Origin of the sequence: Tamlana crocina (genome assembly GCA_040429635.1) — a bacterium.
Classification (GTDB): domain Bacteria; phylum Bacteroidota; class Bacteroidia; order Flavobacteriales; family Flavobacteriaceae; genus Flavisericum; species Flavisericum crocinum.
In genome coordinates this window covers 288,357-346,027 of sequence record CP158972.1, presented here as the reverse complement: position 1 = coordinate 346,027, position 57,671 = coordinate 288,357, and the positions used below count along the sequence as shown (strand labels likewise).

The window sequence follows — 57,671 nt, the reverse complement described above, 5'->3', positions numbered from 1 at the left end:
TTAGATTTTCCTGTGAGACTGATTTCGTTAAGCGCCGTAGCCTTTTCATCCAAGAATATCTTAATGTTATCTGATTCTGAATACTTTTTTAAATGGACGGTTTTGGTATCGTAACCCAAACTGGAAATAGTAACAACGCAATAGTTGTTCTTTACATTTTTAAGTACAAACTTTCCTGTGGAAGACGAAACCGCAAAGAGTCCGTTTCCTTTAATAGAGGCACCTTCAATAGGTGCATGTGTGGTAGCGTTTAGCACAAAACCTTCAATACTGGAAGTGTTCTGTGCAAATGCCATGGCGAAAAGGCTGAAAAACAGCCATACGCTTAGCGTTTTTTGGAACATGATAAAAATCTAAAATTGTTTTTGCCCTTTCATTCAAAAGGGTTTAGTGGAAGTGCAAAAGCTTAAATGGAGCAGTAAGCAGCTAAACAAACTGTTTTACAGCACAGCTTTATCTCAACAAACCGTGTGAGTTCGTTAAAATATAAAACTGTAAAAAAACCGCTTAATTATGCACGTTTTGAAAATACTATAAAGCCGGGGGTGGCCTAGAAAAGAGTTGATTTGCAGCAATGGTGTTGCTTAATGCAAAATGGTAATCGGCAATTTCTTTTTCTTGAACAATATCAATTGTACTTTCAACAGAAAAAGATAGTTCTTCAAGAACAAGAGCAGGCGTTAAGTTGTGAGCTATGGCATGGTCGCATACAATACAGTGTTCGGTATGGTCTTGATCACCTGAATGCGATATCACATGCAATCCAGCTACTTTCATAAAAAGAGAAAGCAGCAGGAATAGACCAACTATACTATATTTAAAACGACTGTTTTTCAAAGCCTAAACAAAACGAATCTTGAATGCAATTTTTGATGAATGTTTATTTTTTTTTGCAAATATACTACAAACTTATGTTATTGCGCTACAATAGCATTAAAGAGTTTGTTAAAACAACCGATTCACAAATCCTGTTTGAATCGTTACGTGAAAAAATCAACTTGGTAAAAATGCTTTTTTAGAAGTGATTTTCTGAAAAAAATAATCAACTCGTTTTTTTTGCTAAGCAGGAACAGCTTACATCTTATAAATCCAACTGCTGGGGTTTTCTGTAACAAACCCTTTGGAAATAGTAAAACTCAAAATGGTTTCGCCGTTACTGGGGTTGGTAAACACCTTACCAATTTCCTGTTTGGTAGATACTTTATCGCCCCTTTTAACGTAAACTTCCGATAGGTTTTTGTAAATGGTGAGATAATTCCCATGCCGTATCATCACAATGGGGTTTACGTTTTTCATGATCAGGATTTCGCTCACTTCACCATCAAAAACGGCACGAGCTTTTGCACCTCTTTCGGTTGCGATACGCACGCCATTACTTTTTATAGTAAGCGACTTATTTATAGGATGCGGTTGCGAACCGTAACCAAGACGCACCACTCCCCTTTCAACAGGCCAAGGCAACTTTCCTCGATTTGAAACAAAATTAGACGCCAAAACCTTTTCTTCCGCCGTTAAGGCAAAACTGGTGGACGATTTAGGCTTCCCGGCCTTTTCGTTCGATTTGGCAATGGCGGCCTTAATCAATCGGTCTATCTCACGGTCAATCCTATCGGCCTCCCGCTGTTTTTCTTTTATTTGTGCAGTATAACGACTTAAATTCTTTTTAATGGCTGCCATCAAGGTTTGATGCTCGGCACGCTCCTTTTCCAACGATTTTTGCACCGTTCGGTTTTCGGCAATCAACTTCTTTTTTTCTTCCTGCTGCTTTAATAAATTTTCGTTAGTGGCCTGAAGTTCGGCCGTTTTATCCTTTATCGTTTCGCCTTGTTTTTTTTGGTGGTCGGTATATTGCTTCATATACTGCAAACGCTTGTAGGCTTGCTTAAAATCATCCGACGAGAGCAAAAACATAATCCTACTTTGCTGATTTTTGCTTTTATAGGACTTCACGATCATTGCGGCATAATCTTCCTTTAACTGCTTTAATTCGGCCCGTAGATTGGTTATTTTATCTTGATTCGAATTAATTTCCCGAGTCAATAAATTGGCTTGCTGGTTGGTGACCTTAATCAAGTTGGAAAGCACATTGATTTTATAGTTGAAATCTTCAATAAGCGAAAGTTCCGATTTGGCTTTTGATTGGTTTTCGTCGCGCAATTCGTTAATCTTTTGGATTTCGCGACGCAATTCCTGCCGGCGGGTTTCCAATTGCTTTTGTTTGTTGTTTTGCGAAAACACAAGGTTACAGCTCAATAAAAAGCTGAAAACAAAAAGAATATTATTTCTCAAAAACGGATTTATCATTAAAGTTCGATGGCTTTAAAACCCGAAGGTATTTTAAACGGAAACCTTAAATCTTCATTCATTGAAACGTTTTTAAATTCTAAATCTATCGCTATTTCTTCATTGGCCTCAACCGCCATAACCCTAATGCGCTCCGGAAATATTTGTTTTTCTACCTCTTGGTACGACAAATAATCAATTTGGAGGTGCCTCATCTCTTGGGGTTGCGATATTTGTTGCGAAGTCACTTTGAAATTTTTCGTGCTCAACAAATAAAAAATCTCGAACAAAGCTAATTGATTTTTGGGTTGAAGCACATAGGATTCGTTATCAACAGCGGATTTGTATTGCCCTTCATTTAAATTATAAATGGTTTCGCCCAACAACAGATTTTGTACTTTTTCAAAATCGAGTTGAGTTCCCAATAAATCGCTTAAATATTGGTAATCGCCATCAAAATAAGTGTTGTCGAGTTTATTGTAAAAACTCACCTTCTCTGGGGTTACCAGCGCACGTAGCAACGAAAAGGAAGCGTTTATCCAAAGGGCTTCATCTTTTTTAGCCCTGAACGACACCGAATGGGTTTGCGATTTTTCGCCTTCGGAATAAGTGATTTTTAACCGAGCTTGCAAGGTGTTAAAATCAGCAGCCTGTTTACCATTAGCCTTGATAAGCTGTTTGGTGGACAGACTGTAGTTGGCTTCACCAGAACCCAGTGTTTTGGCCGATTTACAATTAAACAAAAACAAAGCCACGAAGCTTAAAATAATATAGGGGTATTTATACATTAGTTTTGGGGTTGTAGTTGTTTTGCTTTATCGTTAAACGTTTGTGCTTTAGTGGTATTGCCCAAAAGGGTGTGTGCTTTACTAAGCTGACTGTAAAAATCGGCTTCCATCTTCGCATCGTCGATAATAAAATCGAGTCCCATTTCTAACGACTCAATGGCCTGTTTTGGCTGATTGAGCTCGTTGTGCGCCACCCCATTAATTAAATAAAATAAGGGCTGCGCCGGAAACTTATCAATAGATTCGCTGCTTTTTGCCTGTGCCATGTTGTACTTTTTTAAATCCAAGTACAACAGCATCACGTTACGCAATACTCCGAAATTATTGGGTTCCAATTGTTGGGCAGCTTCAAAATTTTCAAGGGCTTTGGCCTTATTATTTTTAGCCAAGTAATATTGTCCGAGCTCGGTTAAAGTTTTACTATTATTAGCACCACTAACCATGGCTGTGGCTTCCATCAAGTCGGTTTCGTACTTGGGGTTATCGCCCACAAACTGCACAAAATCGGTTAATACTTTGAGTTTGGCATCGGGTTTTATTTCGCTGCTTTTCATCACGATTTTCATCGATTCGATAGCTTTTTCGGCTTCGTCGTCATCCAAATAAAATTTGTATAGTGCCAAATGAACCAACTGAGAATTAGGATTGATTTTTAACAACTCCTTGGCTGTTTCAAAAGCCTTTTCTTTGTTGTTGTTTTCGCTGTAGCGGAAAATCAATGCCAAGTAATTCGACTCTTTTTCGGGGTTACTTTCAACACGTTCCTGCAAATTCTTTATTTGGTCTTTTTTTCTACCCGTCGCTTCGTATATACGGTTTCGCATGATATCGCGACTTACCGAAATTCCAAATTCAGCATCCAATTCGTCCAAAATCTCGAGCGCATCGTCATAATCTTCATTTTGAAGATAAAGCGCTGCCAAATCCTCTTTGTAATCGGGATGGTATTTTACCAACTGCTTCACCGTTTTTATGGCTCGTTTATGGTCGTTTTGTGACACGTAATAACCGTACAGCTCGTCTAAAAACCATTCATTATCAGGGTCGAGGTCTACGGCTTCTTTTAAAGCATCTTCGGCTTCTCCAAAGTTTTTAAGGGCTATGTAGCTTTTTCCCAATTCAAAATGAACCACGGGTACCGATTTGTCAATTTCAATACATTTTAAAAAAGCTTCAGCTGCCCTATCGTAATTCTCAATACCTTTTTGCTTTAAGCCTTCGTAAAACTGCTCTTGGAACTTATCTTCATTATCGCCCAAATCGTCATTGGGTGTACTATTGAAGTTTATTTGGGCATAAATGGCCTGCGGAATGATTAACATTCCGAAAAGGAAAATGAATATGTAGTTTTTCTTTTTCATTTATGATGCGATGTCTCACAATGTTCGACATGACCAAAACTTCAAATAGTGTTCCAAAGTTTGTGAGATTCTGAAACAACCCTTCGACTCCACTCAGGATGACAATTCGAAATGACTCCTATATTTTTTTATTCTAACTCCGAATAATCACCAATACTCACACTTGTAAAATTACCATCGTATTTAACGTTATTTCCAATCATAGCATCATCAAGGTTGGCATTTTTAATACTGGTATTGGTTTGTATCAAACTGTTTTTTATGGTCGAGTTTTCTACAGTACAATCGTTTCCAATAGATACAAAAGGGCCAATTGTAGCATCTTTCAACACCACATTCTCACCAATAAAACAAGGTTCAATAATTTTAGAATTTTCCAATTTTACCGAACTGGCCACCAGTTGCTCTTCTGCATCAGCCTGTAAAAAGCCCAACATACGCTGGTTGGTTTCAATAGTGATATTCTTGTTTCCGCAGTCCATCCATTCATCAACCGTTCCGGTTTTAAACACCTTGCCATCCGCCATCATACGCTTAATACCATCGTTAATTTGGTACTCGCCACCATTCATAACGTTTTCATCTAAAATTTCTTGTAGCTTGCCTTTTAAAACGCCAACATCTTTAAAATAATAGATACCTATTACGGCTTGGTCGCTCACAAAATCCTTAGGTTTTTCAACCAATTCCACGATTTCATCGTTGCCATTGAGTTTAACCACACCGTAAGCTTCGGGATTTTCCACTTGTTTCGTCCAGATAACACTATCGGCTTGGGGGTCTAAATCGAACTCGGCACGAATCAATGTATCTGCATAAGCGATTACCGCGGGCCCAGAAAGCGATGGCTCGGCACACATAATGGCGTGGCCCGTGCCCAGCGGTTTGTCCTGACGGTAAATGGAGGCCTTGGCGCCCAAACTTTTGGCTAAATATTGCAGGCTTTCAACCACATCGTCTCCAAACCAAGCCGGGTCGCCCAAAACAAAGGCAATCTCGTCTATAGGTTGTTTTAAAACTTTGGCGATGTCTTTTACCAAACGATGTACAATGGGTTGTCCAGCCACCGGAATTAATGGTTTTGGAACTGTTAAACTGTGCGGACGGAGTCGAGAACCTCGACCTGCCATTGGGACTATTATTTTCATAATTAATGCCTGCGAAAGCAGGTATCTTTTTTAGTTAAACTTATATTTTAGTCTCTTAATTTGTTAAAATTTAAATTCCAGTTCATGCTTAGATCAGACCAACTGGGATTCATTTCTTCTATTAATTCAACCTTCCAATCCCTTTTCCATTTTTTGAATTGTTTTTCTCTTTTTTCGGCTTCTCCTCCATTTTCAAACACTTCAAAATAAACTAAAGAACTACAATTATATTTTGCAGTAAACGATTGTGGGTATACTTTTAATTTATGCTCTTTAACTCGTTCTTCGATATTATCTGTAACTCCGATGTACAGTACACCATTGGGTTTATTTGTCATGATATAGACATACCAGAGTTTCATTTATATCGACTTAGAGATTCCTGCTTTCGCAGGAATTATTTTACCCCCGTACTACCAAAACCGCCTTCACCCCTATCGGTTTCAGAAAGCACTTCAACTTGCTCCCACTCGGCACGTTCATGTTTAGCAATGACCAACTGAGCAATACGCTCGCCGTTTTGGATAGTAAATTCTTCATTCGAAAGGTTGACTAAAATCACACCTATTTCTCCTCTATAATCGGCATCGATTGTTCCTGGGGCGTTCAAAACCGTGATTCCTTTTTTGGCTGCCAACCCGCTTCTGGGGCGTACTTGAGCTTCGTAACCCACAGGCAATTCAACAAAAAGCCCGGTGCCGACTATACTTCGTTCCAGTGGCTTCAACACTCGTGGTTCGGATAGATTTGCCCGTAAATCCATTCCGGCGGAAGCCAAGGTTTCGTAATGCGGCAAATCGTGTGTGGATTTATTTATAATTTTTATTTTCATGTTATCTTCTTAAAAATTGTTTGATTTGTTGCCTTTCAAAAACAAATACTATTGCCAAAAATAATAAAACTAAGCCTGTATTTAGGTAATAGTTGCTATTGGTTTTTAATGCGATTACCGATATTAAAATGGCCACAATTAAATACAGAACAATCCTTTTCAAATCGTAAGGTACGGCATAATGTTTTTGTCCTAAAAAATATGATAGAAACATCATAACTCCATAGGCTGCCAAAGTTGCCCAAGCCGAAGCCATAAATCCGATTTTAGGAATCATTACATAATTGAAAGCAATTGTGATTATAGCTCCCACTATTGACAAATACATTCCGTAGCGCGTTTTATCAGTTAACTTATACCAAATAGCTAGGTTGAAATAAATACCTAAGCATAGGTTTGCTAAAAGCACAACAGGAACAATATCTATTGCTATCCAGTAACTTTCATCTCTTACAATAAGTTCTTTAAATATATTAAGGTAAGCTACTATAAATACCAACATGAAACTTCCAAAAATCACAAAATACTTCATTATAGTCGCATAAGTTTCTTTTGCATTATGTTCTTTAGCATGATTAAAAAAGAACGGTTCAGCTCCTAACCTAAATCCTTGAATAAAAATGGTCATAAAAACCGCAATTTTATAGCAACCACTATATGCTCCATTAATATCTTTTCCTAACAATTCTGGTAATAGCCATTTATCAAAATTTTCGTTGATTACATAGGCTAATCCAGCAACCATAATTGGCCAACCATATTTGAGAAGTTGTTTAAAAACTGTCGTGCTAAATTGGAGCTTTGTTTTAAAAAAGTAAGGGGAAAGTAACAATAGTGTTACTATGCTCGCTACAAGGTTAGCAATGAAAATATACATTACTAAGTTATTGTTGTCATAACCTGAAAATTCTATTCCCAACTCAGGTATTGCCCAAAGAAAAAAGAAGTTTAACGCAACATATATAAGAATATTAGAAAGCTTTATTGAAGCAAACCTTATTGGTCGTCCTGTCGCTCTTAAATACGCAAAAGGCACCACAACAAGTGTATCTAATACCAATACACCCAATAACAAATTAAAGTAGGTTTGGTCTAAATTGACTAACTGCGAAAGTTGTTGATTAAAACTAAAAACAACTGCAAAAAACAGAACGGTAGTAACCACCAAACTTATTAATGCAGTAGAAAACACCTTGCTTTTTTCTTCACTTTTACTAAAAAACCTGAAGAAAGCAGTTTCCATACCATAAGTTAGCAATACATTAAAAAAAGCAGCATACACATAAAACGTTGTATTATCAGAATAACTTGCGGTTTCTAAAGTATCGGTATGTAACGGCACTAAAACAAAGTTCATTAATCTAGGTAAAACTGTTGCTAAACCATAGATAATCGTGTCCTTAAAAAACTTTTTTAATGCGCCCAAAGTTTGCTAATTAATCTGCTAAAAGTACGTTTTTAGAAAACGCCAACCAAAGATACAGTAATACTTAACGGTTAATTAAAAAACAAAAAACCTAACTTAAAAAAGTTAGGTTTTAAATTTATGAGTAACACTGAAATATATTCAGTATGACTTATTTTAATTATTCAACGCTTCGGCACCACCAACAATCTCTAAAATTTCGTTGGTAATAGCTGCTTGACGCGCTTTGTTATACGTCAGTTTAAGCTGGTCTCTAAGCTCTTTGGCGTTGTCGGTGGCTTTGTGCATAGCCGTCATACGGGCACCGTGCTCAGAAGCAAACGAATCTCTTATGCCTTTATAAAGTTGCGTTTTTAACGACTTAGGAATCAATTGCTCTACAATCTCCACTTTTGATGGCTCAAAAATGTAATCGGCATTAGCGTTGGCTTCACCTTCCACCGGAACGATTGGTAAAAATTGCTCGGTAGTTACAATTTGAGTGGCAGCATTTTTGAATTTGTTGTAAACAATTTCAATCTTATCGTACTCACCAGCCACAAACTTATCCATTAAAAGTTGTGCTATTTCGGCAACGTTTTCGAAAGTTAAATCATCGAAAACTTCACTTTTATTGGCAATGACTTTATTGGTTCTTTTGAACGCATCATTGGCTTTTTTTCCAATGGCCACATAAGATACTTCTTGGTTGGCGTAAGTTTGCGTGGTTAACCTAGTCACTTCCTTGATGATGCTCGAATTAAAAGCCCCTGCCAAACCTCTGTTTGAAGTAATGGCCACAATAAGCACCTTCTTTACCTCGCGCTGCTCTGAAAACTTGCTTCCAGAATCGGCATCCAATGTGGCGCTTAAACTCTGTAAAAGCTCGGTTAACTTGTCAGCATACGGGCGCATGGCAGTAATAGCATCTTGGGCTTTCTTTAACTTTGCAGCCGATACCATTTTCATGGCACTGGTAATCTGCATCGTTGAAGATACCGACGATATTCTATTACGTATTTCTTTTAAGTTTGCCATTTTTTAAATTTTGAATTCAGAATTCAGAATTAATTATACTTTCCTGCTAAATCTTTTGCTACCGTAGTTAAAGTATCTGTAGCTTCATCAGTTAATTTACCTGATTTTAAGGTATCTAATACACCTCTGTGCTTAGCATTCAAGAACTCAATAAAATCTCTTTCGAATTCTTTTACTTTATCAACAGGAACGTTTCTCAACAAGTTTTTAGAACCGGCATAGATAATGGCGATTTGGTCTTCAACTGTGTAAGGATCGTTTTGTGCTTGCTTTAAGATTTCAACGTTACGCTTACCTTTTTCAATTACGTTTAAGGTAGAGGCATCTAAATCTGAACCGAACTTAGCAAACGCTTCCAATTCACGGAACTGCGCCTGATCCAGTTTTAACGTACCAGATACTTTTTTCATCGATTTAATCTGGGCGTTACCACCTACACGAGATACCGAGATACCTACGTTAATGGCAGGACGCACACCAGAGTTAAATAAATCACCATCCAAGAATATCTGTCCGTCAGTAATCGAAATTACGTTAGTTGGAATATATGCAGATACGTCTCCCGCTTGTGTTTCAATAATTGGTAAAGCCGTTAATGAACCACCTCCTTTTACGATTGGCTTTAACGATTCTGGTAAATCGTTCATATCTTTAGCGATAGAATCATCATTGATTACCTTTGCAGAACGCTCTAACAAACGCGAGTGTAAGTAGAAAACGTCACCTGGGTAAGCCTCACGTCCTGGTGGACGACGTAACAATAACGACACCTCACGGTAAGCTACCGCTTGTTTTGATAAATCATCATAAATGATTAATGCCGGACGACCAGTATCGCGGAAGTACTCACCGATAGCAGCACCCGTCATTGGAGCATAAACCTGCATTGGAGCAGGATCTGATGCGTTTGCAGCAACAATAGTAGTATAGGCTAAAGCACCTTTCTCTTCTAAAGTTTTTGCGATGTTTGCAACTGTTGAAGCCTTTTGCCCAACAGCAACATATATACAGTATACAGGCTCACCTGCATCGTAAAATTCTTTTTGATTCAAGATGGTATCGATACAAACCGTAGTTTTACCTGTTTGACGGTCGCCAATTACCAACTCTCGCTGACCACGACCTACAGGAATCATCGCATCGATAGATTTGATACCTGTTTGTAATGGCTCGGTTACTGGCTCACGGTAAATAACACCAGGTGCTTTACGCTCTAGTGGCATTTCGTAAGTTTGGCCTTCAATAGCGCCTTTACCATCAATTGGATTACCTAAAGTATCAACAACACGCCCTACAATACCTTCACCAACGTTTACAGAAGCAATACGCTTAGTACGTTTAACTGTAGAGCCTTCTTTTACACCAGTTGACCCACCAAGTAATACAATACCAACGTTATCTTCTTCAAGGTTAAGTACAATACCTTCCAATCCGCCTTCAAATTCTACTAACTCGCCGTATTGTGCGTTAGATAATCCGTAAGCACGAACAATACCATCACCTACGTTTAATACAGTTCCTACTTCATCTAATGAAGCACTAGCTTCAAAACCTGAAAGTTGTTTTTTTAAGATTGCTGATATTTCAGCTGGTTTTACTTCTGCCATCTTGTTATGTATTTCGCCCTTCTTTTTAAGTAAGGGCAAGTTTTAATTTAATGTAAATTCTCTTTTTAATTTGTTTAGTTGATTAGCAACACTGGCGTTATATTGAATATCGCCTATTCGTAAAATGAAACCACCTAAAATGCTTTCATCTACAATGTTTTCTATTTCAACGTTTTTGCCTGAAAGCTCTTTTGCTTTGGCCAATACTTTCTTCTCTAAATCGCCTGTTAAAGCCACTGCAGTTGTAACCGTAGCCAACTGAACACCTTTAGATTCATCGAATAACTGATTGTACTTTGAAGCCACTTGGCCTAAAATATCCAATCTGTTATTCGCAATTAAAGTATCAATTAAGTTTTGGGTGCTTTTATCTGCCGATTTAAACACCTCCAACAACACTGCTTTTTTTGCTGAAGCAGGTATTACCGGACTTTGAAGCATAGCGCTTAAATCGTTGCTTTCTGCAATGGTGCTTGCAATAAGCTCCATATCGCCATTAACAGTTTCGGCTGTTTTTTGGTCTATCGACAGTCTTAACAATGCTTTTGCGTAACGTACTGCTGCTCTTGACATGGGCTGCTTAGTTTAAAGATTTCTCAGTCAACATGCTTTCTACCAACTCCAATTGCTTGTCTTTGCTAGAAAGTTCTTTGCGAACCACTTTTTCAGCGATTTCTAAAGCCAAACCAGACACTTGTCCTTTAAGCTCTGCCATAGCTGCTTTCTTTTCGCTTTCGATAGCTGCTTGCGCTTGCTCAATCATTTTATTGGCTTGAACTTCTGCTTCTCCTTTCGCCTCCTCAATCATTTTATCTTTCATTTGGCGCGCTTCCTTAAGCAAGCTATCTCTTTCAGCCTTAGCCTCATTTAGCAACTTTTTGTTATCTGCTTGAAGATTTTGCATTTCCAATCTGGCTTTTTCAGCAGATTCCAAAGCATCCTTAATACCATCTTCGCGACTTTGCAAAGACTCTAAAATAGGTTTCCAAGCAAATTTTCTCATTAATACAATTAAGATCAATAAGATGATGGCTTGCATAAAAAACAATCCTGGCGAAAAATCATTTAATAACTGGTCCATATATAATTATATAAAATACGTTTTGTATTGTTTTGTTTAATTTTTTAAAAACAGCTTCTGCAACCAACCGTTGCAGAAAACTGTTCTTTTTGTTTTTTTGGGATGATTATTTCCCTAAGATTAACGCACCGAAAGCCAAACCTTCCAATAAGGCACCGATGATAATCATGGCAGTTTGGATTTTACCAGCTGCTTCAGGTTGGCGTGCAATACCTTCCATAGCTTTACCACCAATTTGACCTAAACCGATACCACCACCGATTACGATTAATCCTGCTCCAATTAAATTGTACATACTAATTGATTTTAAAAATATTAATTAAACAAATTCTTATTAATGGTGATCGTGTTCTTCAACAGCCATACCTATAAATAACGATGATAACATCGTAAAAATAAACGCTTGTAAAAAGGCTACCAAAATCTCGATAACCGAAATAAACAATGCTAACACCAACGACATTCCTGTTGATGCTACTGGGCCGAAGGCCTCTTTCATTGTTATCATTAATGCAATTAAGCTCATTACCACAAAGTGGCCCGCCGTCATGTTAGCGAACAAACGCACCAACAGCGAGAATGGCTTAATCAACACAAAACCTACCAATTCTATTACTGCCAAAATAGGTCTTAATACAACTGGTACGCCCGGCATCCATAATGTGTGTTGCCAAAAATCTTTACTTCCACTAAATAAATAGATAATCATAGTGAATACTGCCAAACAAACTGTTACAGCAATTTGACCCGTTACATTGAACCCTAGTGGCGTTAAACCCAACAAATTCAATATCCAAATGAAGAAAAACACAGTCAACAGGAAGCCCATAAATTTTCTGTACTTCTTCTCACCAATATTTGGTCTTGCAATTTCGTCACGAACATAAATTACTAACGGCTCTAAAACACGACCGAAACCAGTTGGTATCGCTCCTTTTTTGTATCCTTTTGCCAAGGCTCCAAAACCTAACAACATTAACAATCCAGCCAACAGCATACCGAACACACTTTTAGTGATAGAAAAATCCAACACTCGGCTGGCATTGGTAGCATGGTGCTCATCGTCAAAATTTACTTGAGTAGCTCCTGACTCTAATTCGTATATTTTACTGTGAATCTTGGTTAATTTTACACCATCTTTTTCAACAATAACAGAACCGTTATCGTCGTGGTGAAATTCTGAAGACATAAAAACCCTTAAACCTTCGCTAGTCCAAACAATAACAGGAAGCGGAAAGCTTACATGAGAACCCGTTTTGTTGTTGGTATATAAATGAAAATCGTGAGAATCTTTTAAGTGATGCGCTATGTATTCTTTAATTTCTTCTGGAGAATCTATTTGTTCTCCCGCACCGTGGTGGTTATCGTCTTGCACCGGATCTTTTGCAAAGCTCGATACTGATGTCAAAAATAAAACTAAAACTGCAATAAACTTGACAGATTTTTTCGCTACCATCATAATTTTTAAAAATAAAGAATTTAGCTCTCTAAAATTTTGTGCAAATGTACACAATAATTTAAAAACCCAAACCCTTTTTTTACTTAGTTTTTTTGCAACGAGTTTTCAACCTTTTCAAAAAACCTAAACAACTTAACTATTTGTTATTAAGTAACTTTGAAACCCCTACTGCTTCTGCTGTTAAAAACAGGAATAAAGGCACTACTAATGCTATGCGTTCGCTCTTTGTTAAAACCTCATTTTCGAACACTTCATTTTTAAAAATCAAAACAAACAAACCCAATTTAACCAATGTAAAGGTTAAATAGACATAACCTGCTTGGTTAGGCCTAACATCGCTTATCAGTTCAACGCTAACATATATTACCAATGAAGCTACCGCATGAAACAAGTACACCTGCAACAAACTAAAGGATTGAATGGCAACAAAATAGTTATGAACGGAAAAAGCAACAGCAAATAATAACACTGCACATAGTGCAAAAACGAGTATTCTTTTTATCATTTATTTTTTATTAGTGACATCAATTACCTGTTTAATAACAGCGAACATAGCCAAAAACACCGATAAAAGTGTGACTATCTTATAATATAGTTGATTTGAGTTGTTGAATTTTACATCTAACCACTCACCCAACTTACTTCCCAAATAAATGGTCAACCCCATTTGTATGGCAATAGTGGTAAACCTAATATATTTATTGATTGGCTGTTGGGGCTTCTTGTTTTGGTTGTTTTGCAGACTGTTCGGCATACTTAGTGTTTTTGGCATCGCCCTTCATGACACAAGTAACATTAAAAGTTGCTCCTGGCTCGACCGATAGTTTTCCAGCAACTACTTCACCTTCAATATGGGCAGACGATTTTAAATTTAATGTACCGGATAAGGTGAGCTTTCCAGAAAACTTACCTTCAAAATGGGCATCGGTACCATTTAAAGTACCATTTATGAAACCCGTTTTACCTACCGCTACCTTGCCAGAAGTATTAACGTTTCCTTCAATAATGCCATCAATTCTTAAATCGCCCTCGCTGCTAAGGTCTCCAACAACTTTAGTCCCTTGGGCTATTATATTTTGTCCGGAAGTATTTTCTGCCATTTGTTTACCTTTTTTGTTTTCAGAGAACATAGTGTTAAGTTTAATTGTTATCGATATTCAAATACGTATCCAAATTTTTATGGATTTGAATGATTTGATAATTTGCGGACGACACCACAAAATAGGGGATTTTTATTTTTTTTCGGTCTTCTTTGGTCAACAGCTGATCAAATGTTTTGGCTACTTGCTCGGTTTTCAGACCATGCACCAACACTAATTTGGTGTCTGCATTATAAACATCCATGGACGATTTCAGATTGTAGTACCTAATGTTTTCCAGAACCTCATCCAAAGTTTTCTTAAACGATGTTACCGTTTCGAAATCAGTACTTTTGAATTTGAAAACCACTTTGTAGTTGCCCGATATACTATCGTAAACCACAAACTCCTTATTTGCTAATTTAGGTAAAATATTAGTTTCTATATCTTGTGCCTCTTTACCTTCGGGGGTGTTGGCGTAGGTAGTCGCCACATGGTTAATAGCCGCTTGATAAGCCTCGTAACCCTGCAAACGCCCCATGGCCGTAGCTTTAAGCAACTCAAATTTTGGTACGATAGGCTCGCCATCAAACCTGTTGATGTATTCTTCACTTTTTGAAACCACCTCGGCATATTCCTGATTAAGATGTTGTTCGTACAACGACTCGTATAAACTGCGCGGACTGTTTTCATCATTTTCCGAAACCAATTCCGGATTGGTTAAAATCAACGCATAGCGCGATTCGGGATGCTCCGAAATAATTTTTTGTTTGGCAATCGCCGCTTCGTCATTTTCACCCAAAGCCTCATAAATTCTGTACAAATTATATTTTGAAGGCAGCACCAAACGCTCTTCGGGGTTGCTCTTCAGTAAATCCTGAAACTTACTTTTTGCCAATTCGTATTCACTGAACTTTTCCTTGTAAATCAATCCCAATTGATAATACGCATAGTTGCGCTCTCTTGAGATGCTATCGATAACTTTTTCTTCGGAAGGAATTTTCGAAATATAAAACTGCGGGTCGAAACGTTCATCTTCATCAGCAGAAGCCACCATATCGGTTGTTGAAGCACCTGCATTTCCTCCGCTGGTAATCGCTTTGCTAGACCACCTCCAATTGTCTTCCAATTTTCTGTCGCCCCAAATTTTAACAAACTCGTTTTTACCATATGATACCGTGGTAGGGTTATAAAAATAGAACGCCGTTGCCTGTTGCTTATTTCCCGGAGGGCCAATACGCTGCCCCACTTGGTTGTTCATAGTCACCAATCCACTGTTTCGCTGTGCCGCTTCCTGTGCCTTTTTTTCTTCTTCGGCTTTAGCTTTTAAATCTTCCACCACAGCTTCAAAATAGGCTAAGCGTTCGGCTTCGGGCATATTTACCAACCTCAAAATACTGTCATCAACCTTAGCCACAGCCTCGTAATGAATCACATCATCCAAATTCTCGCGCTTCCGCTTTATAACTCGGTAAGGTTTTGAGTTTTCAACCAAACTCCCCATCGTACTATCATAGTATTTTCCAGCCTTGGCATAAATAGACGCATCGAAATTCATATCGCCCAGCGTTTCGTAATTTTTGGCCACTAAAATGTTGTCTTCAGAATTGGTACGGAGCGATTTGTTGTAATAGGCCACCGCCAAAGAATCGGAACCATTTTGTAAATGGTACTCGGCAATTTGATAATAAATACGATCTAAAAACGGACGGTTTTCACGATTTTCCTCAAGTTCGGCAAGGAGCTCGGTAAGTTCCAATTTATTGCCATTTTCAAAATCGAAATTCTTTACTTTTTCCAGATACGCGCTAATCATGTAGATTCTTGGCGTTTTACGGTTCAACTCGATGACTTTATCGAACGCCAAGTTGGCGCTATCCTTGTAACCCAACTGGTTGTAAAGTTGCCCTTGGATAAAACGATAACGGCCACGCTCATCGTTACTTTTTGTAGCTACCGACGCGGTTTCCAACAATGTAATGGCCGTATCGACCACCTTAACGTTTAGGTAAGCTTGTGCCAAAATGGAAGTGGCATCGGCCAAATCCTGACCTTCCAATTCTTCCTGCCTAAGTAAGCGTTTTAGGTTTTTAATGGCCAGCTCGTTATTGTCCAATCTGATATTGGCCTTTTCCCGCCAAACCTTAGCTTGGTTAATTTTATCGCTCGCCGGATATTTATAAAGAATATAGTTGAAGGCTTCAAGAGCAGGCACGAACCGCTGATCGAAATAGCGTGCTTTTCCCAACAGCAAATAAGCCTCATCCATTTGCGGATTCTTCTCTTTGCCCTCAATATTGATGCTGTGCTTTTGAATCGCTTTAACCGCTTTTTCCTCAGCACGGGTAAAATTCTCGTTTTTAGATTGCCCCGGCAGCACCACATCTTCAAAAATCTGCATGCGTTCTATGGGCAAAACCTCCCAATAGTTATCGAAATACGCATCGTTTAGGGTTTGCCTACCTTCTTCCAAGGCACTGTAGCCATTGAAAAGCGCATTGAACTCGGCAGTTACGGCATGGTAATTTCGACTAATAAATCGGTCTTTTTTTCTTGAACAGCCCACCGCCAAGAAGATTGAAAAAAAGACAACAAGTATGGTTTTATAGGTTTTCAATGCTGGTATTTTTAGTCTAAATAATAACTGCAAACTCACACCATTATTATAATAGAGTGGTAAAAATAAGCATCTTTTTGAATTTAGCTATAAAATGCAAACACTTTTAAATAAAACGCTTAGCTGTCAAAAACTTACATTGAAACCAAACCCCAATCCGTACTATTGATATTTTTGCGCAATACCCTGTACTTCCATACCCCAAGTTTGCCCAAAAGCCATTGCTTTTTGGGTTAATCCCAATTGCTTTTTGGCTAGTTTTTTGCCTAAGTCGGTATTGTAAAAAGCGGTAAGTTTTTTAATTTCCTCATGAGTAAATTCGGTCATATACAATTCAGCGATTTTATCGTATATCCCTATTAATGTACCTTTGGCTTCTTTAGTATAAGCTTCTTTTTTATCGGCAGAAACCATAACCCCGATTTGGTCAATGGCATTTACAAACGCATCACCAGCTCCGGTTAATTTTAAAAATTCAATGGTTTCGTTTTTAAAATCTGAATGGTCTTGCGCCTGAACTTGTGTAATAGCAAACACTAAAAAGCCATATAACAACAATAATTTTTTCATGCTCTCTTTTTTATCTGTTTTGAATACGGTGTATTAGTTAAATTTTTAATCCAATTGTTACTCCCAAAGTTAAAATTTACACCTCAACTTCACTATTTTTGCTAAAAATTATTTTTTCATGTCATCATTTCACAAGCTTTCCGTACAAAATATTACTCGGGAAACCGATAAATCCATCAGCATCACTTTTAACGTTCCGGGCAACCTGAAAGACACCTTTTCTTTTCAAGCGGGACAATACATTACATTAAAAACTGAAATTGATGGCAACGAAGTGCGTCGTGATTATTCGCTGTGTTCTTCTCCCAAAAGTGGTGAATTGAAAGTTGCAGTTAAAGAGGTGAAAGACGGTACCTTTTCATGGTACGCCAACAACACTTTAAAGGCTGGTGACACTCTAGACGTAGCTCCGCCTCGAGGCCGATTTGTTTTTACACCAAACGACTCCAAAACCAAGAACATCGCGCTTTTTGCTGCAGGTAGTGGTATCACCCCTATTTTAAGTATTATTAAATGTGCTTTGGAAGAAGAAGTTTATAGCAAAGTTATTTTGGTTTATGGCAACAAGACCACTGAAGAAACCATGTTTTTAAATGAGCTATTGGAACTTCAAAACCAACATAACGAACGTTTTTCCATTCAATTTGTATTTAGCCAACGCGATGAGGACGACGATTCCATTTTCGGAAGAATTGAAAAAAGCACGGTGAACTACGTGATGAAAAACAAGCACAAACATATTGATGTAGATGCCTATTACCTTTGCGGACCCGAAGCGATGATACATACGGTAAAAGATGTTTTGACCGGACATGACGTTGATCCGAACAGAATCCACTTCGAGCTGTTTAAAGCCGCCAAGCCCGCCGACGTTAAAGTTGAAAACGATACTGTTGCCCCGGGAAAAACACAAATTACGGTAACCGTTGATGACGAAACCTCAACTTTTGAAATGTCTGCAAAACAGACCATTTTAGAAGCGACCATCGATGAGGATTTAGATGCTCCCTACTCCTGCCAAGGCGGTATTTGCAGCAGCTGCTTAGCCCGTGTTACAGAAGGCTCTGCTACCATGAGACAAAATAACATTTTAACTGAAAATGAAGTGGCCGAAGGTTTGATATTAACTTGCCAGGCCCACCCAACAACGCCAACTATTTCAGTGGATTATGATGATGTGTAAGCCCCCTCTGCCCTGCGGGCATCTCCCCCAAAGGGTGAGAAGTTTAAATAATTGACTTAATTTTTTCAACCACAGTTTCAGGAAAAATACTCCCAGCTGCAGCTTCGTAATTTTCAGGATATTTATTGCCGTAAACCGATGTTGGAATTAAAGGGAATTGGTTCCTATCGGGCAAAATGGCGTAATCTTTAGGTTGGTTGAACGGCGCAAACCCAGCATAGGGATGCGTAACGCCCCAAATGGTGACGGTTTTTATGCCCATCATGGCCGCGATATGGGCATTACCAGAATCCATGGAGAGCATTACTTCTAAATTGGAAACCATGTCCAGCTCTTCATCAAGGCTTAATTTTCCAGCGATGATTACTGTGTTTTCAAAAGCAGATTCCATTTTATTTAAAATGTCAATCTCTTTTTTGCCACCGCCAAACAAAACGATTTTATAATCTTTGCTAAGGGTTTCAATCACTTTTTTGGTGAGTTCCAACGGATACATTTTTCCGCTATGGGCAGCAAAAGGTGCTATTCCAATCATTTTTTGGGAAGATTCTCCGAGTAAATCCTTAAGTTTTGTACTTAGCTCTGCTTTTTCGGGAAAGGAAGGATTTGATAAATCTACCGGATAGCCCAAACCATCAAATACATCGGCATAGCGTTGATGGGTGGTTTTTAGTGGTTCAAAAATCTTCCCAGAAGTTAACTGCTTTTTTTCCTTTCGTCCTTTATCGATTGAAATAAAACGTTTGCATCGCAAAAAATGTTTTAAAACTTTTGTTCGCAACACATTGTGCAAATCGGCAATCGCATCAATTTTTAGAGAAGACTTCTCGACTCCGCTCGAAGTGACATTGATATTCAGTTTTTTTATTTCTTTTGATAGCTTGTAGAGTCCGAAAACACCTTTATGCTTGCCTTTTAAATCGGCCGAAAAAACATTTACATTTTGGATGTCCCTAAAAAATGGCGCAAAAAAAGCCCGAGTTAAAAGGGTTACTTTTAACTCGGGATGTTGTTGTGTTAATGCCCTTAAAACCGGCACCGTCATGGCCACGTCGCCCATTGCGGAAAAGCGGATGACTAAGATGTTTTTTGTTGGTTTGGGCATTTGGGTTTGTTTGTTGAGGAATTCTAAAAAGTCGTCATTCCGAACAAAGTGAAGGAATCTTTAAAAATCAAAGTTTTGATTATGAGATTGCTTCGAAATAAAATTTCTCGCAATGACGTTCATTTATTACTTTTTAGACACTCTCCTACTTTTGCGAACGAAGCACAGGGTTCAATTCGTCGTCGTTGTACATTTTCATTTGCTTGTACACCTTCATGTATTTATCACCATTTTCAATATCGCTTAAAAGCGTATCGATAGCGGTTGAAAGATCTACGCGCTGCTCCAACAAAACGTCCAATTTCTTTTGGCAAGCAGTACGGTGGGCTTCCGAAGCGTCTTCGCGGGTAGCCTCTTCGTTCATGTGGTAAATTTTCAATGCTAAAATTGACAAGCGATCAATGCCCCATGCTGGGCTTTCGGTGTTTATCGTCGCATCAGCTTTCGCTTCAACATGCTTATATTTATCCAGAAAATAGCTGTCGATATACTCCACCATATCGGTGCGGTCTTGGTTGGAAGCATCAATTTGTCGCTTCAACTTTAATGCTGCCACGGGGTCGATTTGTGGATCACGAATAATATCCTCATAATGCCACTGCACGGTATCAATCCAACATTTTCTGTACAACAAATGTTCGATTAATTCGCTCTCTGGGTAAGCGTTCTCAAACGGTTGATCTACCATATTAAAAACGTGGTATTTTTCTATAACGTCCTGAAATATTTTATTTGCCTTATCTGTAAACATGTTTTTGGTTTTAAAAAGCACAAAACTACGTAATTTAAACAATATTTTAGGCTCGCTTGAATCGCATTGGGATTGTTTTAACTATTCTCAATTAATTTGTAAACGGGTTTCATTAACTTTAAAAATAATTTTACACCAATGAAAATCCACAACCTATCGCTTCAAAATTCCATTTTGAACACATTTATTTCTGAAATTAGAAACACCGACGTCCAAAACGACCGCTTGCGTTTTCGGCGAAATATTGAACGCATTGGTGAGATTTTGGGTTATGAAATGAGTAAATCACTATATTATGAGTCGAAAACGGTTGAAACCCCTTTGGGAAAATCAACAATACCACTGCCTCAAAACGATGTGGTATTATGCTCTATTTTGAGAGCAGGTATTCCGTTGCATAACGGATTGCTCAATTATTTTGACAAAGCCGAAAATGCTTTTATTTCGGCGTACAGGCACCATAAAAATAATTCCGATGATTTTGAAATTATTGTGGAATACCTCGCCTGCCCCAACTTGGAAGGCAAAACATTGATTTTGGCCGACCCGATGTTGGCCACTGGACAATCACTTGTCGCCACCTTTAGGGCTTTAAGGCCCTTTGGTAAACCGAAAGCCATCCATTTAGTGAGTGTTATTGGCGCTCAACCGGGCATTAAATTTATTGAAAACCATTTTGACGAAAACGTGCATTTATGGATTGCCACCGTTGACGAAAAACTAAACGACAAAGGCTACATTGTTCCGGGGCTTGGTGATGCGGGCGATTTAGCTTTTGGCGAAAAGCTACAGCATTAACAGTACAAAAGGCACAATAATCAATACACCCAAAAACACTTCCCTGAACCATTTTTCGGAAATGGATTCGATATAATTTGAAACCACAACGGCCAAGGGAGCGAACAAAAACAAAAACTCGCTTCCGTTTTTATTGGGCGTTAAAAGTACAATTACAAAACCAATAACCGCAGCCAAAACCACCGTTTTTAAAGTAGTTCTATTCGACTTCTTTTTCTGCTTAATATTCCGAATATAAAAGAACAATGACCACAAACCAAAGGACAATAGTAAGGTAATGGCAATTAAAAATTTCGTGGAATTGTATTTTGAAAAATCAAAATCAACCTGAAGAGACAAATCGAAAACATTAAAAAAACCACCATAAAAAATCACTGATGCGGCCACCGAAATAACAAACACCGCAGCGACTCCCAAAAACGGCACCACCCAATGCCTAATATTGTTATCGGAATACAAAACCAGAGATGCCAAGATTAAAACAAAAAATAAAATAACCCAAAAATAGAATAGACTGGCCACCGCTATCCAAAATGCAGCATCAAAATACTTCTTTTTCAACTCACGTTGCGAACGCACACTCAGCAACCTCCGCAAAGCCAAAAGCACAAAAAAATTAGCCAATAACACTTCTGCTTCGTTTGTGGTTTCTACAATGGTTAAAAAAAACAGGCTGAATAATAATAGTTCGTAGTGATTCTTTTTAGATAAACTATTTTTTCCAACTACAAAATTTAAAAGTAGAATGGAGCTATAAGCCACCAATAAAAGCAAGGCCTGTTTAAACAAAAAACCACCTGTAATAGCATCGTAACCCATATGGGTTTTGGCCACTATAAAAGCCAATAGTGTAATTAAAAACACAATAACGAAGTTTACAGGTTTAGATTTATTAAAAAAACTTGTTATCATTATCTGTTTTTGTATTTTTGCGTAGTAAATATACTAACTATAAAACGGTTGGTAAACAATAAACAAACACAAAATGAAAGACTTATTTTACGCTATACAGGACTTATTTGTAAATGTACTGTTTGCTCCGTACGATGCCTTAAAAGCACTTGAGTTAGAAAACTGGTTTGCCGCCAATACCATTTCATGGATTTTCATGCTTATTGGTTTTGTAGCCATGGTTTACTGGATGAAACAGTTAAAAATATTTAACGACAACAACGAAGAAGACAAAAGCATTTCTTCGCACTCGTTTCTATAAATCGAATCCGATATCTTTACGATAATTCATCTTATCAAAATGTAGTTTTTCTATATTTTGGTAAGATTTTTTTATGGCCTCTTGGTACGTATTTCCGTATGAAGTTATCGCCATAACACGGCCACCAGAGGTTACAACTTTCCCGTCTTTTAATTGTGCGCCGGCGTGGAACGCAATAGAGCCATTGATAGCCTCAATACCCGTTATTTCCTTTCCTTTTTCGTAAGCCTCAGGGTAACCTCCCGAAACCAACATGACCGTTGTAGCCGCACGTTCGTCTATTTCAATATCTATTTCGTTTAAAGTACCATTGCCCATCGCCTGAAGCACCTCAACCAAATCGTTTTTCAACCTTGGGAATACTACTTCGGTTTCTGGATCGCCCATCCTAACATTGTATTCAATTACTTTTGGGTCGTCATTTTCCACTTTTATCAACCCAATGAACACAAAGCCCACGTAAGGCAGTTTGTCTTTTTTAAAGCCTTCAATAGTTGGTTTTACAATGCGCTCCTCAATTTTATTTAAAAAATCCTCGGTAGCAAAAGGCACGGGCGAAACCGCTCCCATTCCACCTGTGTTAAGGCCAGTATCTCCCTCACCGATACGCTTGTAATCTTTAGCGGTTGGTAAGATTTTATAGTTTTCACCATCAGTCAACACAAAACAACTCAACTCGATACCATCCAAGAACTCTTCGATAACCACTTTGGTACTAGCTTGACCAAATTTGGCATCGACCAGCATGCTTTTCAATTCGGCTTTGGCTTCATCCAAATCATTTAAAATCACCACTCCTTTTCCTGCTGCCAACCCGTCTGCTTTCAGTACATACGGTGGTTTTAAGGTTTCTAAAAACGCATAGCCTTTTTCAACGGTTTCGGCCGTAAAGCTCTCGTAAGCTGCCGTTGGAATGTTGTGACGCATCATAAATTCCTTGGCGAATTCTTTACTGCCTTCCAACTCTGCGGCTACTTTTTGTGGCCCAATGACCTTAACATGCTTGATGGCATCGTCGTTTAAAAAGTAATCGTGAACCCCCGCCACCAAAGGTGCTTCCGGGCCAACAACCACCAATTCTATATTTTCATTCAACACCAATTCTTTAATAGCCCCAAAATCGGTTTCACCAATATTTACGTTGGTTGCCACTTCTGCCGTTCCGGAGTTACCAGGAGCCACAAATAACTGTTCGCATTTTGGGCTTTGTGCTATTTTCCAAGCAAATGTGTGTTCTCTTCCGCCTGAGCCAAGAATTAAGATGTTCATGTTCTGTGTGTTTATTAAAGGCACAAAAATAATTGCTTTTGATTAAAGCTACTAATAGATGGGCGAGTTTTTATTTTTAAAAGCTACCCTTTCAGTTTTATGATGACGTGCCATGCCAAATAGTACGCCGATTTTAATAATGGTAACCGCTCCACTTGCCGTAACAGTTTCCAATTCCATTTTATTAAATCGAACTTATTGTTAGACATGGAATCATTGGTTTTTCGGTATTCTGAAAGGACTTCGGGCAGTGCATGGGCTTCCTCACCTGTTTTTAATATTTTAAGCCACAAAGCATAATCTTGTCGTTTTCTAATAAGCGGCATATACACTTTTCCCAATTTAGTCCGGTTATAAATGGCCGTTAAGCACCCTATTTTATTGGAATAAAGCATGTCGCTATAACTCAAAACTTGGGGCGGATTTAAAGTTTTATTTAAAGAATCTCCAGATTCATCAATCCATTGGTATGCGGTGTGCGTTAAATTATACCCCTTATGCAGCATAAACCGGATTTGCTTTTCGAGTTTTAATGGTAACCATTTATCGTCGCTATCCAGAAAAGCGATAAACTCGCCCTTCGCTTCATTAATGGCTTTATTTCTGGCCACGGCTGCTCCTGAATTTTCATTAAGCTGAAACAGTTTAATTCGCGAATCTGACTTCTGAAGTGTTTCGATTATTGAAATGGTATTATCGCTTGAGCAATCGTCAACCAACAACATTTCCCAATTTTGATAGGTTTGATTGAGCACACTGCTTATGGTTTCCGAAATGTGTTTTTCAGAGTTGTAACAAGCTGTAATGACCGAAACAAGGGGGGTGCTATTGCTCATTGATGTTTGATGGTTGAAATAAAACTTTTCTTTTTTCCTTTTTTTGTAGCTACCAATTCGGCATCGGTATTTATTCTGTATGTTATGTCGCCTTTAAAATAACTTTCAATTTCTTTTGATAAAAGTTGTTTTTCTTTGGTTGATAAGTCGGAAAAAATATTGAAATCCAACTGTCCTTTTTCCTTTTGAATCACTTGATATTCCAAATTCAACCCATGCTTTTCCGAAAGGTTTTTAAAAATATAATAAAAATACAAACTGGGATATTTGTCGCTAATTCCGTAAACCGTTTCGCCAATTCTACCCAAAACGTCTTCTAAAATGAGATGTGCTTTTCCGCAGTCACACGCCTTACTTTTTGGAGCCAATTTTATATAATCGCCTAATTGATATCGAATTATCGGAAAAGAAAGCATGTGCAAATTGGTAACCAAAATTTCATTGTTCATTTCTTCAACAATTACACCTTCCATGTTTATGTGCATATTGCCTTTGGGGCATTCAAAAGCAATGATTCCAGCTTCTGCTGCGCCGTATTCGCTAATCATTTTTGTTCCAAAGGCCTGTTTGATTTCAGGCTGATAGTAATCGAAAATCTTTTCAGAAGTGCCCTTAACCATTTTGATTTTACTCGGCTTTTTAGTTTCTGAAGCATTTATGGCCCTTGCCGTTTCGTAAATACTTGATGAGTAACCATGGATATATTGGGCATCTTTTAGCTTTTTTATAAATCGCTTCATTTCGGTTTTTGAATACGAAAACACCCGAAATCGATTTTGAAAAGCATCTAGCAATCGGGTTTTCAATTTATAGAAAAGCGACTGATTGAATCCCCAAAAGTAGCCATTTCTATCCCAAGGATTTATGCCATAATTGCTGTAATTATGGTTGATGACTGCCCTGTTGAACGCATCGGCATATTCGTTTCTTGTAAACACCAACGATTGGCCCGACGTCCCCGATGTTTTGGCCTGAAATGTTTTTTTGAATTTATAATTCGTATGGATTTCTGAATTATGCTGAATCAGTTCTCTTTTGGTGATGGTGGGCAATTTTTTTAAATCGGAAAGTGATGTAATATCGGATGGTTTTATTCCTTTTTTATCAAAAGTCTTTCGGTAAAATGGCGAATATTGATAGGCAAATGCAATGAGCTCCTTTAGTTTTTTCAATTGAAAACCTTCCAACTGCTCCAACGAATAGCCCTGCGAAACATTCAAAAATTGATGGATGCTTTTTGAAGAAGGGTTCCTCAAATTTCGTCCCAAAATATAGAGCCATTTATAGATCATGCTTTCTCAAGTAATTGGTTCCATTGGTGTTTTACCACCTCCCATTGATAGTTTTCAACTTGCTTTCGAGCTTTTTGGGTGATTTTACCCGAGTCGTTTTCAATTAAATCCTTAATGCTGTTAACCATAGCGACAACGTCGTTTGGTTTCACCAAGACCCCAGTTTCTTGGTCTTTTACCAAATGCTTTATTCCTCCTACATTGGTGGATACAACCGGTAATCCTAAAGCCATGGCTTCAATGATGCTAACTGGCATGTTATCGACATTGCTGGTGTTTATAAAAACATCGAATGCTTCCGATTTTTTGTGCCATGCTTCTTTTGTTAAAACACCTGTGAATTTCACCGAGCTTTCCAAATCAAGTGCTTTCACAAGTGCTTTTACATTTTCCAAGGTACCATCACGATCGGGGCCTACCATGCACAATGTGGCATTTGGGTAATCTTTCTTTAGTTCTAACAATACTTTTATGGCCATTTCGGGGTTATAAATTTTGGCAAACGACCTTACATATAACAGTTTCGGATGTAGTGTTTCTCTAACTTTAAACGGATAATTTTCTATTTCGAGTACGTTGGGGATGCAAAGGGTTTTGAAGCCTGCATTTTGAAAAGCCTCCAACAAATATTCGGATGGTGCCACGTTAACATAGGCGTTTGAAAAAATGGTTTTTGACATTCGAGGCGATTTTTTCAACCTTTCAGGAAGGTTTCCGCCGTGTAAAATAGGAATATAAGGCTTTCTAAACCATTGTAGCAAAATAGCACAGCAATAGGCGTAATAAAAGTTTAACGTACTATAGGTATCGATTAAAACGACATCAGTAGTTTGTTGGTGATTAAAAATACTGAAAACCATATCGAGCATTCGGAACACCACGTTAGATTGACTCGACGTTTTTATTACAGTATAGCCTTCTTTTTGTAGCAAATTACTAAGTGTTTCCAACGTGGAAGGATAACCCGTTTTGCTAAACAGATTGTTTCCTATGTATAACACTTTTGTGGTTTTCATAGCGCTTATTTATTAATAAGCTTTTTCCTCGCCTTTTAACGCATTGGTCAAAGTTTGTATCATTATTTTTAAATCCAATAACAACGACCAGTTTTCTATGTAAAAGATGTCATATTTTACTCTATTGATAATATCTTTATCGGTTTCTATCTCGCCCCTAAAACCACTTATCTGGGCCAATCCTGTTATGCCCGGTTTTACAAAATGGCGCACCATAAACTTATCTATTCGTTGCGCGTACATATTGGTATGGCTTACCATATGCGGCCTTGGTCCCACAACCGACATATCACCGAAAAGTACATTAAAAAACTGAGGGAGCTCGTCAATACTTGTCTTTCTAATGAAAGCCCCCACTTTTGTAATGCGGTTATCGCCCTTTGTCGCTTGAAACAAATGCGCATCTTTGTTGGGCGTCATGGAACGAAACTTGTAACAGTCGAATTCTTTGTAATTAAACCCGTTTCTGGATTGTTTGAAAAATACGGGGCCTCTTGATTCCAGTTTTATGATGATGGCCAAGATGGGCGTAAGCCATGATAGCACAAAAATGATAATGCCAAGGGAAAACACAATATCGAAAGTTCGCTTGGTCAATTGGTTAACCTTTTCTTGAATAGGAATAGTCCTTAACGATAGAATAGGAATATAATCATAATATTCGTATTTTAACTTTTTAGAATATATATCCTTGTTATCTGGTATAAATTTTAATTCCCGTAAATTATTATCGGCAAAGTCGATCAATCGGTTTATTTGTTTGTTGGATAAATCGGCCACCGAAAAGTAAATTTCATTGATGTCGTTTTCAATAATAAAGTCGAAACATTTTTGCAGCGAAAAACCCTCCTTTTGCGTTTTAAACTGTTTTTTGAAATCGTAACCAAAATCCAATCTGGTTTTAAAAATACGCATTAATTGCCTAGTCTTTTCTGTATCACCAATAACAACTACCCTTCTAAGGTTTCCTCCTAAAACTGCTCTATATTTATTTAAGAGAAAGAAAAACAAAAACTTAAAAAATGAAACTAATCCAAAAACCGTCAACAAATAGTTTCCAAGCGACAACCGACTTATACCAGGTTGTTTAAAAAACCCAATAAAAGCATATAGTATAATTGAAAAGAAGATAATTTGTCTAAACAACAAGGTGATAACCTGTATGACTTTAGTGTATCTATTGACCTCATAAAACTGATTTTTAAAAGCAATGACAAGCCAAGATGCGAAGGCATACCCCAAAAACAAATAAATGTTATTCAGGTTAATCTCAAACAAGAATATAACACCGCCAATGATACTAAAATCAACGAGGTGTAAAATAGGTTTTATTAATCCGGAATAGCGACCTTGTTTAAAAGTACTCAATAGTTATTTTTTTATGTGTTGGGCAAAATCTTTGTGTTCGCTTTTAAACAGCTCGTCTTTGGTTAATGTACTGAAATAATCGTAGGTTATTTTCATGCCTTCCGCTCTGTCTATTTTCGGCTCCCAATTTAATATTTTTTTTGCTAAACTAATATCAGGTTGGCGTTGCAGGGGATCGTTTTGAGGCAAATCTTTGTAAACAATCTTTTGTGTGGTGCCCGTTAGCCTTATAATTTCTCCAGCAAAATCTTTAATAGTGATTTCGTGCGGATTCCCGATGTTAACAGGGTATGCATAATCGCTTAATAATAACCTGTAAATGCCTTCAACTTGATCATCGACATAACAAAACGAACGGGTTTGCAACCCATCACCAAAAACGGTTAAATCTTCACCTCGCAGCGCTTGACCTATAAATGCGGGTATAACTCGACCATCATTTAATCGCATTCTAGGGCCATAGGTATTAAATATACGCACAATTCGAGTTTCTAAGCCATGGAATCTGTGATATGCCATAGTGATAGACTCCTGAAAACGCTTGGCTTCATCATATACCCCTCTTGGACCAATAGTATTTACGTTTCCGTAATAATCTTCGTTTTGAGGGTGCACTAGTGGATCGCCATATACCTCAGAAGTTGAAGCTATTAAAATACGTGCATTTTTAGCCTTTGCCAACCCTAATAAATTATGAGTACCCAAAGACCCTACTTTTAGAGTTTGAATAGGGATTTTTAAATAATCGATAGGACTTGCCGGTGAAGCAAAATGAAGGACGTAATCTAAATTCCCTTCAATTTCAACAAACTCCGTTACATCGTGTTTTATAAATTCAAAACGGGGATGATTCGCTAAATGCGCTAGGTTTTTTTTATCTCCTGTAATGTAATTGTCCATTCCAATTACATAAAACCCTTCCTTAATAAATCGGTCACACAAATGTGAACCCAAAAAACCTGCCGCACCAGTAACGAGTACCCTTTTCATTTTAAATATTTTTCATCCTATGGTTCCACTTCCAATTTTGTAACATACAAAGCCTATTTCCTCGAGCTTTTTATTATCCAAAATACCCCTTCCGTCAAAAACAAAGGCAGGTTTTTGCATATTTTCATAAATTTTTTGCCAATCGTAGGTTTTAAACTCGTCCCATTCAGTTAAAACAGCAATAGCATGGGCATCTTTACATACTTCGTATGGATCATTCTTAATTTTCAATAAATCTCTATTTCCCTCCGAATGTCGTGAATTTAAATAATCTATATCTGTATAAATCTGTTCCTCTGTTACCTTAGGGTCATAAACGGAAACCTGAGCTTGCTCATTCAGCAAATTATCGGCCACTTTTATGGCGGCAGATTCACGGGTATCGTTAGTATCCTTTTTAAAGGCCCAGCCTAAAAAAGCTATTTTCTTTCCCGAAACGGTATTATAAAGGGTGCGTACAATATTATCCGAGAATCGGTTTTTTTGATAATCGTTCATCAAAATAACTTGTTCCCAATAATCGGCTACTTCGTTAAGTCCGTAGCTTTTCGCAATATATACCAAATTAAGAATGTCTTTTTGAAAACACGACCCTCCAAAGCCTACTGATGCTTTCAAGAATTTCGGGCCAATTCTGGAGTCCATTCCTACCGCCTTTGAAACTTCTTTGATATCTGCCCCTGTTTTTTCGCAAATAACAGACATGGCATTTATTGAGGATACACGCTGCGCCAAAAAGGCATTGGCTGTTAACTTTGAAAGCTCTGATGACCAGACATTGGTCGTTAAAATTTTGTCTTTTGGCACCCATTCGGCATAAATATCAACTAAAGCCTGAATGGCTTGCTCTCCTTCCTCAGAAGTATCTCCCCCTATCAACACTCTATCGGGTTTCAACAAATCTTGCACCGCCGTGCCCTCAGCTAAAAACTCTGGGTTTGATAGTATTTGAAACTTAACGCCATTACCCGTATGGTCCAAAATATTTTTTATTGCTGAAGCAGTACGCACTGGGAGGGTTGATTTTTCAACTACAATTTTATTTTCCTTGGCTACTTTTGCAATTTGGCGGGCACAAAGCTCAATGTATTTTAAATCGGCCGCCATGCCTTTCCCTTTCCCATAAGTTTTTGTAGGCGTATTTACCGAAATAAAAATCATATCGGCTTCATCAATGGCAGTATCTACATCATTAGAGAAAAATAGATTTCGCCCTCTAGCTTCTTTAACAATTGCATCTAAACCGGGTTCGAATACAGGTAGTTTGTTTAAATCGGCATCGTTCCAAGCATTAATTCTTGACTCGTTGATATCAACTACTGTAACTTTTATATTGGGACATTTCTGGGCGATGACAGCCATGGTTGGCCCGCCTACGTATCCGGCTCCGATGCAGCAGATTTTGGTCGTTTTCATTAAAGAACTATTACTCCAGGTGGAAAATGCAAAAATATAATTAATTTAATATTAAGTCACTATATATCTTCTCAAGTTTAGATATATTGTTCTTTAAGTTGAATTCTTTATTAAATAAAACAAATGAGTTTTGTTCAAATTTTGTTCGAAGCAAATCGTTGTCAAGCAACTCACAGGTTTTTGATGCCATATCATCCACATTGAAATTCTCAACAACAAACCCATTATAATTATCTTCAACAAGGTCTCTGTTTCCGTCGCAATTAGTAACTACACACGATTTTGAAAGCGCTAAACTTTCAATAATTGAGTACGGCAAACCTTCATACCTTGATGTTGAAATGTATAGCTTCGAGTTTTCTATTATTTTTAAAATCTTTTCACGCTCTATCCATTTTACCAGAGTTATATTTCCTTCCAAATTATAATTCCGTATCTGGTTTTGTACATGCTCTTTGTTGGGGCTATACTCACCAACCCCCATTAAAACCAAATGAATATCCGGCTTTGATTCTTTTATCTTTTTGATAACCTCAATCATCATTTCAATATTTTTTTGATAAGAAGGCCTGCCAACGGTACAAATGTAGTTTTTTGGGAGCTTTACACTGGTATATTCATCGTTATTTCTTTCAATCGGCAATATTGAATTATTAAACAGAATTGTTTTTTCAGGTTTATATCCCACATCACTTATTCCTCTTTCTATTTCTGATTTTGAAGTAGCTAGAAGATATGAATTTCGTCCAGCAAAAAAAGATTCTATAAGTAAAAATATTCTTCTTTTTAATTTACTATTAGTACTTAAATAAGAGTAAGCATGGGGTGTATGAAGGACTTTTACTTTACAAAAAAGAGAGGCAACTCTTGCAATAATACCTCCTTTTGCACTATGCGCATGAATTAAATCAGGCCTTTCCTTCTTTATTGCCATTATGGTTTGGTAGATTGCCTTGAGATCCTTTACTGGGCTTATTTCTCTTTGGATGTCAATATTAAATTCAGGTATAGCGTTATTGCTTTTATCATAATATCTTTTTTTACCATTTTTTTGTTTGTGAATTATTATATTTTCTACTTTATTGCAATTTATATTTTCTACAACTAAGCGGAGATATACTTCAACTCCCCCAACCGAATCCAAAACATGCGCTACTTTAATTCTTTTCAAATCTAATGTTTCTATTTAATGTTATTTTACCAAAAACTGAAAACCAAAAAGCCGAAAAACTGATTCCACTGAATAAAATCAAAAAATCATCTGTTAAATTTGACAGAAAAAAATGTAACCCAAAAAACATCATAATGAGACTTTTATTTACTATTGCCAAATAGCCCAATACGCTAAAAAACACCACTAATCCAATGATACCAAATATACCATATTTTAGAAAATAATCTAAAAATTGGTTATGTACAGGAAATTTATATTTAAACAAAAACTTTTGATTAGTTTTTTTGTAGTATTCAAAAAGAGCGAGCTTTGCTTCAGTAGCACCATAACCGAATACAAACTTTTTCCTGACGAGTTCTAAAGTAGATTTCCAAATAGTAACCCTAGTAACCAAGGCGCCATAAATTTGACTTTCAGGATTTTCAAATTCATCTAAGCGACCAACCTTGTCCATATCGGCGAAGCTTTTTTCGGTAAATTTTTTTATCGAATAAGGAAAAACCTTTAAAAAAACCGTTATTCCAAATACGAATAATACAAACGTCAGAAGTATAATTTTCACAGTTCTCTTTCTATTCTTATCTCGAAACACTTGGACAAATGATATAATTAAACATCCAAAGACTGCTGAAGCAATGGCAACTCTGGTGTTAACATACATCAAGAAAAAAAAAGACAAAAAAAACATAAAACCATTGGCAATAACCTTCCATTTTCTTCGTCCATCTTTTAATAAAAGGTAGAAACTTATAACAACTATGAAGGCAATAGCCATATTTAAGGCGGGTGCATGATTACCGAAACTATTTGAGAAATGATAACCCATCTCCCAGAGATGTTTCCCTTTTAAATATTTCAAAAAGTTATCGGGATATAAAAAAATATACCTAATGAACAGAATTGTCAAAACAATTAACATTAGGTTTCTGTAGTGTTTTACCAAGCGTTTTAAGTCTAATTTTCCTTTATAACCCAGAATGAACAACGGAAAAATAAGAAATAGGGAGTGCTTTTCGGTAGCTTTTACCGCCAAATAAAAACTACTATTATTCCAAATAAACAAAAGATCTAAAAGCAAAGGTATAGCTATTGTTCCAAAGAGCCACAAACTAGTCTTTGTATGGTGCATTTTTTTAATAAAAAAAACGTTAAATAGCACAAAAAAAGCAATAAGTACGTTAGCTAATTTCATTGATATGAATGAAACAGGAAGCAAGCATAAAAAAAAATGAAAAATATTATGATATTTCCTTTCTAAACTCTTCATAATACATTAAATAATAAATTAAGGGAAAAATACCTGCCTTATGACGAATAGCAGATCCTAGGTCCGGTTCAAATACCCCCTGTACAATAAAATAAGAAATTAAAAAGTAAAACAACCACAATTCATAATTCTCTTTTTTACCATTATTTAAACAGTTACCATAACGTTTGTAAATTATCACGAATAAAATAAGTTGCCAAATACCAAAAACTACTATTTGAGGTGATAAAATGTGTCTAAATATTGAATTTAGAGGAAGGTTCACCGTAAAAAAACCATACAAAATCCCAAATGATTCACCATACCATGTGTCTGTTTTGATTGGAGAAATTATAGCCGAATTACTGTCTGTATCTCCTATTTTGGCTCTCCACTCATTATGACTTTCCCTTGTATTTTGGGATATAAAAACCCCTTTAATAACACCATGACTCAAAGATAGGAAAATAACAAATAATAATCCAAAGACAAGATTACCCATCCTTTGGGACTTAAACTTTATTTTGTTTATAAAAAATAAAAACAAAGCTGTCAAAACAACTAAAAAATAATACTCTCTAAAAAAATATGCAAAAAGAAGTAAAGTTATAATACTAACCACTATGGTTTTTCTATAACTTAATTTACGACATTTAAAAAACAAAACTAGTAATCCTGTAAAACAAAAAGTAATAAACTCTTTAGTTGGCATTGCTAAATAGATTGCTGTAACTAGAATGAAAAAATAAACTAATACATTTTTCACAGATAAAACATGAAATCTCTTAGATATACCTATTTTCCTAACCAACAGTATTAATACAATAAATTGAAGTGCCCCAACTAGGGGGAAAGATAAATGCTTTAGCCCAGTAATATTATAAAATAAAATAGTTAATGGGTAAGAGCCCTTAAACCCTATTTCGTTCCAAGGATCGTTTATAAGTAAATTTGTATCGTTAAAAAATCTAGTTGGTAAAAAGTAATAACCTGAATAAGCTATTAATAAACCTAAAAGAGAAATTAATAAGAACCTTATTTTAAAATAAGAAACCTTCATAGAACACCTTTACCTTTAAATTAACAAATCCTCTATTTGTGCAGCTGCATTCTTCCACGTTAACCGACTTTTTTTCTTTATCAGCGCTTTTTTTATATTATTTCTCTTTTCCTGATTATCCAAACTATCAATTATAGCATTAACTAAGGATTTTGAATTAGGCTCACACCAAAAACACTCATCCATTGCCAATTGTTCAGAAAACCCCCCCACATTTGTGCAAACCATAGGTAACTCTGCATAAATACCCAAGGAAATCACACCTGATTGTGTTGCCTCCGTGTAAGGCAGAATCAGTACATCTGCCCAAGACAGCAATTTTCCTATTTCCTCTTCAGAGAGATACTTATCTAGCACTTCTATTTTATCATGCTTTGAATAATTAACATCGTACAAACTTTTCCCTGCTATAATTAATTTATCAAAAGAATTCCCTAAAATAATTGCACTTTCCATTAATAATTCAACCCCTTTATACTTATCAATCCTTCCTAAGAATAACAAATTATTGGTTCTATCCTTTTTTGAATTAAATTCTACAAACTTATTCTCAATAATAGGATGAGGTACAATTTCGTAATTAACAACTATCCCCAACTCCCTTTCAACATGCCTGCGTGTATAATCAGTAAGGTAAACAACCTTTTTAGCCATTTTCAACCTACAATTATTCATGGACTGTGTTAACCAATTACGCTCGCCTTTGTGCAAAACTCCATCGTGTGCCGTAAAAATGACTTCCTTGTTAAAGAACTTAAAGAGGAAAATAAATGGTAAATCCCAAAAATGCTTGTATGGTAAATACAGTGCCTTATAATCTTTTCTGATTTTTGGCAGAAGGCACAAAATTAATATGGGTAGATAAATTAAGGTGTTAAAGAAAAAACTTAACTTGTTACTATAAGTTATTATTTCTTTTGATTTAACGACAGGTTTTTTTAATGACCTATTTTTAGAAACGAGGATATCAAAGTCTAAACTCTCAAAATTTGACACAATATTTTCAGCATATAACGGCAAACTATTCGTTCGGCCTAACGAAAGGACCAGTACTTTTTTTTTCATCAATTTTTCATAAAAACAGCCTAAAACTTAGGTTTCAATTCAAGGCAAAAGTAAGATAATATAAAAACCCTTTAAAACTTAGATGTAAATATTTAAAAAACTAACTTTGCCGTTTGTTTATTTTTCTTTTGATAGTGAAAAAAGTTTTATTTAATAATTTAATATGGGAGGCTTTAGGAAAAGGGCTTAATCTTATTTCTGTTTTCATAGTCAACTTCATTCTGGCAAACTATTTAGGGCCAGAGTTATTTGGTAGCTTTAGCTATGTTATAGCTTTTGCTTCTGGTTTCTTGATTCTATCTGAATTTGGCTTAGAGCGAATCGAAATTAGGGAAACCGTTAAAAACGAAAAAATAATCGAAAGTTCTTTGCTTATTAGATTGGTTGCCTCTATATCCAGCTACTCACTTTTAGCGTTGTGCGTTAGTTTTTTAGAGAGCGATGTGGACATGCAAAAAATGATTTTAATCTTTGCTGTTTCAAATTTTGCTTCAATTGGTTATACTTTCAAAAACTTTTTTATTGGAAAGTTCAAAAATTTATATTCCTCTATTGCCCTCAATTTTAGAGACATTTTTACCTTGGTAAGTTTATTGGTTTTAATCTATTTAAAATCCACCTTTTCAACTATCCTCTATTATTATTTAGCTGCTTATTTCATTGAGTTTATAATACTTGTATTCATTTTTACAACAAAATTTAAATCCTATAAACTTAAAATGGATTTCAGCAAAACTAAATATTTAATAACAAAAAGTTTTCCTCTTTTTATTGCTGGTCTGTTAATTTTCAGTTACAAGAAAATGGATTTGATAATTATCAATTATTTTTTAAACGATTATGAAACCGGCATTTATAGTTCTGCTCAAAAAATAGCCAGTGCACTGCTAACCTCTACAATGGTTATTATTATGGTTGGTGGGCCAATTTTAAATAAAACCATAGATACAGCAAGCTACAAAAAAAACCGCCTATTATTTTTTGAAATAATTATATTGAGTTCTGTTGTCTGCTCTATTATTTTCTTTATCTTCTCAGAAAACATCATTGAAATGGTCTTCACGAAAGAGTACGTTAAATCCATCTACCCATTTAAGATCCTTATTTGGAAGAACGTCTTTGAGTCTATTTTTTTAGCAACAGGATATATAATCATTATCCAAGACCTCCAAAAAAAAGCGTATTTAAGAAACTTAATAGCTGCGACCATAAGCATAATATCTAATTTAATTTTGATATCTAATTATGGAATCCTAGCTGCCTCTTACATCTCTTTAATAACGTATTTCTTTGCTGGTTTTGTTTGTAATTACTTTGTAAAGGAATATAGCTTTTTAAATACCATAACCCTAGAAGCCCTGAAATTTTCAGAAATCAAAAAACATTTACAAAAAAATGGATAAAAAAAAGATTGGAATTTTAACATACCACTATTCTAACAACTATGGTGCTGTATTACAGGCATATTCTTTACAAACAGTTTTAACCGAAAAGGGACATGATACCTATATCATTAATTTAACGCCCAACCTAGGCCTTAAAGGCAGACTAAAAACAGCAATAACAAAACCTTTTGCAAAAACCTTTAACCTGTTTAGGCAAAATAGATTAAACCTATATCCGAAAAGCTCTATTTTTAGCAACAACTTAAATTCAGTTGATTTTAAAAATTTTGACTGTCTAATTGTGGGGAGCGACCAAGTGTGGAGAAAAGATTATACAAGAGGTTTAGGCTACAGTTATTTTTTAGATTTTGCTCCAAAACAAACTAAAAAAATATCTTATGCGGCTAGTTTCGGTCTTGATTATTATAGTGGCGACCAAAAAGACATAAATGTTATTAAAAGCCTTTTAAAATCTTTTTCACTAGTTACGGTAAGAGAAAAATCTGGCGTGAACATATGCAAAGAACTATTTGAAACAAACGCCCATATGGTTTTGGATCCAGTACTGTTATCGCCAAAAGAGGCTTATTCATTCAAAGATGAAGTAGAAAGACCTATTGGCTTTATAACACAATATTTACTGGATGCTTCTGATAAAAAAGTTGCTTTTGTAAAAAGTATAGCTCGTTCTTTAGATAAAGAAATCACTCTAAATTATAAACAAAATTCTGGTAGAATATCGCTAACAAATATTCTGTTTAACAGAAAGAAGGAAAAATTCCCAGAGATTTCAGAATGGATAGCCAACATAAAAAATGCTGATTTAGTTATTACAGACTCTTTCCACGGTGTGGCATTTTCAATTTTATTCAATAAAGAGTTTATTTGTATATATAATGAAAAGAGAGGTAAAACGCGAATGCAGAATATTTTAGATACTTTCAATTTAAGGCATAGAGCCATATCAGAATCCGAAATGGACGAATTTGCCTTAAGTGCCCTTAAACCTATTGAATTCAATAAGGTTAACCATATTTTAGAAACACAAAAAGAATATTCACTAAACCTTCTATTTAGCAATATCAATTAACATGTAAAACATCAGTTAAAGGCTTTTTAGGAGATATGGTTGTTTTAATATCTTTTTCATACATGCCAACGGCCAAGTACATGATGATTTCCTGGTCTTGGGGTATACCTGCCGCTTTGTGAGCCTTCCAATCATTTAATGGTTTAGAGCACCAATTTAGGCAACACGTTCCTATACCCTGTGAATGTAAAGCATAAATCAATGTCATACTAAAAAGGCCTCCTTCTGTAAAAATCTGGTGTCTTTCATATGAGAACTCCATTTCTTTCAAGTTTCCTGTAATTATTATCAAACCTGGTATATTATCCCTAAAACCTAAATTCCCATTCTGGTATTTAAGCAAACTTTCTATCTCATGCTTATTTTGATAATAGTGAACTTTCCAAGGTTGTCTGTTACAAACTGATGGTGTTTTTATTGCAAGCGCAACAGCCTTTTTTACATCTTCCAAATTAGCTTTTGCTGAAAAATTCCTAATACTTGATCGAGACCGAGCTAAACTAAAAAAATGGTTCTCACTGTTGTTAATAGAACTATTATATTCTTCAACTTTTTTTGTGCCTGATAAAGCCCGTGTGTCTTCTTTCTCTATCAAGTTTAAAGGGTATTTTTCTTCTGAAATGTTTTTCTCTAGATGAAATTTTTTATACTCAGATAATGCAGATATTGCAATATTTTGAGGGTAATCACTACCATTTATTTCCTCAAATGATTTTAAGTCTTGAAATAATTTACCAAAAAACCATTTTCCAAATAAGGGCTTAACGTTCCTTAAAGTGAGCCCTTTCTCTATTCGGTGGAGATTAATCATAATATTAGAACCTAATGCCCTTTTATCTTTACTCCTTTTGAAGACCATATTAGAAAAATAAAAGCCTTTCAACATATCGTATAAGCAACATGTAAAATATTCTATAAAACTTTTTATAAACTTTAAGGACCTAATCATTTATATGCTAATTTATATCTTGGCGGTGTTTTAAGAGATGTTATAATGATAGGGTTTGTGATTGGTTGATATATAAACTATCCTCCCGTTTTTATTACCGAATACCTCGGCCGCTGTGCAAAAGTAACATAATTGCTAGTTTTAACAAGGTTGACTTTGTTAATTAAATCGTTTTCCGTCAGTATTTTTTGAGCAAAATCGTACCAAGTCATTGCCTCGTCGTCCGTAAAATGCTTTATACCGTATGCAATCGATTTTTTAGATATTAATTTTAAAACAAACCTTGCTAGATTCTCCGTATCGGTTGGGCAGCCTAATTGATCTGTAGTTATAGACAACTCATTCTTTTCTTCGGCTAAGGTCAATATGGTTTTGTAAAAGTTTTTACCATATTTTTTACTGTACAACCACGAGGTTCTTATAATAAAGTATTCTATAAGTATATTTTGAATATGTTGCTCGCCCAAAAGTTTTGATTTCCCGTATTCATTTATGGGATTGGTAGGGTCATCAATAGTATAAGGCGTTGTTTTTTCACCATCAAAAACATAATCCGTCGAAATGTGTATTAGAACAACATTGTTTTCTTTACACGCAAAAACTAAGTTTTTAACTCCTTCCGCATTGATTTTAAAAGCAACATCGGGCGTTTTTTCGGCCTGTTCCACGTTGGTGTAAGCAGCACAATTTACGCAGTAATCAAATTCATTTTTTCCCAAAAAGGAAGATACTTTATTAGACTCTGAAATATCCAATTCGGTTTTTGAAACAAAAGTAAAATCAATACTTAAACTGTTAACCGCGAATAATTCTTTAATGGTCTGCCCTAATTGCCCATTAGCTCCCGTAACTAAAACTTTAGTATTCATTTAGCTTAATACTTTATTGAACGGTTGAAGTTCTTTATCTTTTTCTGAAATGATCAACTGTTCTTCAGGAAAACCCCAATCAATATTCAAAACCTCATCGTTAAAGATAATTCCAGATTCTGAATCTTTATTATAAAAATTATCACATTTATATGAAAAAATGGTATCGTCTTCCAAAACCACAAAACCATGAGCAAACCCTCGCGGAACAAATAGCTGTTGATGTTTTTCCCCGTCTAAAATGATTGAAAAATGTTGTCCGAAAGTTGCCGAGCCATCTCTTAAATCGACACAAACATCAAATACCTTTCCTTTTATAACCCTAACCAACTTGGCTTGGGCAAAGGTTCCTGTTTGAAAATGAAGCCCTCTTAAAACCCCTTTATTCGATTTTGACTGATTATCTTGAACAAAATTAACCGATACACCTGTTTCCTTTTGAAAAACGCTTTCATTGAAGGTTTCAAAAAAGTACCCTCTTTCGTCCTCAAACACCCTTGGGGTCACAACAAAACACCCCTTTAAATATGTTTCTTCAACTTTCATGTTCTTTGATTAATTGTTGAAGGTATTTTCCATAACCACTTTTTAGTAACGGTTGTGCCAAGTCACTAAGCTGTACTTTGCTGATGTATCCCATCGAGTAAGCCACTTCTTCAATACAACCAATTTTTTGTCCCTGGCGTTCTTCAATAACCTCTACAAATTGTGAGGCTTGCATAAGTGATGTAAACGTACCGGTATCTAGCCATGCGGTCCCCTTGTCCAATATTTGGACGTTAAGGTTTCCTTGTTTGAGGTAGGTTTTATTAACATCGGTTATTTCCAACTCCCCCCTTTTGCTTGGTTTAATATTTTTGGCTATTTCAACAACAGAATTATCATAAAAATATATACCAGGAACAGCATAGCTAGATTTTGGCTGTTCGGGTTTTTCTTCAATAGACACAGCCTTATTGTCTTTATCGAATTCCACTACTCCATAACGCTGTGGATCCTGAACATGGTATGCAAAAATAACTCCTCCCTTCGGGTTGATATTTTTTTGTAGGGCTAAATCTAAACCAGACCCGTAAAAAATATTATCCCCCAAAATAAGCGCCACACTATCTTTCCCTATAAATTTTTCTCCAATAATAAAAGCTTCAGCCAAACCATTGGGGTCTTCCTGTACGGCGTATTCGAAAAGGCAACCATAACTGGACCCATCGCCAAGTAATTCCTTAAAATTAGGTAAATCTTTTGGTGTGGTGATAATTAATATCTCATTAATACCGGCCGACAACAAAGTTGATACCGGGTAATAAATCATAGGCTTATCGTAAACAGGCATTAGCTGCTTACTCACCACTTTTGTTAGTGGGTACAAACGCGTGCCAGATCCTCCTGCCAGTATGATTCCTTTCATTTATTTATCGTATTTTTTTAAGTACCACTCAATGGTTTTCTTAATACCTGATTCAAAATTCTCCTTAGCACGCCAACCTAAATCATTTTCAATTTTTGAAGCATCGATAGCGTATCTAAAATCATGCCCAGGTCTATCTTTAACAAAAGTTATTTGCGCTTTATAGGGCTTATTTTTTGGTCGAATATCATCGAGAATTTCACAAATACTATTCGCTATATATAGATTGTTCCGTTCGTTATTTCCTCCGATATTATACGTTTCGCCAGCCTTTCCTTTTTTGAACGCCAGCTCTATTCCTTTAAAATGATCTTCAACGTATAACCAATCCCTAATATTTTTTCCATCGCCATAAATAGGGATCTCTTCGTCATTTATGGCCTTTCGAATAATGGTTGGAATCAACTTTTCATCATGTTGTTTCGGACCATAATTGTTGGAACAGTTTGTAGTAACCACATTCATTCCGTAGGTATGGTAATAACTTCTAACCAAAAAATCTGACGACGCTTTTGAGGCACTATAAGGGCTATTAGGTGCATAAGGGGTTTGCTCGGTAAACAGACCTTCTGAACCTAAGGTACCATAAACCTCGTCGGTTGAAATATGTAAAAACCGTGAATTTACATGTCCTTCTTTTACCTGTTGGGGCGATTCCATCCAATGGTTTTTAGCTACATCAAGTAAATTGAAAGTGCCCAAAACATTAGTATTAACAAAAGCACTTGGGTCTTTTATGGAGTTATCTACATGCGATTCTGCCGCAAAATGAATAACTCCATTAAAATCATATTTGTCGAAGAGCTCTTCAATTAATCTCCTGTCACAAATATCACCTTTTACAAATGAATAATTCGGATGGTTTTTAACTTCTTCTAAATTACCAAGGTTACCAGCGTAAGTAAGCTTATCTAAATTGACTATTCTGATTGATGAGTTAGTGGACAAATAATAATGAATAAAATTTGCCCCAATAAAACCTGCTCCGCCTGTAACTAAAATAACCATAAACCTGATTACTTATTTATTATTCCACTCTGTTCCTTAAGGAATTTCCCTAAACCTAAAAACAAGAAAATCGAAAATGTAATACCGAATAATACTATGGGCAACACGAACTTCTTCTTATCGTGCCACTCTCTTATATCATATCCTGATTCAGGGAAAGTTGCTAACACATTAACGACATTTTTTTGAACCGCTAAAATGCTGTCTATTTTCCTTCTTTGGCCCTCATAGTTTAACCTTAACTGTACAATTCTAGATTCATCAACGATTAAATTCCCTGCAGACGATTCTGCATCTCCTAAATAGAGATTGGTACCAGAACCAGGAGCTACATCTTTTTGAGATTCATTAATTCTGATTCTTAAATACTCTTTTGCTAGTGAGTCTGTCTTCTGAACCTGCTGAAGCAATGTTTGGTCTTTCTTTTCGAGTATCTCTCGGTTGGTTTTTAGTAAATCATTTAAATATTCATTTTCGGAAATTTGATTCACAAACGCCTTCTCTATTTTTTTATAGATATGTTTGTCGGTAGAAGCTACACCAATCTTGTGTATTTTATAGTTATGAGGTGTTAAAGACTCCCTATAGCGATCATAAGTCATCTCAGCCCTTGATAAAGAATCCAGGCGCTCATAAAATCGAGAATACATTTCGGCAATGTTATTTTCATCTAAGTCAGGCTCTACATAAAACCCTTTTAAGTTTGAAGCCAACCCCGGAGAAATATTTAATTTATCAGCCAGTTCTAACGAATCTTTATCTAAATAAGCTAGTTGATGGAATTGCTTGATGTTTTCGTAAACCTGCCTTGTAGAATTAAAGTTAGTTTCAATAAACATATTGGCACCATACATTTTTTTTGAATTCACATCAATTATAAAACCTACAACCACTCCCAATACCACTGCACCGGCATACCATGGTAATCTTTTATAGATATGAACCAACAAAGCCAAAATCACTTTATAGATACTTGTAAAAATACTACCTATAAACTTAAAAAACCGGTCAAAAGCATTACCAATTAACTTAAATAACTGGCCTAAATCAACTTCTTCTGATTGATTTGGCTGTTGCTGTGGCAAATCTTTACTCATAATTGCAATCTATTAATTTAATATTTGTTCTAATATAGTTCTGGTAATTAAATAAGTGGGTTTTACTCCCGAAGTTCCTAAACCTCCTGAGGCTAAAGTAGCCCCGGTTTCCAACGGATTATCGCTGGCGTAATAAGCATATCTTACTTTAACATCTGGCTTAATGCTCCCTCTAACTTTGGAGGCTGCCTGAATAGCTTTTTGATAATGAGCTCCTTCCATTTCAAGGCCAATAACTTTCCAAGTGGAGTTATAGAAAAACTTTAAAATATCTTTATTCTGAAGCGACGTTCCTAAAACGGTTATCATAGCGCCTTCGTAAACATCGACACCCTGACCTTCTAAATCTGCTTTTTTTAATTGGTTTTCAAAAGGATAATTATCAGCCGTGCCTTCAAAAATATGTGCCGAGGGTATCATTATATCACCCTTACCACCTTCCAAAATACCTGCTTTACCCATAATGGACACCGATTCTACATTCAAATGAATGTCTTTTTCCTTCCACCTAAAAGGTTTCAATAATTCATCTATTGTTTCATAGGCCTGCTCACCAAAAGCATAATCCATCACCAAAATAACTGGTTTTTCTTTTTCTATTACCGCCGGCGTAACCTTGATATCCAGTTTACTTAAATCTATTTTTGAAGTATCGAATATCTGAACGTCGATATTAGCCCCAGATGAGTCTTTAAGGTAAATCATCCCTTTGCTAAGCGCTTCTTTGGTTACTTTATTCCGTAAAGCTTGGTTGTCTTTATTGCTTAAATCCTCATAGAGACCAAAAATACCTTTTGAGCTGCTCTTTGATTTTAAACTTTGATGAGCAAAAAGCGTATTCATAACACTGTGCATATTCGCACTTATTATGTGGAGGGGCCTTTCTAACAACTTGTTGTTGAATAAGGTTTCCTTGATGTTATCGGCCCAAATTTCTCCATGAATATGGTGGCCTATACGTTCCCGCAATATGGGACTAAACGTAATGGTTCTTTTGTTGAAATGAACTTGCTCTTCTATGGCCAGTTTACCCAACCAATATATAATATGTAAAAGTCGTTCTGGTTGATTGGGCGTAGCAAATTTGTGATATATATTCGTGAGTTCTTTAAAGGTCCTGCCCAGAATACTGGCCAAATGAGTAATGGCTACCTCCCGCTCTTCTTGAGAGAGCTCATTGTTTGCCAATACAATTTTTTCCAGTTTTTGCCAATCTCGGGTAGTGTGCCCCTCATCATTTATAATGACCTTCGAACTGATTTTGTGCGACTCAACAAACATAAAGGTCAAGTGCGTTAAAATGTCGTAAATATCCGATCGCCCTCGGGTAATTTCAATATTCATTTGCTCGCTATCAATGCGGTAGCAATTTCTGCGTCGTTTTTCAGGAATTATTGGCTTAAAATGCGAATTGCCGTAACCTTCATCACTCGTTAAATTGATAAAAGTACACTGCTCTATCCCAATGGGAAGCCTATCGATTACATAAAGCAAACCTTCCAATTCGGCTTTTTCTTCGGCAATGGACCCATAAATTTCGGGGCGTAAAGTTAGCAACGCTTCCCTTAAAGTTTCGCCCGAAATGCCCATAGGCTTGTAAAACCCACGGTTGAACAAATGACGCATGGTAATATACATGCGCTCAATGGCATTCGAGCTTTCTTGGGCTCGCGTTCGTGCATGATGTTTTTTATTACTCATATTGTCATTAAATCCGCGGCAAATATACTATTAATTGTGCGATTTTACCGTTGAAAAAGCATCAACAATTTTTCGGTCGTTTGAAAGTCTCGGTATTTTATTCTGGCCGCCTAATTTACCAACCGATTTCATATATTCCTGAAAACCATCTTTTTTTACTTTGGTAATTTTTAATTGCTGAAGCACCTTGCCTTCAATCAGATCGAAATAATACGAATTTTGTTTTTGAAGCGACTCGTCCAGTTTTTTAGCCAAATCGGAAAGGTTTTCTGGTTCATTTTCAAACTCAATAAACCATTCGTGGTAAGGCAAGCCAGCTTCTGGGTTAATTTGCGGCGCTACAGTAAATTCGGTTACCCTGATTTCGGTATTTTCGGTAGCCTCCTGCATGGCCTGCTCCACCTCTTTCCCTATAACATGTTCGCCAAAGGCTGAAATAAAATGCTTTATTCGACCTGAAACGATAACGCGATAAGGTTTAACTGAAGTAAATTGAACTGTGTCGCCAATATTGTAGCCCCACAAACCAGCATTGGTAGAAATAATCATTACGTAATTTACGCCCACTTCAACATCTTTAATAGTGATGCGTTTGGGGTTATCGTTGAAAAATTCATCCGCTTTTATAAACTCATAAAAAATTCCCGAATTAAGTTGGAGCAACATCCCTTTTTCATCCTGTTGATCCTGAAATGCAAAAAAACCTTCGCTCGCCGGGTATAATTCAATACTATCTACTTTTCGGCCAATTAAATTTTCAAACTTGGCTCGGTAGGGTTCGTAATTAACACCTCCAAAAATGAACAAGTTGAAATTTTTAAACACCTCGCCCACTTTTTTGCCCGTTTTCTTCTGAATTTTTTCAAAATACATTTGTACCCACGACGGAATTCCCGAAATTACCGTCATATTTTGTGGCAAGGTTTCCTCAACTATGGCATCGACTTTGGTTTCCCAATCTTCGATGCAATTAGTTTCCCATGAGGGCAAACGGTTTTTTTGAAGATATTTTGGAACGTAGTGCGCCACTATCCCCGAAAGCCTCCCTAATTGAATACCATTTTGCTCTTTTAAAATGGGGCTTCCTTGTAAAAAAATCATTTTGCCATCCACAAAACTAATGTTCCCCGTTTCGTGAATGTACATTAAAATGGCATTTCGTGCTGCTTCAACATGACTGGGCATACTTTCTTTTGTAATGGGAATGTATTTAACTCCCGAAGTTGTGCCCGAAGTCTTAGCAAAATAAATGGGCTTCCCTTTCCAAAGTATGTTTTCTTCACCCGCAACTACTCTTTCCACATAATGTTTCAACCCTTCATAATCCCTCACCGGGACCCGTTTTACAAAATCGGCATGATTGTTTATGCTCACAAAATCGTGTTCTTTTCCAAAAACGGTACTTGAAGCTTCCGAAATTAAATGTTGAAACACCTCTTCTTGGGTTTCAACGGGGCTATAGGCCCACTTTTTGATGCGCTTATAAACCAATTTCGAAAACGGTTTAGCCAAAAACGATTTTACTGATGCCATTTAGTTGAAATCTATAAAGTTGGTGGGGTTAATGGGGTAGCCATCGTTCCAAAGTTCAAAATGCAAATGTGGCCCTGTGGACAACTCTCCTTCATTTCCAGCGGTAGCTATTACCTCGCCAGCCTTAACCAAATCGCCTTGGTTTTTGGTAACGGAAGCATTGTGTTTGTATACTGAAATTAAACCATAACTATGTTCTAAAATGACCACGTAGCCTGTACTGGCTGTCCATTCTGCAAAAATAACAATACCATCGGCAGTGGCTTTTATGGGCATACCTTTGGCCACAACAATATCAACAGCATAATGTTTTTCTTGGGCATTGTACGGTTCGCTTATTTCGCCGCTTACGGGCGGAAACAATATAAAATTAGACACCGAAGTGGCCGATTCAAACAAATTGTATTTGTCTTCTTTATCTACTTTTTCGCGTAAAATGGAATCTTCAGCAATGGGTTTTAAATCCACTTCACTGGCTTCCAATTTTACAGCGGCAACAATGGAATCTCTGTTAAAATCGGCGCTGCTGATGTCGCCCGTCAACACTTTTTTAATGGATTCGTAATAACGTTCGTTCATGGCAAGCGCCTGTTGCAACGAGTCGGTTTTGTATGTAAGTTCGGTAGCCTTCTTTTTTAACGCGGTTGAGGAATATCCCGGAATATATTCGCGAAGCGGTGTAAAGGCGATGATTAAATAGGTGAGCGAGATTAAAAAGATGGCCAATAAAGACCCCATAACAAAAACATTGAGTCGTGTTAATTTAAACGACAAACGCTCCTCAAAGGTGTTTTCGTTTAGAATAACCAACCGATATTTATCGAGCAGTTTTCGTTTAATTTTTTTTGGTTCCTTTTTTTTCCCTTTCATGTTAAAAACAAAAATAATAGAATTTATTCAATACCCATCTGTTAAAACCGAGTAAACCGTTGTGTCTCTTATCTGCTTTGAAAATGCTAAAGTTATGCTGAAAACGTTTTTATTTAAGTTTAATTATTAACTTTGCTGTTAAAATAAAGATTATGAACTTACATATGCTACCTTTAGCAATCGGCCCATGGCAAATCGCATTAATTGTTGTTGTGGTTTTATTGCTTTTTGGAGGTAAAAAAATACCAGAATTAATGCGCGGATTAGGCAGTGGCATTAAAGAATTTAAGGATGCCAGCAAAGAAGAGGAAGCCAACGGCGAAAAAAAAGAATAATGCCACTTTTTTTTAGTGCGGAAGAAAAAAGACCAGCTTAATTTGTTTTAAGCTGGTCTTTTTTTTCGCTTTGATTTTTATTATTTATTCCAATTTAACGGTTTTTATTATAGCTTCCATTTCTAGCATATAATTTCGTTTGTCAACCGAGGGTGCAAACACAAAACCTTCAAGAACAACCCAGCGTTTGTTAATTTTATCTTCAATAACGTAATTGATAAATGGCCCACCCATAAAGGCATTTCTAAGTTCCCAAATACCTTTGGTTTCCAAAGCGGGCTTATTATCAATAATAGTTTCTGCCAAATACGGCGTGTAAGCCTCTTCAGTTGCCAAATACGAACCTTCAACACCGCCTTCAATATGCAACTTACCTACCGAATCTCTTATTTTAATTACTTGGTTTACCAAACTATCATTTCTTTTAATGGCCGAATAAGGCAATTCAAAAATCATTAAATTGGTTGTACCGGTGGTTATATCTTTTCTAATCCAGAAAAAATTATCGGTCGATTTGGCGACCCGATAAATTGAAGGAAAGCCTACTGTAAGCTTAAGTTTTTCTTTAATGGTTTCAAAGCTATGCGGCGATTTTGCCATTTGGCGCAGCCTTTCGGCAATTTCGGCATTGCGGAAGGTTTCTATTATTTTAGCTTCGTTTTCCTGCAAAACCTCAATAACATCTTCTCTTGTTTTTCCCGAAACGGTTATCACTTTTTGAGGTTTGGCATACACATTTTCTGAAAAATCGATGTCCTTTTCAGTATTTAACTTTACCATTAAAACCGTTCTATTTTTGGTAACAAACCCAGAAAACACGGCTGGTGGAATCTGGCTAATGGTAAACATAGGCTCGTCCTGCGGCAATCCATAAATTGGTTTGGCCAATACCGCCCGAATGGCTTCGCCCACTCGTCCGTCCCATATTTCATTTTCGGTAACAACGGAAACGTTGTTGATAGCCCCCGAAGAATCTTGGATAAAACGTTCGGTCTTAGACTTTTTTTTGTCTCTGCACGAAACAAAAAACAGCACGCATACCAATGAAAAAACAATATATCGCATCATTATATCTAAATTTTTAAGGAATTAGCCTTTGGATATTTTAAGTTTCATTCCCGGTTTTAATTTAGTACCACTAATACCGTTCCAATCTTTAATATTTTGAACAGAAACTCCAGGAAATTTTTGTGAAATGCTCCAAAGGGAGTCTCCCGATTGTACCGTATAAGTGGTTACTTCTCCGGTTATAGGTTTTGGTTTTTTAGTAACTACTTGTGGTGCTGGCGTAGAAACATTGGGCCTTCTTGGAAAAATAGTTAACCGCTGCCCAATACTTAAGTTGTTACTTCGCAAGCCATTCCAACGTTTAATATCGCTTACCCTAACACCGTACATTCGGGAAATTTTCCCCAAATAATCGCCAGACTTAACCCGATACCTAACACTTTGGTTGGCTTCAATAAGCTGTGGCATGGGTTTTTCGCGCTTATCAAACTCCGCTTTTGCGTAGGCATAAATGGTATCTTCATTAGTTACAAACGCCCCGATGACCTCGCGCGGTAATCTTAATGAGTAATTTTCATCCTTTATAAAAGGAATGATATCCAATTTATACGACGGATTTAAAAACTGAAGTTCTTCAATGGGTGTTCCGGTAACTTCCGAAACTTGGTCGAGGGTAATCATTTGTTTTACACGAACGGTATCCGTTTCAAAATAGGCCAAATCGGGTTTGTACTTTTTAAAACCGTGCTGCTCGGCGTATTCAAAAATGTACATATTAGCTAAAAAAGCTGGTAAATAGCCTGCGGTTTCGCGCGGTAAATTATGACGGATATTCCAGTAATTCTTATAACCACCCGACCGGCGAATCGCTTTCGTGACATTGCCCGGCCCTGAATTGTATGCCGCCAGAGCCAAATCCCAATCACCAAAAATCTCGTAAAGTTTAGCCAAATATTTTGCAGCTGCTTCGGTCGATTTTATAGGGTCGCTACGCTCATCAACATAACTGCTTACATCCAAGCCGTACATTTTTCCGGTTGTGAACATAAACTGCCATAAACCCGTGGCCCCTACCCTAGATTTGGCCCGTGGCTTTAAAGCCGACTCTACAATGGCTAAATATTTTACTTCCAACGGAATATCGTACAAATCCAATTCACGCTCGAACATCGGGAAATAAAAGGCACTTAAAGTGATTAAATTCTGAAGGTGCTTCCGTCTGTGTTTTAAATACGATTTGATAACACTCTCTAAAGACGGGTTGTACTCGACATTAAAAGGTGTTCGGGCATCGAGTTCTTTTAATCTGGCTTTTAGTGTATCGGTTGGTAACTCAGGGTAATCAACTTCTTCATAAGTCAATTCCGTTACCGATTTGTAAATGGTGTCGAACAAGGCGTTGCTGTACAGCTCTTCAAGCCATTTTTCGTCCAATTCCAAAGCCAGCTCGTTATCCTTTAAGTTTTTGATATCCAAGCTATCGGCCTGCGCTTCAATAGTTTTGACATTTTTTGGTTGCCCGTCAATTATGGAATCCTTTAAAAATTGCTGTGTCTGCGCCAAAACGGTATCAATCGTTTTGTTGGCTTTTAACGAAACAGAATCTTTAACCTGCGAAACAGCGGTTAATGCATTAAAAAAAAGGAAAGTTATAAAAAAACGAAAAGCCATATAATCCATTCTGTTTACTGAACGATAATATGGCTAAATTCGTGTTTTTTCAGTGAAATTAAAAACGAAAATGTTTTTATTCCAAAATAGCGGCGATTCCCGGAAGTGTTTTTCCTTCTAAACTTTCCAACATGGCACCACCACCAGTACTTACATAACTTACTTTGTCTTCAAAACCAAATTGTTTTACAGCCGCTACAGAATCGCCCCCTCCAACAAGTGAAAAGGCTCCGTTTTTGGTCGCTGCCGCAATAGCATTACCCAAGGCTATGGTTGATTTTGCAAAATTTTCCATCTCAAAAACGCCTAAAGGCCCGTTCCAAAGAATGGTTTTCGATTTCATTACGGCATCATTGAATATTTCAACCGATTTTGGCCCGGCGTCAACACCTTCCCATCCATCTGGAATAGCTGTAATATCAACAATTTGTGTGTTGGCATCATTACTAAAATCATCGGCAGCAACGGTGTCCACAGGAATATAAACTTTTACATTTTTCTCCTCGGCGTGCTTTAAAATTTCTAAGGCCAATCCCATTTTATCGTCTTCACAAATAGAGTTTCCTATTTTTCCGCCTTGAGCTTTAACAAAAGTAAAGGCCATACCGCCACCAATAATAAGGTGGTCAACTTTATCTAAAATATTTTCAATAATGGTAATTTTTGAAGACACCTTTGCACCACCAAGTATGGCCAACACCGGTTTTTCGCCCGTTTCCATAACTTTTTTAATGCTCTCTATTTCTTGTGCCAAAAGGCTTCCGAAGCATTTTTTCCCTTCAAAAAACTGTGCCACGATAGTGGTTGAGGCATGCGCTCTGTGCGCCGTACCAAAGGCATCGTTTACATAAATATCGCCCAATTTTGAAAGTTGCTTGGCAAAATCTTTATCGCCAGCAGTTTCTTCACTATGGAAACGCAAGTTTTCCAGCAACAAAATTTGTCCTGGTTCTAAATTAGCCACGGCTGCTTCTGCTTTTTCACCAACACAGGCATCAACAAATTTTACTTCGACGCCTAAAACATCTTCCACTTCGCCAACAATATGACGTAACGAAAATTCGTCCTGAACGCCTTTAGGTCTTCCTAAGTGAGACATTAAAACACAGCTTCCGCCATCTTCCAAAATCTTTATAATGGTGGGTTTTGCCGACACAATTCGGGTAGCATCGGTTACTTCAAATTTCTCATTTAATGGCACATTAAAATCTACGCGGATCAGTGCTTTTTTATTCTCAAAATTAAAATCGTTAAGCGTCTTCATGTATAAAATATTTGTCTTTTTTATGTATTGTGATTCACAAATGTAAGTAATTAAAAAGCTATATAAAATCTGTTTTTTAACGAAAACGATATAGAAGCGCAAGTTTTTTTAAAAAGGAAGGTATTTCGGTTGTAATGGCTATTTCCAAAGTTCTTTAATTATGAAAATTCGTTTACTTTTGCCTTATGCTTTTTAAGAACATTTTAGGCCAAACCCACATAAAAAACCACTTAACCAAAAGTGTTGATAATGGACGTATTCCGCATGCCCAATTGTTTGTTGGAAAAGAAGGCACAGGTACATTGCCCATGGCCCTAGCTTATGCGCAATACATTTTGTGCGCCAACACCAACGGCGAAAACAATACGGGCAACGAAGCCTGTAACCTAAAATTCAAAACTTTTTCGCACCCCGATTTGCATTTTGCCTTTCCGGTAACCACCAGCGACAAAGTGAAAAGCAAGCCCGTTTCCAGTTTTTATTTGGAAGAATGGCGACAACTTTTGGAACAGCAGCCCTACGGAAACCTGTTCGATTGGTACAAACTGCTCGGTGTGGATAACAAACAAGGACTGATAAGTGTTGAAGAGGCCAGTGAAATTGTAAAATCGCTTGCGCTGAAATCTTACGAAGGCGGATACAAAGTGATGCTGATTTGGATGGCCGAAAAAATGAACACTCAATGTGCCAACAAACTTTTAAAATTGATTGAGGAACCGCCCAAAAAAACCATTTTTTTATTGATTGCCGAAGACGAAGAACAGATTATAAACACCATCCGTTCGCGGTGCCAAATACTGCGTTTTCCTCCATTGGCTGAAGACGTAATTAAAGAGGCTTTAATCAAGGAATACAGCCTTGATGAGGCTACGGCTACTAAAATCGCACACCAATCTAACGGCAATTACAACAAGGCTTGCGATTTGGTGTATCAAGATTCTGAAGATATTCAATTTGAAACCTGGTTTATTTTCTGGATCCGTAGTGCATTTAAAGCTAAGGGAAACAAAGCGGCCATTCACGATTTAATTTCTTGGAGTGAAGATATTGCCAAAACCGGCCGCGAAACGCAAAAGCAGTTCCTAAATTTTTGTTTGGACTTTTTCAGACAAGCGCTTCTGCTAAATTACAACGCCACCGATTTGGTGTTTTTAGAACCCAAAACCGAAAAATTTAAACTCGAAAACTTCGCGCCTTTTGTTCATGGCAACAACATTATGGAAATTAGTGACGAACTACAGGACGCCATTAACCATATTGAACGCAACGGCAATTCTAAAATTATTTTAACCGATTTATCCATTAAATTGACGCGTTTGCTTCATAAAAAAGCCAGTTAAAAATTATCCTTTACCTTTTTTTTCCTTCCCATATTAAAGATACCGACCTTTAAACCTATACCTACAGAAAACCCATTTAAATCTCCTGTTTTATATGGCTGTTCATAGTCGCTGGTAAACCTATATCTTAAGCCAGTTTCTAACTGGGTATATCTAGAAAAGTTATAGAGTATGTTAATTCCTGTCTCCACGATGAAGAATTTATCAAAATCATCGGTTTCAAAATCGTCGTCGAAGTCTTCGTAATTATTAGAAAAGTTATTGCCAAAAAAGCCAACCGCACCACCTCCTATTAACACCGGAAATGAAACACTAACAAAGCGCTTACCAAACAAAATGGGTTCTAAATGTAGCCCGCCATAGGCGCCAAACATTCCAATTTTATCGCCATTAAATAAGTCTGGTCTGTCATTAGTCCTTTCGTTAAAGAAAACGGTACCACCAAAGCCTACTTCCATTTTCCTGTTAGCCACATAGGCAAACTTAAAGTTTCCAAACCCAGTATCTCTATTATCTAATTTCCCGTAATGTAAATTAAAGCTCAAATAGACCCCGTGAACAACGTTTTTTCTATCATCGAATTCCACATAGTCTTGGTCTTGTTCTTTCTGTGCAAATACTAACGAATTAACTGTGATTAACAGTAGAAGCACTACTACTTTTTTCATGTTTTGATTGATTTTTATTAAAGTTCCTTTAATATAACTATGCCTTGGTATCCAGTTATGTCAATAATACCCTGGTTTTTGGCTCCATAAGCTGCTCTAATTTGCCTAATCTTATTCTTTTCATCTATCACCTTGCTGTTTATGCTATGCATGGATTTAGGCAATCTTAAAACACCTTGCTCTAATTCTGCACTAAAATTAAAACTGGTTTCAGAAATATTTACATAAACCTCTGAAGACTTTTGATTTAGATTTATAACTGGTGCCTTTGTATCGAGTTTCTTTAATCTAAGTTCTGCAAGATTTAGGTTTAAATTTACCTTAGAACCAACATGGTTTAAAGTCATTTGGGAATATTTTAACGCCCCATGAATATGGTCTACAGTATTAATTTCTATATCATCTTTGTTAGAGTTAATATCTAAATTTCCAACAGTTTCTATAGTCATTTTAGACCCATCAGATTGTAGTTTTAAAACTTCAGATTCATCAAAAGATACCGTTGCATCCTTAGAATCAATACGACTATGTTTAAGCACATTGGCTCTTAGATTACCATATTTTATGGCTATTTTGGAGTCGTCTAAATCATTGGTTATTCTTAAATCTCCATGTTCTATATTGGCATTTAATTTTCCGTGCCAATCTGAGATAATAACATCTCCATACTTATTAATAATCTCTATGGCAGCGTTTTTGGGAAGATATATAGTATAGTTAATATTGCTATTCGTCTTTTCTCTATTCAAAGGCCCTATTTTCTTAAAATATTTATTGAAAAGCGAGGCATTTTTTTCCTCGATTTCGGTTTTGACCACCAATTGCGAATTGGAGCTAATAAATGTGGGGTTTATTCTTTTTAAAAGGTCCTTCGCCTTGTCTAAATTCTTTCCTTTTACTTCTGCCGAAACTTCTAGTTGAATCGACGCTTTGTCCCAACCATTTATAAATACATTACCATATTTATTCTCTAAATAAAGTGCGCCTTCACTCTTAAGAGGAAATGTCTTTTTAATGTCTTTACTAAGCTTGTCCTGTGCAAAAACAACACTCGAAAACAGCACAGTAATCGTAACAAATAATAGTTTATAGTGTATATGCCTCATCTTCAAAATCTGTTTTTATAGGATATGATCGCTCTAGCAAATCATCCATAAGTTTTATTTTTTTTCTGTAATTGTTAATTATGGCTTCTATAATTTTTTCGTTATTGATGCCTAATTTAAGTTCACCTTTTAATGTTTTATATTCTTCGTCTAAATCGTCTATTAGCGATAGAAAATCGTCTTGATCTGCTTTAGAGATATGTAAGCTCTGCTTTATTAATGCTACTTGATTATTTACCAAAAGTTGATAATGGCCATCTATTTCGTTTAGCTCTTGATTAACAATTTGTGTATCGTCTTGTGTGTTGTCTAATTGTAGAAAGAACAAGGAAAATCCAAGTAAGACAACAATACTGGCCGCTATTTTAAAAGCTGATCTTCTCCACAACGGAATCACCTTTAAGGGTGTTTCTGGCAATTCTGTTACAATATCTCCCCACAACCTTAGTTTGTCCACTTCATCTAAATGATGTGTATCAAACTGAGTGTTGTTCTCCTGTGTATATTTTTTTAATTTATCCATGCAATCAATTCATCAATGCTATTAATTTCTTTTTTGCTCTATGATATTGAGATTTTGAAGTAGAACTACTAATTCCTAAAATTTCTCCAATCTCAACGTGATCGTAACCTTCAATTAAATATAAATTGATAATGGTCTGATACCCTGCAGGCAGTTGTTTTATGGCTGCGATAATCGCATCTACGTTAAGATGTTCTTCTGTAATGTCTGTATCCTCCTCTGGCTCTGGGGTATTATTCTGAAAATCCTCTACAGCAACCAAGGGAATGCGCTTTAACTTTAAATGATTAATACTCTTATTAATAACTATACGCTTTAGCCAAGACCCAAAAGTGCTCTCGTAACGAAAACTATTTAGATTTTTAAAAGCCTCTATAAAACTATCTTGCAAAATATCTTCGGCATCCTCTTTAGATTTCACCATTCTAATACACACATTAAACATACCATTCACGTAAAGTGAATACAGTTTGTATTGCGCTTGTCGGTCACCTAATTTGCTTTTTTCGACAAAATCTTTATGTGTGAATACTACTTGGTTAGTCACTACAATATATTGTGAAATCGGTTATGCTTTATGTTTCTATTTTTATAGACAATAGAAAATTAAAAGGGTTGCATGAAAGTTACAATTATTATAAAACAAGAACGTTTAATTCGTGTTAATTACTGCCCCATCGCTACTTGTGGAAACATTAACTGTGGGATTGCCTTTATAAAACACCACTGCATCGCTCGATACATTGCCTTGTAATTGTTCAACGCAATGAATTGCCACCGATGCATCTGATGAACAATTCACATTACAGATATCAGCGATAAAATTAAAACCTTCTATTTTTGCGTCGCTACTGGCATTAATATTAACGCTATTTGCAGACCCCATTAACCTTATGAATGCATCACTGGATACCTTTACCTGTAATGTTTCTAAGTTCTCAAAACCTGAACAGGTGCCATAACTATCTGCCGATAGTTCTAAACTCGTAAGGTTGGGCATCACAATGTCTAACTTAAGCTCGTTTAATCTTCTTATGTTGCCAGAAAGGCTTGCGATTAACCTACCGTTTTCCACCCTGGTGCGTACTTGTTCTATAATATTATCGCTAGTTGTTATTTTAACCGAATGCTCTGTACCTTTTTTAATTACAACTTCAATATCATTGGATATTTGTACTTCGCTAAAGTTCGTTAAGGTACGTTCTTCTGTAATTATGGTATTCGATGCTTTAATGCCTTCCGCAGAACACGAGCTAAGCAAGATTGTGAAAGCAAAAACCATATAAATAATGTGTACTGTTTTCATATTGTTTTTATTTAATGAATTCATCTTGATTCTTGTTTTGAACCGAAATTGAGCCAATTATTGAAAGGTATAGGTTACGGTATCATATTCCGATAGCCTGAAGTAACCAAAAGCATAGTTATCAGGGTTGTCTGTATTGATACAATTGCCCCTTAATTGCCCTGGAATCGTACTAAACGGGTCGCCGGCACTATCATACTGCTCAATGAGTAGACTTATATAATTATCGTACTGTTTTGAAATCCCGTAAAGGCTAATTTCTACAACATCGCCGGGGTTAAATTCCGCAGAAGAATCGTCGTCGTCGTCATCCTCCTTTTCAAAAAAGGTATCCAGCTCATTGCCATCTACAAATTCATCGGGATAATCTTCATAAATAGGAATCACATCACCTGCTTCAATAAATTTTATAAGATAGTAGTTCTCTATATCTGCTGGGTCATTCCAGAAGATGGAAACATCTAAAAGTTCTTCATCGAAACCACCTTCAACAGATTGTTCCACACGGTTTATGGGTGAAACCGAAATAAAGGTTTCAGTTGCCGAGTAGCGCTCGTTATTGTACACTATTTCTAGTTCGTAAGTATGGCCTATAATAGGTTCAAAATTACTGATGGTATAAATGCCATCATTCTGGTTCGTGAAATTATAAACTACGCCGTTATCTTTATTGGTAACGGTTACTATGGCGGTATTTACAGGACTTGTTCTATTGGTATCAAAATAAGGCGTTGATGTGCTTAATTTTATTTCTTGATTGCTTCCATCGGTCCCTTTTTGCCAGTCTAAAGACGCTTGAACAACAAGTCTTGGTGAAGCCGTTGGAACGGTAACATCTATAACATCTTCGCAAGCCGTGGTAATGACTAAGAGTAAAAGTGCAATTGATTTTATATAGGTTTTCATCTGTTTAAAATTTAAAGTTGTAAGTAATTGACGGAATGGCTCCAAAAATGGATAATCTAGTGGCCTCATTTAAACCTGTATCTTGATTTTGAAGGAAGGAAATTGAAGCGGCATTTCTTCGATTATAAACATTATAGATACCAAACACCCATTCCCCTTGAAGTTTTCGGTTTAAATTCTTTTTGGGTTTGTATGTAGCTGATAAATCTAACCTGTGATAAGCAGGAAGACGGCTCGCATTACGGTCGCTAAAACTAGCTATTGATAGGCCTTCATATTCATATTGGCTATCAGGATACGTAACAGGTCTACCCGTTTGGAAAACCGCATTGGCACTAAAACTCCACTTGTTATTTAGTTTGTAGATACCTGTTAGAGACACATCGTGTGTTCTGTCGTAAGGTGTATTGTACCAGTCACCATTATTTATCCCAGGTCCTCCGGCAATGCCGCCGGGAGTTTTTTGTTCAGATTTAGATAAGGTATAGGCCAACCAACCGGTTAGTTTTCCTTTGTTCTTTCTTAATAGAAATTCAAGTCCGTAGGCTCTAGATTCCCCATTTAGTATCTCGGTTTCTATATTG

The 57,671-nt window shown here is 36.6% G+C and carries 60 protein-coding genes (2 of these 60 cut by a window edge); 7 read left to right on the top strand and 53 right to left on the bottom strand.

Features of this window, described 5'->3' with window-relative positions; genetic code table 11:
* The 20 genes from ABI125_01550 to ABI125_01455 form a co-directional block, all read right to left on the bottom strand.
* Positions 1-344, bottom strand: the 5' portion of a protein-coding gene (locus tag ABI125_01550) for a TonB-dependent receptor (protein XCF06556.1). 2,026 nt of this gene lie to the left of the window's left edge; only the first 344 of its 2,370 coding nucleotides appear in the window; its start codon is at positions 342-344; its stop codon lies off the left edge, out of view.
* Between the two features lie 187 nt (positions 345-531).
* On the bottom strand, positions 532-777 hold the full coding sequence (locus ABI125_01545; GenBank protein ID XCF06555.1) for a hypothetical protein: 246 nt from the start codon (positions 775-777) through the stop codon (positions 532-534).
* A 297-nt stretch (positions 778-1,074) separates the two neighbouring features.
* On the bottom strand, positions 1,075-2,304 hold the full coding sequence (locus ABI125_01540) for a peptidoglycan DD-metalloendopeptidase family protein (protein ID XCF06554.1): 1,230 nt from the start codon (positions 2,302-2,304) through the stop codon (positions 1,075-1,077).
* Positions 2,304-3,071 carry a DUF4292 domain-containing protein gene (locus tag ABI125_01535; protein ID XCF06553.1) on the bottom strand — a complete coding sequence of 256 codons (768 nt, stop codon included), beginning with the start codon at positions 3,069-3,071 and terminating at the stop codon, positions 2,304-2,306. Before ABI125_01535 ends, ABI125_01540 begins: the two co-directional genes overlap by 1 nt.
* Positions 3,071-4,432 (bottom strand): tetratricopeptide repeat protein, encoded by a 1,362-nt coding sequence (locus ABI125_01530; protein ID XCF06552.1) that lies wholly within the window; start codon positions 4,430-4,432, stop codon positions 3,071-3,073. Before ABI125_01530 ends, ABI125_01535 begins: the two co-directional genes overlap by 1 nt.
* Before the next feature lie 128 nt (positions 4,433-4,560).
* A complete protein-coding gene (locus ABI125_01525) occupies positions 4,561-5,580 on the bottom strand; it encodes a sugar phosphate nucleotidyltransferase (protein ID XCF06551.1) in 1,020 nt (339 codons plus the stop codon).
* Between the two features lie 47 nt (positions 5,581-5,627).
* Positions 5,628-5,942 (bottom strand): GIY-YIG nuclease family protein, encoded by a 315-nt coding sequence (locus ABI125_01520; GenBank protein ID XCF06550.1) that lies wholly within the window; start codon positions 5,940-5,942, stop codon positions 5,628-5,630.
* Between the two features lie 35 nt (positions 5,943-5,977).
* Entirely contained in the window at positions 5,978-6,412 is a 435-nt protein-coding gene (gene dut / locus ABI125_01515) for a dUTP diphosphatase (GenBank protein XCF06549.1), read from the bottom strand.
* A gap of 1 nt (position 6,413) precedes the next feature.
* Positions 6,414-7,838, bottom strand: a complete 1,425-nt coding sequence (locus ABI125_01510) for an oligosaccharide flippase family protein (protein XCF06548.1) — start codon at positions 7,836-7,838, stop codon at positions 6,414-6,416.
* Between the two features lie 156 nt (positions 7,839-7,994).
* Positions 7,995-8,855: an ATP synthase F1 subunit gamma gene (gene atpG, locus ABI125_01505; GenBank protein XCF06547.1), complete on the bottom strand. Its 861-nt coding sequence runs from the start codon at positions 8,853-8,855 to the stop codon at positions 7,995-7,997.
* Positions 8,856-8,884: 29 nt separating this feature from the next.
* Positions 8,885-10,462: a F0F1 ATP synthase subunit alpha gene (gene atpA, locus ABI125_01500; GenBank protein ID XCF06546.1), complete on the bottom strand. Its 1,578-nt coding sequence runs from the start codon at positions 10,460-10,462 to the stop codon at positions 8,885-8,887.
* Between the two features lie 42 nt (positions 10,463-10,504).
* Positions 10,505-11,035, bottom strand: a complete 531-nt coding sequence (atpH, locus tag ABI125_01495; protein ID XCF06545.1) for an ATP synthase F1 subunit delta — start codon at positions 11,033-11,035, stop codon at positions 10,505-10,507.
* Positions 11,036-11,042: 7 nt separating this feature from the next.
* Entirely contained in the window at positions 11,043-11,543 is a 501-nt protein-coding gene (locus tag ABI125_01490; GenBank protein ID XCF06544.1) for a F0F1 ATP synthase subunit B, read from the bottom strand.
* A 106-nt stretch (positions 11,544-11,649) separates the two neighbouring features.
* A complete protein-coding gene (gene atpE, locus ABI125_01485) occupies positions 11,650-11,838 on the bottom strand; it encodes an ATP synthase F0 subunit C (protein ID XCF06543.1) in 189 nt (62 codons plus the stop codon).
* A 39-nt stretch (positions 11,839-11,877) separates the two neighbouring features.
* Positions 11,878-13,002: a F0F1 ATP synthase subunit A gene (gene atpB, locus ABI125_01480; protein ID XCF06542.1), complete on the bottom strand. Its 1,125-nt coding sequence runs from the start codon at positions 13,000-13,002 to the stop codon at positions 11,878-11,880.
* 136 nt (positions 13,003-13,138) lie between these two features.
* Positions 13,139-13,507: a DUF6168 family protein gene (locus ABI125_01475; protein XCF06541.1), complete on the bottom strand. Its 369-nt coding sequence runs from the start codon at positions 13,505-13,507 to the stop codon at positions 13,139-13,141.
* Positions 13,508-13,669 carry an AtpZ/AtpI family protein gene (locus ABI125_01470; protein ID XCF06540.1) on the bottom strand — a complete coding sequence of 54 codons (162 nt, stop codon included), beginning with the start codon at positions 13,667-13,669 and terminating at the stop codon, positions 13,508-13,510.
* 31 nt (positions 13,670-13,700) lie between these two features.
* Positions 13,701-14,132 carry a polymer-forming cytoskeletal protein gene (locus tag ABI125_01465; GenBank protein XCF06539.1) on the bottom strand — a complete coding sequence of 144 codons (432 nt, stop codon included), beginning with the start codon at positions 14,130-14,132 and terminating at the stop codon, positions 13,701-13,703.
* Positions 14,133-14,142: 10 nt separating this feature from the next.
* Positions 14,143-16,698 carry a tetratricopeptide repeat protein gene (locus ABI125_01460; protein ID XCF06538.1) on the bottom strand — a complete coding sequence of 852 codons (2,556 nt, stop codon included), beginning with the start codon at positions 16,696-16,698 and terminating at the stop codon, positions 14,143-14,145.
* Positions 16,699-16,860: 162 nt separating this feature from the next.
* Positions 16,861-17,268 carry a DUF2059 domain-containing protein gene (locus ABI125_01455; protein XCF06537.1) on the bottom strand — a complete coding sequence of 136 codons (408 nt, stop codon included), beginning with the start codon at positions 17,266-17,268 and terminating at the stop codon, positions 16,861-16,863.
* A gap of 118 nt (positions 17,269-17,386) precedes the next feature.
* On the opposite strand from ABI125_01455, the gene ABI125_01450 reads away from it, so the two are divergent.
* Positions 17,387-18,451, top strand: a complete 1,065-nt coding sequence (locus ABI125_01450) for a ferredoxin--NADP reductase (GenBank protein XCF06536.1) — start codon at positions 17,387-17,389, stop codon at positions 18,449-18,451.
* A gap of 43 nt (positions 18,452-18,494) precedes the next feature.
* Here the strand turns inward: ABI125_01450 and ABI125_01445 are convergent, their stop codons facing one another.
* Positions 18,495-19,556 carry a glycosyltransferase family 9 protein gene (locus tag ABI125_01445; protein XCF06535.1) on the bottom strand — a complete coding sequence of 354 codons (1,062 nt, stop codon included), beginning with the start codon at positions 19,554-19,556 and terminating at the stop codon, positions 18,495-18,497.
* Positions 19,557-19,701: 145 nt separating this feature from the next.
* Entirely contained in the window at positions 19,702-20,307 is a 606-nt protein-coding gene (locus ABI125_01440; GenBank protein ID XCF06534.1) for a DUF4254 domain-containing protein, read from the bottom strand.
* 138 nt (positions 20,308-20,445) lie between these two features.
* Between ABI125_01440 and upp the strand changes: the two genes are divergently transcribed.
* Positions 20,446-21,105 (top strand): uracil phosphoribosyltransferase, encoded by a 660-nt coding sequence (upp, locus tag ABI125_01435; protein XCF06533.1) that lies wholly within the window; start codon positions 20,446-20,448, stop codon positions 21,103-21,105.
* On the opposite strand, the gene ABI125_01430 is transcribed toward upp, so the two are convergent.
* Complete coding sequence (locus ABI125_01430; protein ID XCF06532.1) at positions 21,094-22,017, bottom strand: DUF6427 family protein; 924 nt, start codon at positions 22,015-22,017, stop codon at positions 21,094-21,096. The two genes, upp and ABI125_01430, sit on opposite strands and share 12 nt — an antisense overlap.
* Positions 22,018-22,090: 73 nt before the next feature.
* Here ABI125_01430 and ABI125_01425 point away from each other — a divergent pair, with 73 nt between their 5' ends.
* Positions 22,091-22,318, top strand: coding sequence for a uracil phosphoribosyltransferase (locus ABI125_01425; GenBank protein XCF06531.1), 228 nt, complete (start codon positions 22,091-22,093; stop codon positions 22,316-22,318).
* On the opposite strand, the gene purD is transcribed toward ABI125_01425, so the two are convergent.
* The 11 genes from purD to ABI125_01370 form a co-directional block, all read right to left on the bottom strand.
* Entirely contained in the window at positions 22,313-23,587 is a 1,275-nt protein-coding gene (purD, locus tag ABI125_01420) for a phosphoribosylamine--glycine ligase (GenBank protein ID XCF06530.1), read from the bottom strand. The two genes, ABI125_01425 and purD, sit on opposite strands and share 6 nt — an antisense overlap.
* An 83-nt stretch (positions 23,588-23,670) precedes the next feature.
* Positions 23,671-24,423, bottom strand: coding sequence for a glycosyltransferase family 2 protein (locus ABI125_01415; protein ID XCF06529.1), 753 nt, complete (start codon positions 24,421-24,423; stop codon positions 23,671-23,673).
* Complete coding sequence (locus ABI125_01410; GenBank protein XCF06528.1) at positions 24,420-25,691, bottom strand: phenylacetate--CoA ligase family protein; 1,272 nt, start codon at positions 25,689-25,691, stop codon at positions 24,420-24,422. Before ABI125_01410 ends, ABI125_01415 begins: the two co-directional genes overlap by 4 nt.
* A 20-nt stretch (positions 25,692-25,711) precedes the next feature.
* On the bottom strand, positions 25,712-26,731 hold the full coding sequence (locus tag ABI125_01405; protein XCF06527.1) for a glycosyltransferase family 4 protein: 1,020 nt from the start codon (positions 26,729-26,731) through the stop codon (positions 25,712-25,714).
* Positions 26,732-26,743: 12 nt separating this feature from the next.
* Positions 26,744-28,099 (bottom strand): undecaprenyl-phosphate glucose phosphotransferase, encoded by a 1,356-nt coding sequence (locus tag ABI125_01400; protein XCF06526.1) that lies wholly within the window; start codon positions 28,097-28,099, stop codon positions 26,744-26,746.
* A gap of 3 nt (positions 28,100-28,102) precedes the next feature.
* On the bottom strand, positions 28,103-29,089 hold the full coding sequence (locus ABI125_01395; protein ID XCF06525.1) for a UDP-glucuronic acid decarboxylase family protein: 987 nt from the start codon (positions 29,087-29,089) through the stop codon (positions 28,103-28,105).
* A 12-nt stretch (positions 29,090-29,101) separates the two neighbouring features.
* Positions 29,102-30,505, bottom strand: a complete 1,404-nt coding sequence (locus ABI125_01390) for a UDP-glucose 6-dehydrogenase (protein ID XCF06524.1) — start codon at positions 30,503-30,505, stop codon at positions 29,102-29,104.
* Between the two features lie 40 nt (positions 30,506-30,545).
* The gene (locus ABI125_01385; GenBank protein ID XCF06523.1) at positions 30,546-31,676 is read right to left on the bottom strand and encodes a glycosyltransferase; all 1,131 of its coding nucleotides are present in this window, start codon (positions 31,674-31,676) and stop codon (positions 30,546-30,548) included.
* Positions 31,663-32,871 carry an O-antigen ligase family protein gene (locus ABI125_01380; GenBank protein ID XCF06522.1) on the bottom strand — a complete coding sequence of 403 codons (1,209 nt, stop codon included), beginning with the start codon at positions 32,869-32,871 and terminating at the stop codon, positions 31,663-31,665. The genes ABI125_01385 and ABI125_01380 overlap by 14 nt, the downstream gene beginning before the upstream one ends.
* Positions 32,872-32,917: 46 nt before the next feature.
* A complete protein-coding gene (locus ABI125_01375) occupies positions 32,918-33,985 on the bottom strand; it encodes a hypothetical protein (GenBank protein XCF06521.1) in 1,068 nt (355 codons plus the stop codon).
* 15 nt (positions 33,986-34,000) lie between these two features.
* Positions 34,001-35,050, bottom strand: coding sequence for a glycosyltransferase family 4 protein (locus ABI125_01370; GenBank protein ID XCF06520.1), 1,050 nt, complete (start codon positions 35,048-35,050; stop codon positions 34,001-34,003).
* 134 nt (positions 35,051-35,184) lie between these two features.
* On the opposite strand from ABI125_01370, the gene ABI125_01365 reads away from it, so the two are divergent.
* On the top strand, positions 35,185-36,453 hold the full coding sequence (locus ABI125_01365; protein ID XCF06519.1) for an oligosaccharide flippase family protein: 1,269 nt from the start codon (positions 35,185-35,187) through the stop codon (positions 36,451-36,453).
* Positions 36,446-37,525, top strand: coding sequence for a polysaccharide pyruvyl transferase family protein (locus ABI125_01360; protein ID XCF06518.1), 1,080 nt, complete (start codon positions 36,446-36,448; stop codon positions 37,523-37,525). Before ABI125_01365 ends, ABI125_01360 begins: the two co-directional genes overlap by 8 nt.
* Here ABI125_01360 and ABI125_01355 read toward each other — a convergent pair.
* The 9 genes from ABI125_01355 to ABI125_01315 all read right to left on the bottom strand — a co-directional run bounded on the left by ABI125_01355 (position 37,518) and on the right by ABI125_01315 (position 46,960).
* Entirely contained in the window at positions 37,518-38,411 is an 894-nt protein-coding gene (locus tag ABI125_01355) for a nitroreductase family protein (GenBank protein ID XCF06517.1), read from the bottom strand. The two genes, ABI125_01360 and ABI125_01355, sit on opposite strands and share 8 nt — an antisense overlap.
* A 140-nt stretch (positions 38,412-38,551) precedes the next feature.
* Positions 38,552-39,343, bottom strand: coding sequence for a dTDP-4-dehydrorhamnose reductase (gene rfbD / locus ABI125_01350; GenBank protein XCF06516.1), 792 nt, complete (start codon positions 39,341-39,343; stop codon positions 38,552-38,554).
* Positions 39,344-39,889, bottom strand: coding sequence for a dTDP-4-dehydrorhamnose 3,5-epimerase (rfbC, locus tag ABI125_01345; GenBank protein XCF06515.1), 546 nt, complete (start codon positions 39,887-39,889; stop codon positions 39,344-39,346).
* On the bottom strand, positions 39,879-40,751 hold the full coding sequence (rfbA, locus tag ABI125_01340) for a glucose-1-phosphate thymidylyltransferase RfbA (GenBank protein XCF06514.1): 873 nt from the start codon (positions 40,749-40,751) through the stop codon (positions 39,879-39,881). The genes rfbC and rfbA overlap by 11 nt, the downstream gene beginning before the upstream one ends.
* Complete coding sequence (gene rfbB, locus ABI125_01335; protein XCF06513.1) at positions 40,752-41,759, bottom strand: dTDP-glucose 4,6-dehydratase; 1,008 nt, start codon at positions 41,757-41,759, stop codon at positions 40,752-40,754.
* 8 nt (positions 41,760-41,767) lie between these two features.
* Entirely contained in the window at positions 41,768-42,856 is a 1,089-nt protein-coding gene (locus ABI125_01330; protein ID XCF06512.1) for a hypothetical protein, read from the bottom strand.
* Between the two features lie 12 nt (positions 42,857-42,868).
* Positions 42,869-44,557: a hypothetical protein gene (locus tag ABI125_01325; GenBank protein XCF06511.1), complete on the bottom strand. Its 1,689-nt coding sequence runs from the start codon at positions 44,555-44,557 to the stop codon at positions 42,869-42,871.
* Between the two features lie 30 nt (positions 44,558-44,587).
* Positions 44,588-46,090, bottom strand: a complete 1,503-nt coding sequence (locus ABI125_01320; protein ID XCF06510.1) for a GH3 auxin-responsive promoter family protein — start codon at positions 46,088-46,090, stop codon at positions 44,588-44,590.
* Positions 46,091-46,960 carry a M23 family metallopeptidase gene (locus tag ABI125_01315; GenBank protein XCF06509.1) on the bottom strand — a complete coding sequence of 290 codons (870 nt, stop codon included), beginning with the start codon at positions 46,958-46,960 and terminating at the stop codon, positions 46,091-46,093. It abuts the gene before it with no gap.
* 152 nt (positions 46,961-47,112) lie between these two features.
* On the opposite strand from ABI125_01315, the gene tatA reads away from it, so the two are divergent.
* Positions 47,113-47,295: a twin-arginine translocase TatA/TatE family subunit gene (gene tatA, locus ABI125_01310; protein XCF06508.1), complete on the top strand. Its 183-nt coding sequence runs from the start codon at positions 47,113-47,115 to the stop codon at positions 47,293-47,295.
* 84 nt (positions 47,296-47,379) lie between these two features.
* On the opposite strand, the gene ABI125_01305 is transcribed toward tatA, so the two are convergent.
* The 3 genes from ABI125_01305 to ABI125_01295 form a co-directional block, all read right to left on the bottom strand.
* Positions 47,380-48,363 (bottom strand): DUF4837 family protein, encoded by a 984-nt coding sequence (locus ABI125_01305; GenBank protein ID XCF06507.1) that lies wholly within the window; start codon positions 48,361-48,363, stop codon positions 47,380-47,382.
* Positions 48,364-48,384: 21 nt separating this feature from the next.
* Entirely contained in the window at positions 48,385-49,974 is a 1,590-nt protein-coding gene (locus ABI125_01300; GenBank protein XCF06506.1) for a LysM peptidoglycan-binding domain-containing protein, read from the bottom strand.
* A 76-nt stretch (positions 49,975-50,050) separates the two neighbouring features.
* Positions 50,051-51,238, bottom strand: coding sequence for a phosphoglycerate kinase (locus tag ABI125_01295; protein ID XCF06505.1), 1,188 nt, complete (start codon positions 51,236-51,238; stop codon positions 50,051-50,053).
* Between the two features lie 185 nt (positions 51,239-51,423).
* Between ABI125_01295 and ABI125_01290 the strand changes: the two genes are divergently transcribed.
* Entirely contained in the window at positions 51,424-52,578 is a 1,155-nt protein-coding gene (locus tag ABI125_01290; GenBank protein XCF06504.1) for a DNA polymerase III subunit delta', read from the top strand.
* Here ABI125_01290 and ABI125_01285 read toward each other — a convergent pair.
* The 7 genes from ABI125_01285 to ABI125_01255 form a co-directional block, all read right to left on the bottom strand.
* Complete coding sequence (locus ABI125_01285) at positions 52,575-53,246, bottom strand: hypothetical protein (protein XCF06503.1); 672 nt, start codon at positions 53,244-53,246, stop codon at positions 52,575-52,577. The genes ABI125_01290 and ABI125_01285 overlap by 4 nt on opposite strands.
* Positions 53,247-53,263: 17 nt before the next feature.
* The gene (locus ABI125_01280; protein XCF06502.1) at positions 53,264-54,352 is read right to left on the bottom strand and encodes a hypothetical protein; all 1,089 of its coding nucleotides are present in this window, start codon (positions 54,350-54,352) and stop codon (positions 53,264-53,266) included.
* On the bottom strand, positions 54,333-54,875 hold the full coding sequence (locus ABI125_01275) for a hypothetical protein (GenBank protein ID XCF06501.1): 543 nt from the start codon (positions 54,873-54,875) through the stop codon (positions 54,333-54,335). Before ABI125_01275 ends, ABI125_01280 begins: the two co-directional genes overlap by 20 nt.
* A 4-nt stretch (positions 54,876-54,879) precedes the next feature.
* Positions 54,880-55,422 carry an RNA polymerase sigma factor gene (locus ABI125_01270; GenBank protein ID XCF06500.1) on the bottom strand — a complete coding sequence of 181 codons (543 nt, stop codon included), beginning with the start codon at positions 55,420-55,422 and terminating at the stop codon, positions 54,880-54,882.
* 105 nt (positions 55,423-55,527) lie between these two features.
* Positions 55,528-56,181: a DUF2807 domain-containing protein gene (locus ABI125_01265; protein ID XCF06499.1), complete on the bottom strand. Its 654-nt coding sequence runs from the start codon at positions 56,179-56,181 to the stop codon at positions 55,528-55,530.
* Positions 56,182-56,238: 57 nt separating this feature from the next.
* Positions 56,239-57,087, bottom strand: coding sequence for a DUF4249 domain-containing protein (locus tag ABI125_01260; protein XCF06498.1), 849 nt, complete (start codon positions 57,085-57,087; stop codon positions 56,239-56,241).
* Positions 57,088-57,091: 4 nt separating this feature from the next.
* Positions 57,092-57,671 carry the 3' end of a TonB-dependent receptor gene (locus ABI125_01255; protein XCF06497.1) on the bottom strand. The gene runs 1,793 nt beyond the window's last position, so 580 of the gene's 2,373 nt are visible here — the last part of the coding sequence; the start codon falls outside the window, past its right edge; its stop codon occupies positions 57,092-57,094.

What these genes read in the sequence shown, in the direction of transcription:
- ABI125_01390 (XCF06524.1), bottom strand. Translation starts at nt 30,505, where the DNA reads ATGAAAACGACCAAAATCTGCTGCATCGGAGCCGGATACGTAGGCGGG.
- ABI125_01275 (XCF06501.1), bottom strand. Translation starts at nt 54,875, where the DNA reads ATGGATAAATTAAAAAAATATACACAGGAGAACAACACTCAGTTTGAT.
- ABI125_01425 (XCF06531.1), top strand. Translation starts at nt 22,091, where the DNA reads ATGAAAGACTTATTTTACGCTATACAGGACTTATTTGTAAATGTACTG.
- rfbB (XCF06513.1), bottom strand. Translation starts at nt 41,759, where the DNA reads ATGGTTATTTTAGTTACAGGCGGAGCAGGTTTTATTGGGGCAAATTTT.
- ABI125_01355 (XCF06517.1), bottom strand. Translation starts at nt 38,411, where the DNA reads ATGTTGAAAGGCTTTTATTTTTCTAATATGGTCTTCAAAAGGAGTAAA.
- ABI125_01280 (XCF06502.1), bottom strand. Translation starts at nt 54,352, where the DNA reads ATGAGGCATATACACTATAAACTATTATTTGTTACGATTACTGTGCTG.
- atpB (XCF06542.1), bottom strand. Translation starts at nt 13,002, where the DNA reads ATGATGGTAGCGAAAAAATCTGTCAAGTTTATTGCAGTTTTAGTTTTA.
- atpE (XCF06543.1), bottom strand. Translation starts at nt 11,838, where the DNA reads ATGTACAATTTAATTGGAGCAGGATTAATCGTAATCGGTGGTGGTATC.
- ABI125_01375 (XCF06521.1), bottom strand. Translation starts at nt 33,985, where the DNA reads ATGAAGGTTTCTTATTTTAAAATAAGGTTCTTATTAATTTCTCTTTTA.
- ABI125_01465 (XCF06539.1), bottom strand. Translation starts at nt 14,132, where the DNA reads ATGTTCTCTGAAAACAAAAAAGGTAAACAAATGGCAGAAAATACTTCC.
- atpH (XCF06545.1), bottom strand. Translation starts at nt 11,035, where the DNA reads ATGTCAAGAGCAGCAGTACGTTACGCAAAAGCATTGTTAAGACTGTCG.
- ABI125_01300 (XCF06506.1), bottom strand. Translation starts at nt 49,974, where the DNA reads ATGGCTTTTCGTTTTTTTATAACTTTCCTTTTTTTTAATGCATTAACC.
- ABI125_01325 (XCF06511.1), bottom strand. Translation starts at nt 44,557, where the DNA reads ATGAGTAATAAAAAACATCATGCACGAACGCGAGCCCAAGAAAGCTCG.
- rfbD (XCF06516.1), bottom strand. Translation starts at nt 39,343, where the DNA reads ATGAATACTAAAGTTTTAGTTACGGGAGCTAATGGGCAATTAGGGCAG.
- ABI125_01260 (XCF06498.1), bottom strand. Translation starts at nt 57,087, where the DNA reads ATGAAAACCTATATAAAATCAATTGCACTTTTACTCTTAGTCATTACC.
- ABI125_01290 (XCF06504.1), top strand. Translation starts at nt 51,424, where the DNA reads ATGCTTTTTAAGAACATTTTAGGCCAAACCCACATAAAAAACCACTTA.
- ABI125_01330 (XCF06512.1), bottom strand. Translation starts at nt 42,856, where the DNA reads ATGAGTAAAGATTTGCCACAGCAACAGCCAAATCAATCAGAAGAAGTT.
- ABI125_01520 (XCF06550.1), bottom strand. Translation starts at nt 5,942, where the DNA reads ATGAAACTCTGGTATGTCTATATCATGACAAATAAACCCAATGGTGTA.
- ABI125_01320 (XCF06510.1), bottom strand. Translation starts at nt 46,090, where the DNA reads ATGGCATCAGTAAAATCGTTTTTGGCTAAACCGTTTTCGAAATTGGTT.
- ABI125_01315 (XCF06509.1), bottom strand. Translation starts at nt 46,960, where the DNA reads ATGAAAGGGAAAAAAAAGGAACCAAAAAAAATTAAACGAAAACTGCTC.
- ABI125_01265 (XCF06499.1), bottom strand. Translation starts at nt 56,181, where the DNA reads ATGAAAACAGTACACATTATTTATATGGTTTTTGCTTTCACAATCTTG.
- atpG (XCF06547.1), bottom strand. Translation starts at nt 8,855, where the DNA reads ATGGCAAACTTAAAAGAAATACGTAATAGAATATCGTCGGTATCTTCA.
- ABI125_01295 (XCF06505.1), bottom strand. Translation starts at nt 51,238, where the DNA reads ATGAAGACGCTTAACGATTTTAATTTTGAGAATAAAAAAGCACTGATC.
- dut (XCF06549.1), bottom strand. Translation starts at nt 6,412, where the DNA reads ATGAAAATAAAAATTATAAATAAATCCACACACGATTTGCCGCATTAC.
- rfbC (XCF06515.1), bottom strand. Translation starts at nt 39,889, where the DNA reads ATGAAAGTTGAAGAAACATATTTAAAGGGGTGTTTTGTTGTGACCCCA.
- ABI125_01305 (XCF06507.1), bottom strand. Translation starts at nt 48,363, where the DNA reads ATGATGCGATATATTGTTTTTTCATTGGTATGCGTGCTGTTTTTTGTT.
- ABI125_01285 (XCF06503.1), bottom strand. Translation starts at nt 53,246, where the DNA reads ATGAAAAAAGTAGTAGTGCTTCTACTGTTAATCACAGTTAATTCGTTA.
- ABI125_01370 (XCF06520.1), bottom strand. Translation starts at nt 35,050, where the DNA reads ATGAAAAAAAAAGTACTGGTCCTTTCGTTAGGCCGAACGAATAGTTTG.
- ABI125_01470 (XCF06540.1), bottom strand. Translation starts at nt 13,669, where the DNA reads ATGGGGTTGACCATTTATTTGGGAAGTAAGTTGGGTGAGTGGTTAGAT.
- ABI125_01535 (XCF06553.1), bottom strand. Translation starts at nt 3,071, where the DNA reads ATGTATAAATACCCCTATATTATTTTAAGCTTCGTGGCTTTGTTTTTG.
- ABI125_01455 (XCF06537.1), bottom strand. Translation starts at nt 17,268, where the DNA reads ATGAAAAAATTATTGTTGTTATATGGCTTTTTAGTGTTTGCTATTACA.
- ABI125_01490 (XCF06544.1), bottom strand. Translation starts at nt 11,543, where the DNA reads ATGGACCAGTTATTAAATGATTTTTCGCCAGGATTGTTTTTTATGCAA.
- purD (XCF06530.1), bottom strand. Translation starts at nt 23,587, where the DNA reads ATGAACATCTTAATTCTTGGCTCAGGCGGAAGAGAACACACATTTGCT.
- ABI125_01430 (XCF06532.1), bottom strand. Translation starts at nt 22,017, where the DNA reads ATGATAACAAGTTTTTTTAATAAATCTAAACCTGTAAACTTCGTTATT.
- atpA (XCF06546.1), bottom strand. Translation starts at nt 10,462, where the DNA reads ATGGCAGAAGTAAAACCAGCTGAAATATCAGCAATCTTAAAAAAACAA.
- ABI125_01405 (XCF06527.1), bottom strand. Translation starts at nt 26,731, where the DNA reads ATGAAAACCACAAAAGTGTTATACATAGGAAACAATCTGTTTAGCAAA.
- ABI125_01545 (XCF06555.1), bottom strand. Translation starts at nt 777, where the DNA reads ATGAAAGTAGCTGGATTGCATGTGATATCGCATTCAGGTGATCAAGAC.
- rfbA (XCF06514.1), bottom strand. Translation starts at nt 40,751, where the DNA reads ATGAAAGGAATCATACTGGCAGGAGGATCTGGCACGCGTTTGTACCCA.
- tatA (XCF06508.1), top strand. Translation starts at nt 47,113, where the DNA reads ATGAACTTACATATGCTACCTTTAGCAATCGGCCCATGGCAAATCGCA.
- ABI125_01395 (XCF06525.1), bottom strand. Translation starts at nt 29,089, where the DNA reads ATGAAAAGGGTACTCGTTACTGGTGCGGCAGGTTTTTTGGGTTCACAT.
- ABI125_01530 (XCF06552.1), bottom strand. Translation starts at nt 4,432, where the DNA reads ATGAAAAAGAAAAACTACATATTCATTTTCCTTTTCGGAATGTTAATC.
- ABI125_01440 (XCF06534.1), bottom strand. Translation starts at nt 20,307, where the DNA reads ATGTTTACAGATAAGGCAAATAAAATATTTCAGGACGTTATAGAAAAA.
- ABI125_01450 (XCF06536.1), top strand. Translation starts at nt 17,387, where the DNA reads ATGTCATCATTTCACAAGCTTTCCGTACAAAATATTACTCGGGAAACC.
- ABI125_01380 (XCF06522.1), bottom strand. Translation starts at nt 32,871, where the DNA reads ATGAAATTAGCTAACGTACTTATTGCTTTTTTTGTGCTATTTAACGTT.
- ABI125_01540 (XCF06554.1), bottom strand. Translation starts at nt 2,304, where the DNA reads ATGATAAATCCGTTTTTGAGAAATAATATTCTTTTTGTTTTCAGCTTT.
- ABI125_01475 (XCF06541.1), bottom strand. Translation starts at nt 13,507, where the DNA reads ATGATAAAAAGAATACTCGTTTTTGCACTATGTGCAGTGTTATTATTT.
- ABI125_01415 (XCF06529.1), bottom strand. Translation starts at nt 24,423, where the DNA reads ATGAGCAATAGCACCCCCCTTGTTTCGGTCATTACAGCTTGTTACAAC.
- ABI125_01445 (XCF06535.1), bottom strand. Translation starts at nt 19,556, where the DNA reads ATGCCCAAACCAACAAAAAACATCTTAGTCATCCGCTTTTCCGCAATG.
- upp (XCF06533.1), top strand. Translation starts at nt 20,446, where the DNA reads ATGAAAATCCACAACCTATCGCTTCAAAATTCCATTTTGAACACATTT.
- ABI125_01360 (XCF06518.1), top strand. Translation starts at nt 36,446, where the DNA reads ATGGATAAAAAAAAGATTGGAATTTTAACATACCACTATTCTAACAAC.
- ABI125_01525 (XCF06551.1), bottom strand. Translation starts at nt 5,580, where the DNA reads ATGAAAATAATAGTCCCAATGGCAGGTCGAGGTTCTCGACTCCGTCCG.